At 66.6% G+C, this 57174-nt stretch carries 48 protein-coding genes, 1 tRNA gene and 1 other RNA gene; 36 read left to right on the forward strand and 14 right to left on the reverse strand.

Annotated elements, in window-relative coordinates; genetic code table 11:
- Positions 1-277: 277 nt before the first annotated feature.
- On the forward strand, positions 278-643 hold the full coding sequence (locus HV701_RS19995) for a DUF4870 family protein (protein WP_175134761.1): 366 nt from the start codon (positions 278-280) through the stop codon (positions 641-643).
- A 420-nt stretch (positions 644-1063) separates the two neighbouring features.
- Here the strand turns inward: HV701_RS19995 and HV701_RS20000 are convergent, their stop codons facing one another.
- On the reverse strand, positions 1064-1342 hold the full coding sequence (locus HV701_RS20000; RefSeq protein WP_006217453.1) for an SWIB/MDM2 domain-containing protein: 279 nt from the start codon (positions 1340-1342) through the stop codon (positions 1064-1066).
- A gap of 147 nt (positions 1343-1489) precedes the next feature.
- Between HV701_RS20000 and HV701_RS20005 the strand changes: the two genes are divergently transcribed.
- Both HV701_RS20005 and pyrC read left to right on the forward strand, forming a co-directional pair.
- Complete coding sequence (locus HV701_RS20005; RefSeq protein WP_175134762.1) at positions 1490-2683, forward strand: M20 aminoacylase family protein; 1194 nt, start codon at positions 1490-1492, stop codon at positions 2681-2683.
- A gap of 11 nt (positions 2684-2694) precedes the next feature.
- The gene (pyrC, locus tag HV701_RS20010; protein ID WP_175134763.1) at positions 2695-3759 is read left to right on the forward strand and encodes a dihydroorotase; all 1065 of its coding nucleotides are present in this window, start codon (positions 2695-2697) and stop codon (positions 3757-3759) included.
- Between the two features lie 88 nt (positions 3760-3847).
- On the opposite strand, the gene HV701_RS20015 is transcribed toward pyrC, so the two are convergent.
- On the reverse strand, positions 3848-5680 hold the full coding sequence (locus tag HV701_RS20015; protein ID WP_175134764.1) for an ATP-binding cassette domain-containing protein: 1833 nt from the start codon (positions 5678-5680) through the stop codon (positions 3848-3850).
- A gap of 108 nt (positions 5681-5788) precedes the next feature.
- On the opposite strand from HV701_RS20015, the gene rnpB reads away from it, so the two are divergent.
- The 16 genes from rnpB to lpxC all read left to right on the forward strand — a co-directional run bounded on the left by rnpB (position 5789) and on the right by lpxC (position 24837).
- An RNA gene (gene rnpB / locus HV701_RS20020) (RNase P RNA component class A) lies at positions 5789-6194 on the forward strand.
- A 324-nt stretch (positions 6195-6518) separates the two neighbouring features.
- Positions 6519-6947 (forward strand): division/cell wall cluster transcriptional repressor MraZ, encoded by a 429-nt coding sequence (gene mraZ, locus HV701_RS20025; RefSeq protein WP_175134765.1) that lies wholly within the window; start codon positions 6519-6521, stop codon positions 6945-6947.
- 7 nt (positions 6948-6954) lie between these two features.
- Complete coding sequence (gene rsmH, locus HV701_RS20030) at positions 6955-8052, forward strand: 16S rRNA (cytosine(1402)-N(4))-methyltransferase RsmH (protein ID WP_175134766.1); 1098 nt, start codon at positions 6955-6957, stop codon at positions 8050-8052.
- Entirely contained in the window at positions 8052-8342 is a 291-nt protein-coding gene (ftsL, locus tag HV701_RS20035; RefSeq protein WP_175134767.1) for a cell division protein FtsL, read from the forward strand. The genes rsmH and ftsL overlap by 1 nt, the downstream gene beginning before the upstream one ends.
- Entirely contained in the window at positions 8339-10066 is a 1728-nt protein-coding gene (locus tag HV701_RS20040) for a peptidoglycan D,D-transpeptidase FtsI family protein (RefSeq protein ID WP_175134768.1), read from the forward strand. Before ftsL ends, HV701_RS20040 begins: the two co-directional genes overlap by 4 nt.
- Positions 10063-12927: a bifunctional UDP-N-acetylmuramoyl-L-alanyl-D-glutamate--2,6-diaminopimelate ligase MurE/UDP-N-acetylmuramoyl-tripeptide--D-alanyl-D-alanine ligase MurF gene (gene murF, locus HV701_RS20045; RefSeq protein ID WP_175134769.1), complete on the forward strand. Its 2865-nt coding sequence runs from the start codon at positions 10063-10065 to the stop codon at positions 12925-12927. Before HV701_RS20040 ends, murF begins: the two co-directional genes overlap by 4 nt.
- The gene (gene mraY / locus HV701_RS20050; RefSeq protein ID WP_175134770.1) at positions 12917-14086 is read left to right on the forward strand and encodes a phospho-N-acetylmuramoyl-pentapeptide-transferase; all 1170 of its coding nucleotides are present in this window, start codon (positions 12917-12919) and stop codon (positions 14084-14086) included. Before murF ends, mraY begins: the two co-directional genes overlap by 11 nt.
- The gene (gene murD, locus HV701_RS20055; protein ID WP_175134771.1) at positions 14083-15615 is read left to right on the forward strand and encodes a UDP-N-acetylmuramoyl-L-alanine--D-glutamate ligase; all 1533 of its coding nucleotides are present in this window, start codon (positions 14083-14085) and stop codon (positions 15613-15615) included. The genes mraY and murD overlap by 4 nt, the downstream gene beginning before the upstream one ends.
- Complete coding sequence (ftsW, locus tag HV701_RS20060) at positions 15612-16805, forward strand: putative lipid II flippase FtsW (RefSeq protein WP_175134772.1); 1194 nt, start codon at positions 15612-15614, stop codon at positions 16803-16805. The genes murD and ftsW overlap by 4 nt, the downstream gene beginning before the upstream one ends.
- Positions 16802-17881 carry an undecaprenyldiphospho-muramoylpentapeptide beta-N-acetylglucosaminyltransferase gene (gene murG / locus HV701_RS20065; protein ID WP_175134773.1) on the forward strand — a complete coding sequence of 360 codons (1080 nt, stop codon included), beginning with the start codon at positions 16802-16804 and terminating at the stop codon, positions 17879-17881. Before ftsW ends, murG begins: the two co-directional genes overlap by 4 nt.
- Positions 17878-19284: a UDP-N-acetylmuramate--L-alanine ligase gene (murC, locus tag HV701_RS20070; protein WP_175134774.1), complete on the forward strand. Its 1407-nt coding sequence runs from the start codon at positions 17878-17880 to the stop codon at positions 19282-19284. Before murG ends, murC begins: the two co-directional genes overlap by 4 nt.
- The gene (locus tag HV701_RS20075; protein ID WP_175134775.1) at positions 19281-20231 is read left to right on the forward strand and encodes a D-alanine--D-alanine ligase; all 951 of its coding nucleotides are present in this window, start codon (positions 19281-19283) and stop codon (positions 20229-20231) included. Before murC ends, HV701_RS20075 begins: the two co-directional genes overlap by 4 nt.
- A gap of 12 nt (positions 20232-20243) precedes the next feature.
- The gene (locus tag HV701_RS20080) at positions 20244-21068 is read left to right on the forward strand and encodes a cell division protein FtsQ/DivIB (RefSeq protein WP_175134776.1); all 825 of its coding nucleotides are present in this window, start codon (positions 20244-20246) and stop codon (positions 21066-21068) included.
- Between the two features lie 4 nt (positions 21069-21072).
- On the forward strand, positions 21073-22299 hold the full coding sequence (gene ftsA, locus HV701_RS20085; RefSeq protein WP_006217473.1) for a cell division protein FtsA: 1227 nt from the start codon (positions 21073-21075) through the stop codon (positions 22297-22299).
- 190 nt (positions 22300-22489) lie between these two features.
- Positions 22490-23674 carry a cell division protein FtsZ gene (gene ftsZ, locus HV701_RS20090; RefSeq protein WP_020925134.1) on the forward strand — a complete coding sequence of 395 codons (1185 nt, stop codon included), beginning with the start codon at positions 22490-22492 and terminating at the stop codon, positions 23672-23674.
- Positions 23675-23913: 239 nt separating this feature from the next.
- Positions 23914-24837, forward strand: coding sequence for a UDP-3-O-acyl-N-acetylglucosamine deacetylase (gene lpxC / locus HV701_RS20095; RefSeq protein WP_175134777.1), 924 nt, complete (start codon positions 23914-23916; stop codon positions 24835-24837).
- A 196-nt stretch (positions 24838-25033) separates the two neighbouring features.
- Here the strand turns inward: lpxC and HV701_RS20100 are convergent, their stop codons facing one another.
- Positions 25034-25441, reverse strand: coding sequence for a flagellar hook-length control protein FliK (locus HV701_RS20100; protein WP_175134778.1), 408 nt, complete (start codon positions 25439-25441; stop codon positions 25034-25036).
- Positions 25442-25568: 127 nt separating this feature from the next.
- Between HV701_RS20100 and HV701_RS20105 the strand changes: the two genes are divergently transcribed.
- From HV701_RS20105 to HV701_RS20130, 6 genes are all read left to right on the forward strand, one after another.
- Positions 25569-26552: a M23 family metallopeptidase gene (locus HV701_RS20105; RefSeq protein WP_175134819.1), complete on the forward strand. Its 984-nt coding sequence runs from the start codon at positions 25569-25571 to the stop codon at positions 26550-26552.
- Between the two features lie 174 nt (positions 26553-26726).
- Entirely contained in the window at positions 26727-29462 is a 2736-nt protein-coding gene (gene secA, locus HV701_RS20110; protein WP_175134779.1) for a preprotein translocase subunit SecA, read from the forward strand.
- A 12-nt stretch (positions 29463-29474) separates the two neighbouring features.
- Entirely contained in the window at positions 29475-30197 is a 723-nt protein-coding gene (locus tag HV701_RS20115) for a VOC family protein (RefSeq protein WP_175134780.1), read from the forward strand.
- A gap of 203 nt (positions 30198-30400) precedes the next feature.
- Positions 30401-31144, forward strand: a complete 744-nt coding sequence (locus HV701_RS20120) for a GntR family transcriptional regulator (protein WP_175134781.1) — start codon at positions 30401-30403, stop codon at positions 31142-31144.
- Positions 31141-32130 (forward strand): tripartite tricarboxylate transporter substrate binding protein, encoded by a 990-nt coding sequence (locus HV701_RS20125; protein WP_175134782.1) that lies wholly within the window; start codon positions 31141-31143, stop codon positions 32128-32130. The genes HV701_RS20120 and HV701_RS20125 overlap by 4 nt, the downstream gene beginning before the upstream one ends.
- 59 nt (positions 32131-32189) lie before the next feature.
- Positions 32190-33884: a thiamine pyrophosphate-binding protein gene (locus tag HV701_RS20130; RefSeq protein ID WP_175134783.1), complete on the forward strand. Its 1695-nt coding sequence runs from the start codon at positions 32190-32192 to the stop codon at positions 33882-33884.
- Between the two features lie 69 nt (positions 33885-33953).
- Here HV701_RS20130 and HV701_RS20135 read toward each other — a convergent pair whose 3' ends face one another.
- A complete protein-coding gene (locus tag HV701_RS20135; protein WP_175134784.1) occupies positions 33954-34490 on the reverse strand; it encodes a cysteine dioxygenase family protein in 537 nt (178 codons plus the stop codon).
- Positions 34491-34655: 165 nt separating this feature from the next.
- On the opposite strand from HV701_RS20135, the gene HV701_RS20140 reads away from it, so the two are divergent.
- From HV701_RS20140 to HV701_RS20150, 3 genes are all read left to right on the forward strand, one after another.
- Positions 34656-35435: an SDR family oxidoreductase gene (locus HV701_RS20140; protein ID WP_175134785.1), complete on the forward strand. Its 780-nt coding sequence runs from the start codon at positions 34656-34658 to the stop codon at positions 35433-35435.
- Between the two features lie 137 nt (positions 35436-35572).
- Positions 35573-36031, forward strand: coding sequence for an Lrp/AsnC family transcriptional regulator (locus tag HV701_RS20145; protein ID WP_105555509.1), 459 nt, complete (start codon positions 35573-35575; stop codon positions 36029-36031).
- Positions 36032-36258: 227 nt separating this feature from the next.
- The gene (locus tag HV701_RS20150) at positions 36259-36870 is read left to right on the forward strand and encodes a gamma-glutamylcyclotransferase (RefSeq protein ID WP_175134786.1); all 612 of its coding nucleotides are present in this window, start codon (positions 36259-36261) and stop codon (positions 36868-36870) included.
- Between the two features lie 24 nt (positions 36871-36894).
- Here the strand turns inward: HV701_RS20150 and pagP are convergent, their stop codons facing one another.
- From pagP to HV701_RS20170, 4 genes are all read right to left on the reverse strand, one after another.
- On the reverse strand, positions 36895-37449 hold the full coding sequence (gene pagP / locus HV701_RS20155) for a lipid IV(A) palmitoyltransferase PagP (protein WP_175134787.1): 555 nt from the start codon (positions 37447-37449) through the stop codon (positions 36895-36897).
- A gap of 131 nt (positions 37450-37580) precedes the next feature.
- Positions 37581-39053, reverse strand: a complete 1473-nt coding sequence (mgtE, locus tag HV701_RS20160) for a magnesium transporter (RefSeq protein ID WP_175134788.1) — start codon at positions 39051-39053, stop codon at positions 37581-37583.
- Between the two features lie 10 nt (positions 39054-39063).
- Complete coding sequence (locus HV701_RS20165; protein WP_175134789.1) at positions 39064-39474, reverse strand: acyl-CoA thioesterase; 411 nt, start codon at positions 39472-39474, stop codon at positions 39064-39066.
- Between the two features lie 103 nt (positions 39475-39577).
- Positions 39578-40561, reverse strand: coding sequence for a YeiH family protein (locus tag HV701_RS20170; protein ID WP_175134820.1), 984 nt, complete (start codon positions 40559-40561; stop codon positions 39578-39580).
- A 247-nt stretch (positions 40562-40808) separates the two neighbouring features.
- On the opposite strand from HV701_RS20170, the gene HV701_RS20175 reads away from it, so the two are divergent.
- Positions 40809-41705 carry a LysR family transcriptional regulator gene (locus HV701_RS20175; RefSeq protein ID WP_175134821.1) on the forward strand — a complete coding sequence of 299 codons (897 nt, stop codon included), beginning with the start codon at positions 40809-40811 and terminating at the stop codon, positions 41703-41705.
- Between the two features lie 69 nt (positions 41706-41774).
- Here HV701_RS20175 and HV701_RS20180 read toward each other — a convergent pair whose 3' ends face one another.
- On the reverse strand, positions 41775-42971 hold the full coding sequence (locus HV701_RS20180; RefSeq protein WP_175134790.1) for a M20 aminoacylase family protein: 1197 nt from the start codon (positions 42969-42971) through the stop codon (positions 41775-41777).
- A 76-nt stretch (positions 42972-43047) separates the two neighbouring features.
- On the opposite strand from HV701_RS20180, the gene HV701_RS20185 reads away from it, so the two are divergent.
- Complete coding sequence (locus HV701_RS20185) at positions 43048-44748, forward strand: AMP-binding protein (protein WP_175134791.1); 1701 nt, start codon at positions 43048-43050, stop codon at positions 44746-44748.
- 20 nt (positions 44749-44768) lie between these two features.
- Here HV701_RS20185 and HV701_RS20190 read toward each other — a convergent pair whose 3' ends face one another.
- Entirely contained in the window at positions 44769-45644 is an 876-nt protein-coding gene (locus HV701_RS20190) for an inositol monophosphatase family protein (protein WP_175134792.1), read from the reverse strand.
- A 147-nt stretch (positions 45645-45791) separates the two neighbouring features.
- On the opposite strand from HV701_RS20190, the gene mnmC reads away from it, so the two are divergent.
- The 6 genes from mnmC (at position 45792) to HV701_RS20220 (ending at position 53067) form a co-directional block, all read left to right on the forward strand.
- On the forward strand, positions 45792-47654 hold the full coding sequence (gene mnmC / locus HV701_RS20195) for a bifunctional tRNA (5-methylaminomethyl-2-thiouridine)(34)-methyltransferase MnmC2/FAD-dependent 5-carboxymethylaminomethyl-2-thiouridine(34) oxidoreductase MnmC1 (RefSeq protein ID WP_175134793.1): 1863 nt from the start codon (positions 45792-45794) through the stop codon (positions 47652-47654).
- 263 nt (positions 47655-47917) lie between these two features.
- Entirely contained in the window at positions 47918-50143 is a 2226-nt protein-coding gene (locus HV701_RS20200; RefSeq protein WP_175134794.1) for a glycoside hydrolase family 31 protein, read from the forward strand.
- Between the two features lie 171 nt (positions 50144-50314).
- Positions 50315-51403: a methionine ABC transporter ATP-binding protein gene (locus HV701_RS20205; protein WP_175134795.1), complete on the forward strand. Its 1089-nt coding sequence runs from the start codon at positions 50315-50317 to the stop codon at positions 51401-51403.
- Complete coding sequence (locus HV701_RS20210; protein WP_006388812.1) at positions 51360-52013, forward strand: methionine ABC transporter permease; 654 nt, start codon at positions 51360-51362, stop codon at positions 52011-52013. The genes HV701_RS20205 and HV701_RS20210 overlap by 44 nt, the downstream gene beginning before the upstream one ends.
- Positions 52014-52067: 54 nt before the next feature.
- Positions 52068-52865, forward strand: a complete 798-nt coding sequence (locus tag HV701_RS20215; protein WP_175134796.1) for a MetQ/NlpA family ABC transporter substrate-binding protein — start codon at positions 52068-52070, stop codon at positions 52863-52865.
- Between the two features lie 126 nt (positions 52866-52991).
- Positions 52992-53067, forward strand: a tRNA-Lys gene (locus tag HV701_RS20220).
- Positions 53068-53321: 254 nt separating this feature from the next.
- Here the strand turns inward: HV701_RS20220 and HV701_RS20225 are convergent.
- From HV701_RS20225 to HV701_RS20240, 4 genes are all read right to left on the reverse strand, one after another.
- A complete protein-coding gene (locus tag HV701_RS20225; RefSeq protein ID WP_175134797.1) occupies positions 53322-53753 on the reverse strand; it encodes a RidA family protein in 432 nt (143 codons plus the stop codon).
- 109 nt (positions 53754-53862) lie between these two features.
- Positions 53863-54150 (reverse strand): MSHA biogenesis protein MshH, encoded by a 288-nt coding sequence (locus tag HV701_RS20230; RefSeq protein ID WP_175134798.1) that lies wholly within the window; start codon positions 54148-54150, stop codon positions 53863-53865.
- A gap of 124 nt (positions 54151-54274) precedes the next feature.
- A complete protein-coding gene (locus HV701_RS20235; protein WP_175134799.1) occupies positions 54275-55891 on the reverse strand; it encodes a methyl-accepting chemotaxis protein in 1617 nt (538 codons plus the stop codon).
- 145 nt (positions 55892-56036) lie between these two features.
- Positions 56037-56939, reverse strand: coding sequence for a LysR family transcriptional regulator (locus tag HV701_RS20240; RefSeq protein WP_175134800.1), 903 nt, complete (start codon positions 56937-56939; stop codon positions 56037-56039).
- Positions 56940-57174 lie beyond the last annotated feature (235 nt).

The following is a 57174-nucleotide window of genomic DNA, read 5'->3' on the forward strand; positions in this document are numbered from 1 at the left end:
TGAAACGCCTTTGCGCCGATGATAGTGGACGGACGTCTGTGAAAGTAGGTCATCGTCAGGCTTTTATTGCTCAAAACCCCATAGGCTCGCGCCTGTGGGGTTTTGTTTTTGGCCGCGCGGAAAGTACAAGCCCACCGAGTCGGAAGGGCGGGCGAGAAAGTCGTCCGACACGCCTGAAACCCGCGCCAGCATTGAATGTGCCCAAATAACAACGCCCGTGGACCAGTCGGGTTTGTGCGGTAAGATTGACCGAGTCAATTGTTGTTGGAGCGTAATCGTGAGTGATACCCAGACCCCCGCGCCCGGTACGGCATTGGACCTGCGCACGCTGACCCACGTGGCCTATGGTTTGTTTGCCCTGGGCTTTCTGACCAGTGGTTTCTTGGGCATTGCCACGCTGGCCTCAGTCGTGTTGATGTACCTGAAGCGTTCCGACGTTGCAGGTACGGTCTATGCAACGCATTTTGATTGGTTGCTGCGCACCTTCTGGTGGGCGTTGCTGTGGCTGGCCATCAGCAGCTTGGCGGTGCTCATCTATATCGGATGGATCGGCGTCGTCGCCACCATCGTGTGGGGCCTGTACCGCCTGATCAAGGGTTGGCTTGCATTGCTGGATGGCACGGCACCGACCTCGTATGCGTGATCCGGATCGTGCCTGACGGAAAAAGCCGGCGTATGCCGGCTTTTTTATTTGATGAGCGCAACCGCAGGCGATCCCCGCCAACCCCGCTCAGGGTGAGAGTGGTGGTTCGAACCGTGGGCGGGTGATGGATTGCGTCGTCAAGGGAAAGGACGCGCTCGTTGGCGGCAAAGGTCTGTTGCCGCGGCCATCAGCCGGCCATCCCGGCCTTGCCTGATGCAGGGCCTGCAGCGCATTGGAAAGGATCTGGGGTGGAAGTCGCCGGATTGCCCATCGTTATGATGGGGGCTGACGGCAGGAGCTGGAGAGCTTGCTTGTGGAGTACAGCTTCAGGGGTACTGCGGGTCGAACCCGCCCGGCGTTCAAGCCAGGGCGTTGAGGCATAGCCAAGGCAGGGACGTACCAAGTACGCCCTTTGCCCGCTTACTTCAGATGTGCGTTGACCAGCTTGGTCAGTTCGAACATCGTGACCTGATCCTTGCCGAAGATCGGGCGCAGCTTGGCATCGGCGTTGATGTTGCGCTTGTTGCTCGCATCTTGCAGGTTGTGCTTCTTGATGTATTCCCAGATCTTCTTGGTGACCTCGGTGCGCGGCACGGCTTCCGAACCGATCACAGCGGCCAGTTCGGCGCTGGGAGTCAGGGGCTTCATGAATGCAGCGTTCGGCTTGCGCGCGGTCGCGGGTTTGGAGGTTGTGGCCATAATGCGGCGCTCCTTCTCTGGCTGTTGGAAAAATTGTCCTGCGGCCGGAGCATAACGTGTCTCTCCCCTAAAGACAAAGGCATTTATCCTCTGTAGCAACTAAAATATCGCCACTGTCCCCCCTTCCACGTCATTCTGTAACCTCCTATGTACGCACGTTCTGCTTTGGAATCAATTCGCTTGTTTCATGACGAATTGACGGCGCTGCGGCGCGACCTGCACGCTCATCCCGAGTTGGGCTTCGAAGAAGTCCGCACGTCTGGGATCGTGGCGGGCGCGTTGGAGGCGCTGGGCATCGAGGTGCACCGGGGCATTGGCAAGACAGGCGTGGTGGGCGTCATTCGCGGCAAACGCTGCGACAGCGGACGCATGATCGGCCTGCGCGCCGACATGGACGCCCTGCCCATGACCGAAGACAACGACTTTGGCCACAAGTCGACCAAGCCCGGCCTGATGCATGGTTGCGGCCATGACGGCCATACGGCGGTATTGATCGGGGCGGCCCGGTACCTGGCGCAGACCCGCAACTTCGATGGCACGGCGGTACTCATCTTCCAGCCGGCCGAGGAAGGGCGCGGGGGGGCCAAAGCCATGATGGAGGACGGGCTATTTGACACCTTTCCCTGTGATGCCATCTACGCCTTGCACAACTGGCCCGGGCTGAAGCCCGGTACCATCGGCATCAACCCGGGACCGATGATGGCGGCGGCCGACCGTTTCGAGATCCTCATTACCGGCCGCGGCGGTCATGGCGCGCATCCTTATCAGACGATCGATCCGGTCACTATCGCTGGCCAGGTCATCACCGCGCTGCAGACCATTGTGTCGCGCAACGTCAATCCGCTGGATTCCGCGGTAGTATCGATCGGTTCGCTGCAGGCCGGCCATCCTGGCGCGATGAGCGTGATCCCGCGCGAGGCGCGGCTGGTGGGCACGGTGCGCACCTTCCGCAAGTCGGTGCAGGAGATGGTGGAGACGCGCATGCGCGAGTTGGTCACCGCCATCGCCGGCGCATTCGGCGGCACCGCTGAGCTAACCTATGAGCGCATCTATCCCGCGACCCTGAACACGCCGCAACACGCCAATCTGGTCGCGGATATCGCCACCGAGATGATCGGCAAGGAAAACGTGGTGCGCGACCTGGTCCCGTCGATGGGTTCCGAAGATTTTTCCTTCATGCTGCAGAGCAAGCCAGGCGCTTATTTCCGTCTGGGCCAAGGCGGAGCCGAGTCTGGCTGCGTGCTGCACAACTCGCATTTCGATTTCAACGATGCCGTCATTCCCCTGGGCAGCGCGATGTTCTGCGCGCTGGCTGAACGGGGCATGCCGCTGGCAGATTAAGAAGCCTTCCCATGTCTACGCAAAATACGACTCGACTGACCATCACCCGCCCCGACGATTGGCACTTGCACCTGCGCGATGGCGCCGCGCTGGAAGCGGTGGTGGCGGATACGGCGCGACAGTTTGCCCGCGCCATCATCATGCCCAATCTGAAGCCGCCGGTAACCACCACTGAACAGGCCGTGGCCTATCGCGGCCGCATTCTGGCGGCGCTGGCCAAGGCGGGCGGCGATGTTGGCGCTTTCACGCCGTTGATGACGCTGTACTTGACCGACAACACCAGCGCCGAAGAGATCTTCCGCGCGCACGAGTCCGGCCAGGTCTGTGCGGTCAAGCTGTATCCGGCCGGGGCCACCACCAATTCCGACGCCGGTGTCACCGATCTGCTGGGCAAGTGCGCCAAGGCATTGGAAGCGCTCGAGAAGTGTGGCATGCCGCTATTGGTGCATGGCGAAGTGACCGATCCGTCGATAGACGTGTTCGATCGCGAGGCGATCTTCGTGGAACGGGTGATGAAGCCGCTGCGGCGTGCGTTCCCCGCCTTGAAGGTGGTGTTCGAGCACATCACGACCAAGGAGGGCGCCGAGTATGTGCGTGATGCCGAAGGTCCGATCGCGGCCACGATCACGCCGCAGCATCTGCTGTACAACCGCAACGCGATTTTCCAGGGTGGCGTGCGGCCGCATTGGTATTGCCTGCCGATCCTCAAGCGTGAAACCCACCGCCAGGCGCTGGTGGCGGCCGCGACCAGCGGCAGCCCACGCTTCTTCCTGGGAACCGACAGTGCGCCGCATGCCCGTGGCCTGAAGGAGCATGCCTGCGGCTGTGCCGGCTGCTACACCGCTTTGCATGCGATGGAGTTGTATGCGACCGCGTTCGATGCCGTCGGCAAGCTGGACCAGCTGGAAGGGTTCGCCAGTTTCCACGGGCCGGATTTCTACGGTTTGCCGCGCAATACGGGAACCTTGACCCTGGTGCGGGAGACCTTCCAGATTCCGGAAGAACTGCCGTTCGGCAATACCGCGCTGGTGCCCCTGGCCGCGGGCGAGACGCTGGCCTGGCGCGCCACGTCGTAGGCACGCCGGTGGCGCATCCCGCGCCGTTGGCGATGCGCCAGATATCGTAGTGGGCCGCAGCAAGCCGTGGTAGCCCGCTGCCCCAGCCTCAGAGGCCGCCTTCGCGGCGCGCCTCGAGCAATTCCCAGCGCGCGAATTTCTCTTCGAGCTCGCTTTCGAGCTTGGACAGTTCGCCGTTGATGCGTTCGACTTCGGCGGGCGCATCGCGGTACAGGCTGCCATCGGCCAGCTTGCCGGCCAGCGCCGCCTGCTGCGCCTCGAGCGCGGCGATGGCGTCGGGCAGGCCCTCGAGTTCGCGCAAATCCCACGAATTCATTTTGGCGGCTCGTACCGGCTTTGCCTTGGCGGCCTTGGCGCGGGCGGCGGCTTCATCGGCGGCGCGCGCCTTGGCAGTATCTTCCGCGGTGCTTTCGACGAGCGCCGGGGCGGGCCGCTGGGCGACCCATTCGTCGTAGCCGCCGACATAATCGCGCCAGTGGCCGTTGCCCTCGTAGGCGATGGTCTGGGTGACGACGTTGTTCAGGAATGCGCGGTCGTGGCTCACCAGCAGCACCGTGCCGGAATATTCCTGCAGCAGTTCTTCAAGCAACTCGAGCGTTTCGATATCGAGATCGTTGGTGGGTTCGTCCAGCACCAGCACGTTGGCCGGACGCGCGAACAGGCGCGCCAGCAGCAGGCGCGCGCGTTCCCCGCCGGACAGGCTGCGCACGGGCGAGCCGGCGCGCGCGGGTGAGAACAGGAAGTCGCCGAGATAGCTCATGACATGCTTGCGGGTGCCGCCGATCTCGACCCATTCGCTACCCGGGCTGATGATGTCGACCAGCGTTGCGTTCTCGTCGAGCTGGGCGCGCATCTGGTCAAAGTAGGCCACCGACACGTTGGTGCCGGTGCGGGTCTTGCCGCTGTCGGGCGGCATTTCGCCCAGGATCAGCTTGAGCAGCGTGGTCTTGCCGGCGCCGTTGGGGCCGATGATGCCGATACGGTCGCCGCGCAGGATGGTGGTGGAGTAGTCGTCCACCACGACCTTGTCGCCGAAGCGCTTGCTGACGTGTTCCAGTTCGGCCACCAGCTTGCCGGAGCGCTGGCCTTCGGCCAGTGCCAACGACACGTCGCCGACGCGTTCACGGCGCTCGGCGCGTTCGACCCGCAGGCGTTCCAGGCGCCGCACGCGGCCTTCGTTGCGGGTGCGGCGGGCTTCCACGCCCTTGCGGATCCAGACTTCTTCCTGGGCCAGGAGTTTGTCGAAACGGGCTTGCTCGAGGCGCTCGGATTCCAGCCACTGGGCCTTGCGCTCTTGCCATTGCGAGAAGTTGCCGGGGAAGCTGAGCAGCCGCCCGCGGTCGAGTTCGACGATGCGGGTAGCCACTGAATCGAGGAAACGGCGGTCGTGGGTGATGATGACCGCGGCGCCCTTCCAGGTGCGCAGCATTTCCTCGAGCCAGGCAATGCCGTCGAAGTCCAGGTGGTTGGTGGGCTCGTCCAGCAGCAGCAGGTCGGGCTCCTCGACCAGGGCGCGGGCCAGCGCGACCCGCTTGCGGGTGCCACCGGACAGGCCGGCGATCTGGGCGTCCGCGGGCAGGCCGAGTTTTTCCAGGATGGCGCGCACGCGCGAGGGGCGCTGCCAGTCTTCGTGGTCGCCTTCGACGTTGCAGACCACGTCGAAGACGGTGGCATTTTCGTCCAGTTCCGGTTCCTGTTCGACGGTGGCCACGCGCAGGCCTGAGCTGCGGGCGATGTCGCCGTCGTCTGGCGCGGTGCGGCCGTCCAGCAGCCGCAGCAACGAGGACTTGCCGGCGCCATTGCGGCCGATGAGGCCGATGCGCTCGCCGGCCTGGATGGCGAAGTCGGCATGGTCCAGCAATGGGTGATGGCCGTAGGCCAGCTGGATGTCGGTCAGGGTGATGAGCGTTGCGAGGGCCATGTAGGGAGTCGTTTTTGCGGCGGGATAAGCGGATCAGGCCATATTGTCGCAGGAACCCGGGCGGCTGTTCGGGGACGGAGCCGAGACCTGTACTAGAATACGCACCGCAAGGCGGGTCGGGCGATCGCGGTGGATGCGAATCCATCGAGGAAGGTCCGGACTCCACAGGGCAGGGTAGCGGCTAACGGCCGTCCGGTCGCGTCTTCGGACGCGGTCGAGGAACAGGGCCACAGAGACGAGTCTGCGGGGCGGGCGTGCCATGCGCGCACCGATACGGCCATCTCCGTATCGCGCCAGCCGGTAACGGCGGGCGGCATCGCAGGGTGAAACGCGGCAACCTCTACCCGGAGCAACATCAAATAGGCATGCGTGCGGCTTTCGGGTCGTGGAGGGCGGCTCCGTCCGAGTATGCGGGTAGATGGCTACAGCGGCTCAGCAATGATCCGCGCAGAGGAATGATCGTCCGCCAGGGAAACCTGGTGTACAGAATCCGGCCTATAGGCCCGTCTTGCATTGGATTTCCGATCGGCGCGCGCTGCCGCGCGGCTTTTTTCAGGTCTCGATGTCCGCCATCTGGCGCGCAGCCCCCGCCAGTCTTCGGCCGGCGGGCCGGGTAAAACAATGCAAAGGCATTGTTAGCCGCCACTTCTTAAGAACCACATTTAGATAGTGACGCAACCTCCTGATTTATTGGGAGGTTTTTCTATTGGTGAATTTACAAGTTGCTCTAAGTCCTTGTTGTGATTGAAAAAATTGCAACCGTGCGCTTGACCGCCCCATTGCCATACCGTAGAGTGGGAAATAGTAGGAAATTGTGCAATTAAGTGGGGTAAAAGTGGTGTTTCAGGGAAGCAGCGCGCTCACGCTGGATGCCAAGGGGCGGATCTCGATTCCGACCCGGCATCGTGACGCGCTCATGGCGCAGGCCGAAGGCCGCCTGACCCTGACCCGCCACCCGGACGGCTGCCTGCTGGTGTACCCGCGGCCCGAGTGGGAAAAGAAGCGCGAGCAGATTGCCGCCTTTCCCATGACGGCTCGCGCGTTGCAGCGGCTGCTGCTGGGCAACGCTCAGGACGTGGAGCTGGACGGCTCTGGCCGCGTCCTGATCGCGCCTGAACTGCGCAACGCTTCCGGATTGACGCGCGAGGTGATGCTGCTCGGTATGGGCGCGCACTTCGAGCTGTGGGATGCCGCTACCCTGGCAAGCCGCGAGGCTGAAGACCTGGCCAAGGGTATGCCGGATGTGTTGAATCAGTTTTCGTTCTGAAAGAGTTATGGAATTCGAACATCGGCCCGTCCTGCTGGAGCCGACGGTGGACGCGCTGTTGCTGGCCGATTTCGGCGGCAAGGGCGCGACACGGTCGCACGCCCAGGACGAGCCGGCTGCGGCTACGCGCAAGGAACGGGGTGTCTTCGTGGATGGCACCTTCGGTCGCGGCGGCCACAGCCGCGAGCTGCTTGGCCGCCTGGGCCCGGCCGCCCGTCTGGTGGTGTTCGATAAGGACCCCGAGGCGATCGCCGTCGCCAATGCGTTGGCGGCGGTGGATTCCCGGGTGACGGTGGTGCACGGCGGCTTTGCCACCATGGCCGAAGCGTTGCGGCAACGCGGCATCGACAAGGTCGATGGCGTGATGCTGGATCTGGGCGTGTCGTCGCCTCAGATCGACGATGCCGAGCGCGGTTTCTCGTTCATGCGGGATGGCCCGCTCGACATGCGGATGGACACCACTCGTGGACCCACGGTGGCGGATTGGCTGGCGCAAGCCAGTGTGGATGAGATGCGGGAGGTCATAGCGGATTATGGCGAAGAACGGTTTGCTTTTCAGGTTGCAAAGGCGATTGCTGCTCGCCGCGCAACAAGGCCGCTGCGCACCACGCTCGAGCTTGCCGAGTGCGTCGCCAGCGCCGTCCGCACGCGCGAAAAGGGGCAGCATCCGGCCACACGCACCTTTCAAGCTCTACGGATTTACATCAATCGGGAACTCGAAGAGCTCGCGCGCACCCTCGCGTCAGCTCTAGATCTGCTCGCCCCGGGGGGGAGGTTGGCGGTGATCAGCTTTCATTCGCTCGAAGACCGCATGGTCAAGCAGTGCATCGCGGCGGCGGCGCGTCCGGCTGCCGCGCATGCGCGCTTGCCCTTGCGCGAAAGCGAAATGCCCCAGCCGGTGCTGCGCTCCCTGGGGCGCGTGCTGGCCGAAGACGATGAAGTCTCGGCCAATGCGCGCGCCCGTTCGGCGGTGCTGCGGGTCGCCGAACGCACCGCCACGCCCTTGCCCGCCGAGGGCGGCATGGCATTCGTGAAAATCGGTTCGCTGCCCGGCAGCGATCTGGCTCCGCCGCCTCGCCGCGGCGGCAAGGGAGGGCGCCGCTGATGGGTCGCGTCAACCTGATCGTTGCGGCTTTGCTGATGCTGTCGGCCATTTCCCTGGTCACCAGCCGGTATCAGTCGCGCCAGCTCTTTGTCGAGTTGGGTCGCGATCAGGCGCAGGCACGCGACCTGGAAACCAACTGGCGGCGCCTGCAGCTGGAACGCGCCGAGCTGGCGCGCAATGCCCGGGTCGATGTGATCGCGCGCGACACGTTGAAGATGATTCCCATCGTGCCTGACCGCACGCTGTACCTGAATCAACCGCCGCTGCCGCCCGGTGGAGGTGCCCGATGAAGCGCGTGCCCTTCTTCGATAATCCGGTGTTGCGCGGGCAACTGCCGACCTGGCGCGCGCGTTTGGTGCTGATCCTGCTGTTCGGCGGCTTCACCGTGCTGGCCGGCCGTGCCCTGTTCCTGCAAGGGCTGTCCACCGAATTCCTGCAGCAGCAGGGCGAGCGCCGTTACGAGCGCACCCTGACGCTGTCGGCCACCCGCGGCAAGATCATGGACCGCAACGGCTCGGTGCTCGCTTCGAGCGTGCCGGCGCGCGCCATCTGGGCCATTCCCGAAGACCTCAAGCAGGCCACGTCCGCCCAGTTGGATGCGCTGGCCAAGTTGCTGGAAACGCCCATCGCCGACCTGCGGCGCCGGGTCGACGAAGACAGGAACTTCGTGTATCTGAAGCGCCAGGTTTCGATGGACGTGGCCGACAAGATCAAGCAACTGGGGCTGCCCGGCGTGCATCAGCAACCCGAGACCCGCCGTTACTACCCCGACGGCGAGGTGATGGCGCACGTCGTCGGCTTCAATAATGTCGAAGATCAAGGGCAGGAAGGCGTCGAGCTGACGTTCAATCAGCAGTTGTCGGGCCGGCCGGGCAGCCGGCGTGTCATCAAGGACCGGCTGGGCCGGGTGATCGAGGATGTGCAGGCCGTGACCCTGCCGGTCGATGGCCGCGACCTGCGCCTGTCCATCGATACCCGTCTGCAATACCTGGTGTTCAAGGAATTGAAGGACGCCATGGAAAAGCACCAGGCCAAGGGTGCCACCGCCGTGATCGTGGATGTGCATACCGGCGAGATCCTGGCGCTGGCGAGCCTGCCGACATTCGATCCGAACCGGCGCGAAACCTTCCATGGCGCGAACCTGCGCAACCAGGCCATCACCGACACGTTCGAGCCCGGCTCGATCATGAAGCCGTTCACCGCCGCCTTGGCGCTGGACCTGGGCCGTATCACGACGTCGACACTGTTCGAGACCGGCAACGGTCGTTTCACCTATCAGGGCAGCACCATCAGCGATGTCAGCCGCAACGGTACGCTGGACGTGGCTGGCGTGCTGCGCAAGTCCAGCAACATCGGCATGACGATGATCTCCGAGAAGTTGGAGTCGCGCGAAATGTGGGACCGCTTCACCGAGTTGGGACTGGGGCAGGCGCCGCAGGTGGGATTCCCGGGCGCGGCCCCTGGCCGCCTGCGGCCGTGGGAACGCTGGCGCTTGATCGAAAAGGCCACCATGGCCTATGGCTATGGCTTGTCGGTGTCGCTGCTGCAGGTGGCGCGCGCCTATACGGTGTTTGCCCGCAACGGCGACATGGTGTCGCTGACCCTCGTCAAGCGCGACAGCGATCCCACCAGCGTCAAGATCTACACGCCCAAGACCACCGCGCTGGTGCGCGGCGTGCTGGAGGCCGCCGCCGGGCCGGAAGGCGCCAAGGCCGCCCAGGTCCAGGGTTACCGCGTGGCGGGCAAGAGCGGCACCGCGCGCAAGATCGTCGATGGCAAGTACAGCATGCAGCGCTACCGCAGCTCGTATGTGGGATTCGCGCCGGTGTCCGATCCCAAGATCGTGGTCGCGGTATCGATCGACGAGCCCACGGTCGGCGGTTACTACGGCGGCGCGATCGCCGCGCCCGTGTTCTCCCATATCGTCGGCGGGAGTCTGCGGTTGATGGGGGTGCGGCCGGACGCGCCCTTCGAGTCGACAATCGTTGCCGGTATCAAGGAGCCAGGCAGATGAGCGCCAAGGGCTTCCTCTCATCCTCCGTCGCCACGGTCGAACACGCCGTGGCGTGGTTGCATTCGCGCGTGTCGTTGACCGCGCACCTGAAGCTGGACTCCCGCGAGATCGAGCCGGGCGACGTGTTCGTTGCCTGCCCGGGACTGTCCAGCGACGGCCGCCTGTATATAGAGAAGGCGTTGGCGCTGGGCGCCAGCGCGGTGTTGTTCGAAGCGCCCGCGACCGAAGCCATCGAGGCCGCGGCGGCGGCCGGCAATACGCCGATGCTGCCGGTGAGCGGCCTGCGCGCCCTGTTGGGCGAGTTGGGCGACACCTGGTACGGCCGGCCGTCGGCGGCGCTGGCGGTGGTGGCCGTGACCGGCACCAACGGCAAGACTTCGTCGGTGCAGTGGATCGCCCACGCGCTGGGACGCAACGACAAGCCCTGCGGCACCATTGGCACCCTGGGCGCGGTGCTGCCCGACGGGCAGACGCTGGGCGGCCATCTCACCACGCCGGACGTGCTGACCGTGCACCGTCTGCTGGCGGCCATGCGCGATGCCGGCGCCAAGGCGGTGGCGATGGAGGCGTCGTCCATCGGCATCGAACAGGGCCGTATGGATGGCGTGCGGGTGGCGCTGGCCGCCTATACCAACCTGACCCGCGATCACCTCGATTATCACGGCACGATGGCGCGGTACGAGGCGGCCAAGGCCAGCCTGTTCCGCTGGCCGGGGCTGAGCGCCGCGGTGGTCAACGCCGACGACGAAGCCGGTCGCCGCCTGATCGCCTCGCTGCCGCCGGCGCTGTCGGTGATGGGCTACAGCCTGAGCGCGGATCCGGCGATTCCTGCCGCGATGCGTGCGCGCGACCTGCAGGCCACCGCGCAAGGACAGATATTCACGCTGGTGTCGCCGCATGGCGAGGCGCAGATCGTGACGCGCCTGCTGGGAGCGCACAACGTCTCGAACTTGTTGCTGGTGGCGGGCGTGCTCTACAAACTGGGCCTGCCCTTCGCGCAGATCGCGCGCGAACTGGCCGCGACCGATCCGGTGGATGGTCGACTGCAAACGGTGGAACCGGTGGCGCTCGCCTCCCAGGCCCATGCCGGCCGCGGGGCGCTGGTGGTGGTCGATTATTCGCACACGCCGGACTCGCTGGCGCGCGCCTTGATGGCGTTGCGCCCGGTGGCCCAGGCGCGCGCCGGCCGCCTGGTATGCGTGTTCGGTTGTGGCGGCGATCGCGACGCAGGCAAACGCCCCGAGATGGGACGCATCGCAGCCGAGCTGGCCGACCATGTCGTGGTGTCGAGCGACAATCCGCGCAGCGAATCGCCCGACGTCATCGTGGCGCAGATCGTTGCCGGCATTCCGGCTTCGGTGATGGCCGAGGTCCAGGTGGACCGTGCCCGCGCCATTATGCAGACCATCTGGGCCAGCGCGCCGGAAGACGTGGTGCTGCTGGCGGGCAAGGGGCACGAGACCTACCAGGAAATCGCCGGCGAGAAACTGCCTTTCGATGACCGGGAATGGGCGCGGCTGGCGCTGTTGCTGCCGCAGGTCAAAGGCGTTTCCACCGACACCCGGCGCATTGGCGCCGGCGAGATGTTCGTGGCGCTGGTGGGCGAGAACTTCGACGCCCACAATTATCTGGACCAGGCCGCCGAGCGCGGCGCCTGCGCCGCGGTGGTGGCGCACGCCGTGCCGGAATCGAGCCTGCCGCAACTGGTGCTGGGCGATACCCGCGTGGCGCTGATGCGTATCGGCGCCGCCTGGCGCGCCCGCTTCTCGCTGCCGGTGGTGGCGGTGACAGGCAGCAACGGCAAGACCACTACCAAGGAAATGATCTCGGCCATGCTGGCCGGCTGGCAAGGCGAGGAAGGCCGTCTCGCGACCGCTGGCAACCTGAACAATGACATCGGCGTGCCGCTGACGGTGCTGCGCCTGCGGCCGGAGCACCGCGCCGCCGTGTTCGAACTGGGCATGAACCACCCGGGCGAGATCGCCCAATTGGCGGCGATCGCGGCGCCCAGCGTGGCGCTGGTCACCAACGCCCAGCGCGAGCACCAGGAATTCATGCATACCGTGGAAGCGGTGGCGCTGGAAAACGGTGCCGCCATCGCCGCGCTGCCGGCGGATGGCGTGGCCGTGTATCCGGGCGACGAGCCGTACGCGGCGATCTGGGACAAGCTCGCCGCGCCGCGCCGCGCGTTGCGCTTCGGCCTGCAGCCGGGGCTGGATGTCTACGCCGAACAGATTCTGGCGGACGTCGATTCGACGCGTTGCCGCGTGGTGACGCCGATGGGCAATGCCGATCTAGTGTTGCCGGTGCCTGGCGTGCACAACCTGCGCAATGCGCTGGCGGCGATCGCCAGCAGCATCGCCGCAGGCGTGCCGCTGGATGTCGCCGTGCGGGCGCTGGCTGGTTTCAGTCCAGTCGCGGGCCGCATGCAGCACAAGAAATTGAGTGACGGAACGTTGCTCATCGACGACACCTACAATGCCAACCCCGACTCGGTTCGCGTGGCCATCGATGTGCTAGCCCGCATGGCCGGCACGCGTGTCCTGGTGCTGGGCGATATGGGCGAAGTCGGGGACAACGGCCCCGCCATGCATGAAGAGGTGGGCAATTACGCGCGCGAGCTCGGGCTCGACGCGCTCATCACGCTAGGCGAAGCCAGCCGGGCGGCCGCGGCCGCCTACGGTTCGGGCGCGCACGCCTGCGCATCGGTAGACGAAGTGGTTGCCGCATTGCGCGGCCTGCGCGCGTCCTGCGTATTGGTGAAAGGATCGCGCTTTATGCGCATGGAGCGGGTAGTGACGGCTTTTACTTCGAATGACGGACATGCGTCCAAGGGGCAGGGGGACAACCATGCTGCTTGAGATCGCCCGCCTGCTTTCCGATGATGTGCGCGCCTTGGGTGTGTTCGAGTACATCACGCTGCGCGCGGTGCTGGCCTGCGCCACCGCGCTGCTGATCGGCCTGGTGGCCGGCCCGCGCGTGATCCGCAAGCTGACCGAGATGAAGATCGGCCAGGCGGTGCGTTCCTATGGCCCGGAAAGCCACCTGGTCAAGACTGGCACGCCGACCATGGGGGGCGTGCTGATCCTGATTTCCATCGCCATCAGCACGTTGTTGTGGGCCGACTGGACCAACCGCTTCGTCTGGGTGGTGCTGCTGGTGACCTTCGGTTTTGGTTGGATCGGCTGGATGGACGATTACCGCAAGGTGGTCTATCGCGATCCCGAAGGCATGCCGGCGCGCCAGAAGTTTTTCTGGCAGGCCTCCATCGGCCTGGTGGCGGCGGTGTATCTGGCATTTGCCGTGTCGGCGCCGGCCAACGCCGAGTTGTGGCCCCTGTTCAAGGCCTGGGTCGGTAGTGGCTTCACGATGTCGCTGCCGACGCGCGCGGACCTGATCGTGCCGTTCTTCAAGACGGTCAGCTATCCGCTGGGCGTGCTCGGCTTCGTGGCGTTGACCTGGGCTGTGATCGTCGGCACCAGCAACGCTGTCAATCTGACCGACGGCCTGGATGGCCTGGCGATCATGCCCACCGTGATGGTCGGCAGCGCGCTGGGCATCTTCGCCTACGTGGTCGGCCGTGTCGACTACTCGAAGTATCTGTTGTTCCCGTATATCCCGGGCGCCTCGGAGCTGATGGTGCTGTGCGCGGCGATCGGCGGCGCGGGGCTGGCATTTTTATGGTTCAACGCGTATCCGGCGCAGGTGTTCATGGGTGACGTCGGCGCGTTGGCGCTGGGTGGGGCGCTGGGCACGATCGCGGTCATCGTGCGCCAGGAGATCGTGCTGTTCATCATGGGCGGCGTGTTCGTGGTCGAGACCCTGTCGGTGATGATCCAGGTGACGTGGTTCAAGTACACCAAGCGACGTTATGGAACAGGTCGACGCATATTCCGCATGGCTCCGCTGCATCATCACTTCGAAGTGGGCGGCTGGAAGGAAACCCAGGTGGTCGTGCGTTTCTGGATCATCAGCATGATGCTGGTGCTGATTGGCCTCTCTACCCTGAAGTTGCGATGAATATGAATGAAACCTCCCGCGCCGACGCGCCGCTCGTCCTGATCCTTGGATTGGGCGAGTCGGGTGTCGCCGCCGCACGCTGGAGCGCCCGCCAGGGCGCCCGCCTGCGCGTGGCCGACACGCGCGCCGAGCCGGGGGGATTGTCCGCGCTGCGCGATGCGCTGGCGCAGGCCGAGGTGGAATACCGCCTGGGCTGCGACACGTCTTTCGATCTCGCGCTGCTGGATGGGGTCGACCAGGTCGTCGTCAGCCCGGGGCTGGCGCCCGACGGCGCGCCGGCCGGCGATCTGCTGCGCGAAGCCAAGGCTCGCGGCATCGAAGTCGTCGGCGAGATCGAGCTGTTTGCGCGGGCGCTGGCCGAACTGGCCGAGACCCGTGAATACCGTCCGCGCGTGCTGGCCGTGACCGGCACCAATGGCAAGACCACCGTCACCGCGCTGGCGCGCGACCTGATCGCGGCCAGCGGCCTGTCGGTGCAGGCTGCCGGCAATATCAGTCCGGCCGCGTTGACCGCCTTGATGCAGGCGCTGGATGCCGATGCGCTGCCGCAAGTGTGGGTGCTGGAACTGTCGAGCTTCCAGCTGGAGACTACGCACACGCTGATGGCCGACGCGGCCGTCGTGCTCAACGTGACGCAGGATCACCTGGACTGGCATGGCGGCATGGACGCCTATGCGCGGGCCAAGGCGCGCCTGCTGAAGATGACGCGCATCGCCATTGTCAATCGCGATGATCCGTATACCGTGGACATGGTGCCGTCGCTGGATGCCATGCCGGTGCGCAGCTTCGGCCGCGACGTGCCGGAGCTGGTCGGCGACATGGGCCTGGATCTGGGGCAGGGCGTGGCCTGGCTGGTGGCGGCCGAGCCGGTCGATTTCGACGAACCCGTGGCGCCGGTGCGCCGCAAGAAGGGCGCGCCGGAGCCGGTGCGGGCCAAGGGCCGCATGAGCCGCCTGATGCCGGTCGATGCCCTGCGCATCCGCGGCATCCACAATGCCTTGAATGCGCTGGCCGCGTTGCAGCTGGCACGTTGCCTCGACCTCGGTTGGGGCCCGATGCTGCGCGCCCTGCGTGAATATGCCGGCGAACCGCATCGTGCCGCTTTTGTGCGCAATATCGGCGGCGTGGACTACATCAACGATAGCAAGGGCACCAACGTCGGCGCTACCGTGGCCGCGCTCGAAGGCATGGGCCAGCCGGTGGTGCTGATCGCCGGCGGCCAGGGCAAGGGCCAGGACTTCTCGCCGTTGATTCCGGTGGTGTCGCGCCATGCGCGCGCCGTGCTGCTGATCGGCCAGGATGGCCCCGAGATCGGCCGGGTGCTGGCCGCCACTGGCGTCGACTGCATTGCCGTGGCATCGCTGCGTGACGCCGTGCGCCGCGCCGCCGAACTGGCGCAGGCCGGTGACGTGGTGCTGCTGTCGCCCGCCTGCGCCAGCCTGGACATGTTCCGCAACTACCCGCATCGCGGGCAAGTGTTTGTGGAAGAGGTCGAAGACCTGGCCCGCGACCGAGGAGAGGTGGCATGAGCCTGATCGCCGATCTCACCGCCAGCGTCAATGCCGTACGGCCCGGCCGTACCCGCATGCGCAATTTCGACATGCCGCTCGCGATCGCGGCCTCGACGTTGCTGCTGCTCGGCCTGCTGATGGTGTACTCGGCGTCGATCGCGCTGGCCGACGGCCCGCGCTATGCGTCGTATGGACGCTATTACTTCGTGATCCGCCATGGCTTGTTCGTCTGCACCGGCCTGGTGGCGGGGGCGGTTGTGCTGGCGGTGCCGATCCGCGTCTGGCAGCGCCTGGCGGTACCGCTGTTCGTGGTGGCGATAGTGCTGCTGGCGGCGGTGCTGGTCCCGGGGATCGGCCGCGAGGTCAACGGCGCGCACCGTTGGATCCCGCTGGGCCCGCTGAATTTCCAGCCGTCCGAACTGATGAAGCTGGCCGCGCTGCTGTATGCGGCCGACTACACGGTGCGCAAGCAGGAGCACATGCAGGCCTTCGCACGCGGCTTTTTGCCGATGGCGTTCGCGCTGGCGGGCGTGGGCATGCTGCTGCTGCTCGAACCCGACCTGGGCGCGTTCATGGTGATCGTGGCGATCGCGATCGGCATCCTGTTCCTGGGCGGCATCAACGGCAAATACTTCAGCAGCCTGCTGGCGGTGCTGGTCAGCACCTTCCTGATGCTGATCTGGCTGTCGCCGTGGCGCCGCGCGCGTCTGTTCGCCTATCTGGATCCCTGGAACGAAGACAATGCCTACGGCAGCGCCTATCAGTTGTCGCATTCGCTGATCGCCCTGGGACGCGGCGAATGGCTGGGCGTGGGCCTGGGCGCCAGCGTCGAGAAGCTGCACTACCTGCCCGAAGCCCATACTGACTTTCTGATGGCGGTGGTGGGCGAGGAACTCGGCTTCGCCGGCGTGATGCTGGTGATCACGCTGTTCGCCATCATCGTCTATCGCGGTTTCGACATCGGCCGCCAGGCCATCGCCATGGAACGCACGTTCGCCGGTCTGGTGGCGCACGGCGTGGCGATGTGGTTCGGGGTGCAGGCCTTCATCAACATGGGGGTGTGCCTGGGGCTGCTGCCGACCAAAGGGCTGACGCTGCCGCTGATGAGTTATGGCGGCTCGGGCGTGGTGATGAATCTGTGCGCCCTGGCCATGCTGATACGGGTGGATGTGGAAAACCGCATCATGATGCGCGGAGGACGGGTATGACCGCGTCGTCGCGCACCATCCTGATCATGGCCGGCGGCACCGGCGGCCACATCATGCCCGGCCTGGCCGTGGCCGATGTGCTGCGCCAGCGTGGCTGGCGCGTGCTGTGGCTGGGCAACCCCGACAAGATGGAAGGCAAACTGGTGCCGCCGCGCGGCATCGAGCTGGTGCCGCTGCGCTTTGCCGGCGTGCGCGGCAAGGGCGTGGCGGCGTTGCTGAAGCTGCCTTTCCTGCTGCTGCGCGCCTGCGCGCAGGCGTGGTCGCGCCTGTCGGCGGTGCGCCCCGACGTGGTGCTGGGCATGGGCGGCTATGTCGCCTTCCCCGGTGGCGTCATCGCGGCGCTGCGCGGCACGCCGCTGGTGGTGCACGAACAGAATGCGGTGGCCGGCACCGCCAACAAGTGGCTGGCCCGCATGGCGCGCCGCGTGCTGAGCGGGTTCCCCGGCGTGCTGCCCAAGGGCGAGGCCATGGGCAACCCGGTGCGCGCCGACCTGTGCGCCTTGCCCGATCCGGCGCAGCGCTATGCCGGCCGTGGCGGTCCGCTGCGGCTGCTGGTGGTGGGCGGCAGCCTCGGTGCTCAGGCGCTCAATACCGCTGTGCCGCAGGCGCTGGCGCGCCTGCCACGGGAAAGCCGTCCCGTGGTGGTGCATCAGGCCGGCGAACAACACTTGCCGGCGCTGCAGCAGGCCTACGCCCAGGCGGGTGTGGCGGCCGACTGCCGCGCCTTCATCGACGACATGGCCGGCGCCATGGGCGATGCCGACCTGCTGATCTGCCGCGCGGGCGCCATGACGGTGTCCGAAGTGGCCGCGGCGGGCGTGGCGGCGCTGTTCGTGCCGTTCCCCCATGCCATCGACGACCATCAAACCGCCAACGCGCGCTTCCTGAGCGACGCGCAGGCCGCCTGGCTGCAGCCGCAGAACGCCTTGAGCCCCGAGTGGCTGGCGGACTGGCTTGGCCAGCGCAACCGACAAGAACTGCAAGCCGTCGCAGAACGGGCCCGCGCGCATGCGCACCCGGAAGCGGCGGCGCACATCGCCGACGTCTGTGAACAGGCAGCGGGGCGTTCATCATGAAACACAGAATCCAACATATCCATTTCGTAGGCATCGGCGGCTCCGGCATGAGCGGCATCGCCGAGGTGCTGCTCAACCTGGGCTACACCGTCAGCGGTTCCGACCTGAACGAGTCGGCGGTGACGCGCCGTCTGGCCGGCCTGGGCGTGAACATCGCCATCGGTCACGTCGCCAGCAACGTCACCGGCGCTGGCGCCATCGTCACCTCCACCGCGGTGGCGGGCGACAACCCCGAGGTCATCGCGGCCCGCGCCGCGCGCATCCCGGTGGTGCCGCGCGCCATCATGCTGGCCGAGCTGATGCGTCTGAAGCGCGGCATCGCGGTGGCCGGCACGCATGGCAAGACCACCACCACGAGCTTGGTGGCAAGCGTGCTGGCCGCGGCCGACCTGGACCCGACCTTCGTGATCGGCGGGCGCCTGAATTCGGCCGGCGCCAACGCGCGCCTGGGGCAGGGCGACTACATCGTGGTCGAGGCCGACGAATCCGACGCCTCGTTCCTGAACCTGCTGCCGGTGATGGCCATCGTGACCAACATCGACGCCGATCACATGGACACCTATGGCCACGACGTGGCCCGCCTCAAGAGCGCATTCATCGAGTTCACCCAGCGCCTGCCGTTCTACGGCAGCGCGGTGCTGTGCAGCGACGACGCCAACGTGCGCGAGATCATGCCGTTCGTGTCGCGCCCCATCACCACCTACGGCCTGAACGAAGAGGCCATGGTGCGCGGCTATGAGGTGCGGGCCGAGGGCACGCGCATGCGTTTCAACGTGCAGCGCAGCCAGGGTGACACGCTGTTGCCGCCGCTACAGGTGGAACTGAACCTGCCGGGCCTGCACAACGTGCGCAACGCGTTGGCGGCGATCGCCGTGGCGACCGAACTGGGCGTGTCCGACGAGGCGATCCGCGATGCGCTGGCCTCGTTCAAGGGTGTGGGCCGGCGCTTCACGCAGACGGGCGAGTTCCCGGTGCCCGCCGCGCATGGCGGCGGCGCCTTCACGGTGATCGACGACTACGGCCATCACCCGGTGGAAATGGCCGCCACGCTGGCCGCCGCCCGCGGCGCCTGGCCTGACCGCCGCATCGTGCTGGCGTTCCAGCCGCACCGCTATACGCGCACCCGCGATTGCTTCGAGGACTTCGTGCGCGTGCTGGGCACGGCCGACGCGGTGTTGCTGACCGAGGTCTATTCGGCCGGCGAGCCGCCGCTGGTGGCCGCCGACGGCCGTGCCCTGTCACGCGCCTTGCGCGTGGCCGGCAAGGTCGAGCCGGTGTTCGTCGAGGACGTGGCCGACCTGCCGCAGGCAGTGGTGGATTTCGTGCGCGATGGCGACGTGGTCATCGTCATGGGCGCGGGGTCGATCAGCAAGGTCCCGGCCCAAGTTGGAGAATTGGCATGAGCGCGACATTCGGCAAAGTGGGTGTGTTGTACGGCGGCCGGTCCGCCGAACGCGAAGTGTCCCTGATGTCCGGGGCCGGCGTGCACGAGGCGTTGCTGAGCGCCGGCGTCGATGCGCATTTGTTCGACACGGGCGAGCGCAGTCTGGCGGAACTGGCGGCAGAGGGCTTCGAACGCGTGTTCATCGCGCTGCATGGCCGCTTCGGCGAAGACGGCTCGATCCAGGGCGCGCTCGAACTGCTGGGCATTCCGTACACCGGCAGCGGTCCGCTGGCTTCCGCGCTGGCCATGGACAAGACCATGACCAAGCGGGTGTGGCTGCAACACGGCCTGCCCACGCCCGCATTCGAATTGCTGGACGCCGAGACCGAGCTGCGCCTGGTGCCCGATCGTCTGTGCCTGCCCTTGATCATCAAGCCGCCGCATGAAGGGTCGACGGTAGGCATCACCAAGGTCGTGGGTTATTCCGACATGAAGGAAGCCTATGCCCTGGCCGCCAAGTTCGACGCCGAAGTGCTGGCCGAGCAGTTCATCGCGGGCCGCGAATTGACGGTGGCGATACTGGGGGGCGGCAAGACCGCGCGCGCGTTGCCGGTGATCGAGATCGCCGCGCCCGGCGGCAACTACGACTACGAGCACAAGTACTTCTCCGACGACACGCAGTACTTCTGCCCGGCGGCGCTGCCGCCGGCCGTGGCCGAGGAAGTCGCCGACATCGCGGTGCGCGCCTATCGCGCGCTGGGCTGCGAAGGCTGGGGCCGCGCCGATTTCATGCTGGACGCCGACAACCGCCCCTGGCTGCTTGAAATGAATACCTCGCCCGGCATGACCAGCCATTCGCTGGTGCCGATGGCGGCTCGTGCCACCGGCATGAGCTATGCCGAACTGTGCGTGGCGATCCTGGCCGATGCCTCGTGCAAGTTGCACAGCGCGGCCCGTAATCCTTGACCCGGACATTCTGTGTGGAACGACGCTCGCACTACCAACCTGATCGCCAACACGCTAGCCGTGCTGGCGGTCTGCGCCATGCTCGTCGCGGGCGTGGTGTGGGTGGTGCAACGGCCGTATTTCACCTTGTCGGCGATCGAACTGGAATCCATGCCGGATACCGAGTTGCACTATGTCTCGCCGGGCGCGGTGCGCGCGGCGATCGCCGGCCGCTTCAAGGGCAATTTCTTCACGGTGGACCTGAACGAGGCGCGCGAGATCTTCGAGTCGGTGCCCTGGGTGCGCCACGCCACCGTGCGGCGGATCTGGCCCAACGTGCTGCGTGTGCGCATCGAGGAGCAGCAGCCGCTCGCGCTGTGGAACGAGAACCAGATGATCAACACCTGGGGCGAGGCGTTCACGGTCAACACGGGCGAGGTGGACGACGAGACAGTGTTGCCGCAGTTCTCCGGCCCCGAGGGCACCGAGTCGCTGGTGGTGCAACGCTACGCCGAGCTGGCGCGCTGGTTCGCGCCGCTCGATATGCACGTCAAGCAGCTGGAGCTCAGTCCGCGCTATGCCTGGCGCGTGGTGCTGTCCAACGGCATGCTGCTGGACCTGGGCCGCGATCCGGGCGCCGACGCGCCGGATCCGCATGGCCTGCCCGGCGCGCTGCCGTTCGCGGCGCGCATTCAACGTTTTGTGCAGGCCTGGCCCGCCGTGGCGGGGCGCCTGGAAGGGCGCACCATCACGCAGGCCGACCTGCGCTATCCCAATGGTTTCGCCCTGGCGCTGGCCCCGTTGCCCGCGTCGGCAAACAAACCCAAATCCACACCGAAACCTCCCAAGAAACGCTAACGCCATGACCCGTGACATCAAGGACCTTATCGTCGCCCTCGATATCGGCACCAGCAAGGTGGTGGCTGTGGTGGCTGAAATCCTGCCCGAAGGGCGATTCGAAGTGCTCGGCCTCGGCCAGCACGAGTCGCGCGGCATGCGCAAGGGCGTGGTCGTCAATATCGAGACCACCGTGAATTCGATTCAGCGCGCGCTTGAAGAAGCCGAGCTGATGGCGGATTGCAAGATCCGCGACGTCTACACCGGCATCGCCGGCAGCCATATCCGCAGCTTCAATTCCAGCGGCATGGTCGCCGTGAAGGACAAGGAAGTCACCGCCACCGATGTCGCCCGCGTCATCGAGACCGCCAAGGCGGTGAACATCCCGACCGACCAGCAGGTGCTGCACGTGCTGACGCAGGAATTCATTGTCGATGGACAGGAAGATATCCGCGAACCCATTGGCATGAGCGGCCTGCGCCTGGAAGTGCGCGTGCACATCGTGACCGGCGCGGTCAGCGCGGCGCAGAACATCGTCAAGTGCGTGCGCCGCTGCGGCCTGGAAGTGCAGGACCTGATCCTGCAACCGCTGGCCTCGAGCCTGGCCGTGCTGACCGCCGACGAGAAGGAGCTGGGCGTGGTCCTGGTGGACATCGGCGGCGGCACCACCGACGTGGCGATCTTCACTGGCGGCGCGATCCGCCACACCGCCGTGCTGCCGATCGCCGGCGACCAGATCACCAATGACATTGCGGCCATGCTGCGCACGCCGACGCCCGATGCCGAGGAAATCAAGCTGCGCTATGGCGTGGCCAAGCAGGTGCTGGCCAGCCCCGACGAATCGGTGGAAGTGCCGGGCCTGGGCGACCGCGGTCCGCGCCAGGTCAAGCGCCAAGCGCTGGGCGCGGTGATCGAGCCGCGCGTGGAAGAGCTGTTCACGCTGGTGCAGCAGGTGGTGCGCGACTCCGGCTACGAGGACCTGCTGGCTTCCGGCGTGGTGCTGACCGGTGGCTCGGCGCAATTGCCCGGCATGATCGAACTGGCCGAGGACGTGTTCCTCAAGCCGGTGCGTGTGGCGGTGCCCGAGTACGAAGGCAGCCTGGCGGATGTGATGCGCAACCCGCGTTTTTCGACCGTGATGGGGCTGTTGCAGGAAGCGCGCATGCAGCGCGTGCGCGGCCGCAAGGTCGCCGCGCAGACCGGCAATTTCAAGAGCCTGTTGGCGCGCATGAAGGAATGGTTCATGAATTGAAGAGGGGGGCAGGTTGGGGCCTGCTCCTTGGCACGATTCGCAGCGGTAAGGCGGGCCGGGCCAGAAAGGGGAGGCGTCTCAAACCCGTTGCGGACCAAAGCAGTCGGCTTCGGCTTTGAGGCGATTCACAAAATATAGGTTGTTGGGGAATTTTTGTGATTTGCAAAATCGGACTTGTGAGGGAGTCATCATGATGAACTTTGAGATGCTTGAGAACAACACCAAAGGGACCGTAATCAAGGTCGTTGGTGTGGGCGGTGCGGGCGGCAATGCCGTCGCGCACATGATTCGCAGCGGCGTGCATGGCGTGGACTTCATCTGCGCCAACACCGATGCGCAGGCGCTGGCGGCGACCAACGCCCCGGTGCAGATCCGCCTGGGCCGCACCGGCCTGGGCGCGGGCGCCAAGCCCGAGCAAGGCCGCGCGTCGGCCGAAACCGCGCGTGAAGAGATCCGTGCCGCCCTGAACGGCGCGCACATGGTCTTCATCACTGCCGGCATGGGCGGCGGCACCGGCACGGGCGCGGGCCCGGTCGTGGCCGAAGTCGCCAAGGAGCTGGGCATTCTGACGGTGGGCGTGGTCACCAAGCCCTTCTCGTTCGAAGGCAACAAGCGCCTGAAGATGGCCGAGGACGGCATCGCCGAACTGGCCAAGCACGTGCATTCGCTCATCGTGGTGCTCAACGAGAACCTGTATGAGCTGATGGACGAGGACGCGACGCAGGAAGACTGCTTCCGTTCGGCCGACGATATCCTGCACAACGCCTGCGCGGGTATCGCCGAAATCATCAACGTCGAAGGCAACGTCAACGTCGACTTCGAAGACGTCAAGACGATCATGGGCGAGCAGGGCCAGGCCATGATGGGCACGGCATCGGCATCGGGCGCTGACCGCGCCCGCGTCGCCGCCGAGCACGCCATTGCCTGCCCGCTGCTGGAAGGCGTGGATCTGAACGGCGCGCGCGGCGTGCTGGTCAACATCACCGCCAGCCGCTCGCTGAAGATGCGCGAAACGCGCGAAATCATGGAAACGATCCGCAGCTACGCTTCGGACGACGCCACCGTGATCTTCGGCACCGCCTACGACGAATCGATGGGTGAAAACCTGCGCGTGACGGTGGTTGCGACCGGCCTGGGCCGTGCGCAGGCGCGTCCGCAACTGGTGCAGAACACCGCCGAGGCGCTGCGCACCGGCACCGACAACCTGCCCATGGGCACGATGCCGGCCGCCGGCCAGGGCGACTACCGCAATCTGGACATGCCGTCGGTGATGCGCAATCCGCGCAGCCAGGCGTCGGCCCAGGTGCGCGCGCTGGAAAGCTCGGGCATGGATCACTTCGACATCCCGGCGTTCCTGCGCAAGCAGGCGGATTGAACCTGGGGCCTGGTTTCAGGCTCCCATGCACTCCCTCATCTCCGGCTTGCCTGTCCCCGCAGGCAAGCCGGAGGCGGAGCGGTCCGTGTTTCGTTTGTATCGCTTGAATCGGGGACAGTCTTATCGGTCGGTCCAGACGCCTTGATGGCGTTGAGAACCGGACAGAGTTACAATACGACGGTTATGCCGGCAATTTCTTGTCATCTTGACGGCTTCCTGGCCCTAAATACCTTAGTCTCATGTTCCGACAGCGCAGCATCCAGAATCTCGTCCGCACGACAGGCGTCGGCGTCCACTCCGGACGGCGGGTCGAGCTCACCCTGCGTCCGGCGGCGCCCAATACAGGCATCGTGTTCCACCGCGTCGACCTGCCCGAAGTCGTAGACTTGCCGGCGCAGGCCATGGGCGTGGGCGATACGCGCATGGCATCGGTGCTGCAACAGGGCAACGTCCGCGTGTCGACGGTGGAACATCTCATGTCGGCGCTGGCCGGCCTGGGCATCGACAATCTGCATATCGACCTCACTGCCGAAGAAGTCCCCATCATGGACGGCAGTGCGGCAACCTTCGTGTACCTGTTGCGCTCGGCGGGCATTGTCGAGCAGAACGCGCCCAAGCAGTTCATCCGCGTGTTGAAGACGGTGGAAGTGCGCGAGGGCGAAGGCCGCAACGAGAAGTGGGCCAGGCTTGAACCCCATGAAGGGTACGCGCTGGCCTTCTCGATCGACTTCCGCCACCCGGCTATCGACTCGACCGCGAATTTCGCTGAAATCGACTTCGCCACCCATTCGTACGTGCGCGAGATCGCGCGCGCCCGCACCTTCGGCTTCGTCAACGAAGTCGAGGCGCTGCGCTCGATGGGCCTGGCCCGTGGCGGCAGCCTGGACAACGCCATCGTGATGGATGAATACCGGGTGCTGAACAGCGATGGCCTGCGCTATGACGACGAATTCGTGAAGCACAAGATCCTGGACGCCATCGGCGACCTGTATCTGTTGGGCAAGCCCCTGGTGGCGCGCTACGTGGCGTGCAAGTCGGGCCACGGCCTGAACAACCAGCTGGCGCGCGCGCTGCTGCAGCAGCGCGATGCCTGGGAGTTGGTGACCTACGAATCGCAAGCCGAGGCGCCGCAGGCGTTCCGGCACGAATGGCAACTGGCCTGAGGCCGGTTTGCCACTGATGGCCGGTGTGCCGGGGTCCGTCCCCGGCACACCGGCCATTTTCATTGGACGGCGCCGACAGGCCTGATCCGTACGCGCCGGCGGCACCGCCTGGCGCAGGCCGCGGCGGTCATCCCGTCCGGCAATCCGGCCATGGCGGCCATCCGAAGGGTCGGCATCCAGGCGAGCCCGGCGATCTTCAGCTACTCTTGTGGTGCTTCAATAGCTTGGCGACCGCGTCGGCCAGCGGGCCGGGGCGCAGGTTGTCGTGCAGGGTCTCGAAGGCGCCCAGCGCGGCCTCTCCCAGCGGCTGCGCCTCTTTGGGCGGCAGCGGCTTGCGGGTGCCGGGCTTGGGCAGGCCGGCTTGTACCTTGACCGCAATTTCGTTAAGGTTCCAGCCTTGGTTCGCCAAGGCCTGCGCGATGCGCGGGGCCAATTGACGCATCTTCGCCGCGTGCGCGGCACTGGGCACCACCAGTTGAAGGCGCTGGTTTTCCAGCTTGCCTACCTGGCAGACGGAACCCAGCGGGGCGGGCAGGATCGCCGCCACCGCATATTGGATTTGCAAGTGCTTGCGGGCGGTCGCCAGTACCCCGGCGCCCCGCATGTCATGACCCAGCCATCCCAGGGCGGTATTTTCCCTTCGCCGGCTGGAACTGGAACGTTGGCGGTATGAAGTAGGTCTATTCATCCCGGCTCTGAGAATTAGGAAGCAAACCTTGAAAATCGTGATTATGCACGCCCGCGATGGGCAGGACGGGCATTTCACCCTGGGAGGCGCGCGCCTGGCGTTGTTTCTCGGGGGCGCGCTGATCACGGCCGCCATCTTCGGCGCGGCCCTCCAGCGCTACATTACGCCTATGCTGCCCGCGGTACGCACCGTCGGGTGGCCGTTGGCCGAGCAACCGGGGCGCGATGCGGATTTCCTGCGCGGCAACATGAACCTGTTGGCCGCCAAGGTCGGGGCGCTGCAGGCCAAGCTGGTCAGCATCGACGGCCTGGGCCAGCGGGTGGCGAAAGTCGCGGGCGTGGCCTATACCGACCCCGAAGTGGCCAGGCAGTTGGCCGGGGCGCCGGTCGACACGTCGCAAGCGCCTGAAGCCACGCAGGTAATGGATGATCTGCTCACCGAAGGCGCGCCGGCCGGCGCCACTTCAGCCGAGGCCCTGGGCCGCCAGTTGGACGAGATCCAGGAGCGGCTGGCGCTGCAGAGCGATAACCTCAAGCTGCTGGACGCGGCGCTGACGCGGCGTTCCGCCGACCAGGCGCGCATGCCGACGGCGATGCCGATCACCGACTATCCCTATCTCAGTTCCTCCTATGGCTGGCGCCGCAACCCGGTCACCGGGCGGCCGGCGATGCACGAAGGGCTGGACTTCGCCGCGCCGCCGGGCACGCCGATCCTGGCGGCATCGGGCGGCGTGGTGCTGGAAGCCAAATTCCATCCGGGCTACGGCAACATGGTCGAAATCGATCATGGCGACGGCCTGATTACGCGCTACGCCCACGCCTCGTCCCTGCTGGTCAAGCAGGGGCAGCTGGTCGAGCGCGGCCAGCCGGTGGCGCGGGTCGGCTCGTCCGGCCGCTCCACCGGACCGCACCTGCATTTCGAGGTGCGCCTGGCCGGCCAGCCGCTCGATCCGCGCCTGTTTCTGGGGGCGCAGCAGAACGCTCCGCCGACGCTGGCGCAAGCCGGCGCCAGCAGCGCCGCGCGCTGATGCGCGATCCGGGCTACAGTGCCACCTGGCCATAGGATCAGGCTATAACGCGCCAGGTGCGTTAAACTGGTTCGTTTCCCAGCGGGACCCCCGCTCAACCAATAAATCAAGTCACGGGCGACGCCGTCCTTTGCCCCTTGCGGGTGCGGCGGGACTCGTGCGGCCGACATACGCATGGTTTCTCTGCTCAAAAAACTCATAGGCAGCCGCAACGACCGGCTGCTTAAGCAGTATCGCAAGCTGGTAACCCAGATCAATGGGCTGGAGCCCAAGATCTCCGCGCTTTCCGATGCGGAACTGGCGGCCAAGACCGCGGAATTCCGCGCCCGCCACGCGCAGGGCACGTCGCTCGACGAGCTGCTGCCCGAAGCCTTCGCTGTCGTGCGTGAAGCCGGCAAGCGGGTGTTCGGCATGCGCCACTTCGACGTCCAGATGCTGGGCGGTATCGCGCTGCACAGCGGCAAGATCGCCGAAATGCGCACGGGGGAAGGCAAGACGCTGATGGCGACCCTGCCGGTCTACCTGAACGCGATCGCCGGCAAGGGCGTGCACGTGGTCACGGTGAACGACTACCTGGCCCGCCGCGACGCCGAATGGATGGGCCGCCTTTATCACTTCCTGGGCCTGACCACGGGCGTGGTGGTGCCGCAGCAGCCGAACGAGGAAAAGAAGGCCGCCTACGCCGCCGACATCACCTACGGCACCAACAACGAATTCGGTTTCGACTACCTGCGCGACAACATGGAATACCGTGTTGAGGACCGCCGCCAGCGCGGCCTGTTCTACGCCATTGTCGACGAAGTGGACTCGATCCTGATCGACGAGGCGCGCACGCCGCTGATCATCTCCGGCCAGGCCGAAGACCATACCGAACTCTACATCCGCATGAACGCGGTGCCGCCGCTGCTGACCCGCATGGCCAGCGAGCCCAAGCCGCAGGAGCCGGAACCCGAGGGCGACTACTGGGTCGACGAAAAAAGCCAGCAGGTCTACCTGTCGGAAGCCGGCCACGTCAACGCCGAAGGCATCCTGGCGCGCCTGGGCATCCTGCCCGAAGGCGAATCGCTGTACGACCCGCGCCACATCGCGCTGATGCACCACCTGATGGTGGCGCTGCGCGCCAACACGCTGTTCTTCCGCGACCAGCAGTACGTGGTGCAGGACGGCGAAGTCATCATCGTCGATGAATTCACGGGCCGCCTGATGGTGGGCCGCCGCTGGTCCGACGGCCTGCACCAGGCGGTCGAGGCCAAGGAAGGGGTGAAGATCCAGCACGAGAACCAGACGCTGGCCTCGATCACCTTCCAGAACTACTTCCGCATGTACGAGAAGCTGTCCGGCATGACCGGCACGGCCGATACGGAAGCGTACGAGTTCCAGGAGATCTACGGGCTTGAAACGGTCATCATCCCGACCAACAAGCCCATGGTCCGCAAGGACCAGAACGACCAGGTGTTCAAGACCGACGCGGAAAAGTACAACGCCATCCTCGAGGACATCCGCGACTGCCACGAGCGCGGCCAGCCGGTGCTGGTGGGCACCACCAGCATCGAGAACTCGGAGCTGCTGTCGGGCCTGCTGAAAAAGGCCAAGCTGCCGCACGAAGTGCTGAACGCCAAGCAGCATGCGCGCGAAGCCGAGATCGTCGCCGAAGCCGGCAAGCCGGGCCACATCACCATCGCCACCAACATGGCGGGCCGCGGCACTGACATCGTGCTGGGCGGCAGCGTCGACAAGCAGGTCGACCTGATCCGCGCCGACGAGGCGCTGTCCGAGGACGAGAAGACCGCGCGCATCGAGAAGGTGCGTGCCGACTGGAAGCCGCTCAACGATCAGGTCAAGGCCGCCGGCGGCCTGCGCATCATCGGCACCGAACGCCATGAATCGCGCCGTATCGACAACCAGCTGCGCGGCCGTGCTGGCCGCCAGGGCGATCCGGGCTCGTCGCGTTTCTACCTGTCGCTGGAAGATTCGCTGATGCGCATCTTCGCCGGCGATCGCGTGCGCGCCATCATGGAGCGCCTCAAGCTGCCCGAGGGCGAGCCGATCGAGGCCGGCATGGTGACGCGCTCCATCGAGACCGCGCAGCGCAAGGTGGAAGGCCGCAACTTCGACATCCGCAAGCAATTGCTGGAATATGACGACGTCGCCAACGACCAGCGCAAGGTGCTGTACACGCAGCGCAACGAAGTGCTGGAAGCGGCGAGCGTCGGTCCCATGGTCGAGAACCTGCGCGACGCCGCCGTGGTCGAGCTGTTCAATACCTACGTGCCGCCCGAGTCGGTGGAAGAGCAGTGGGATATCCCCGCGCTGCAGAAGGCGCTCGAGGCCGATTGGCAAGTTCACTTGCCGCTGGTCGAGATGCTCGAGAAGGAAGCGAACCTGACCGACGAAGACCTGCGCGAGCGCGTGGTCGCGGCGGCACGCGGCGTCTACCAGGGCAAGGTCGACCAGGTCGGCGTGGAATCGTGGTCGCAGTTCGAGCGTTCGATCATGCTGCAGGCGATCGACACGCACTGGCGCGAGCACCTGTCGGCGCTGGACTACCTGCGCCAGGGCATCCATCTGCGTGGCTATGCGCAGAAGAATCCCAAGCAGGAATACAAGCGCGAGGCCTTCGAATTGTTCTCGGGCATGCTGGACCGCATCCGCGACGATGTGGTGCGCGTGCTGATGACGGTGCGCGTGCAGTCGTCCGAGCAGGTCGAGCAGGCCGAGGCCGAGGCGGCCCAGTCGCATGTGCAGAACGTGCAATACCACCATTCGGACTACGACGAGGCATTGGCCCAGGCAGCCGACGACTCTGGCGCCCAGCCGGTGCGCAACGTGATGCCCAAGGTGGGGCGCAACGATCCCTGCCCGTGCGGCAGCGGCAAGAAGTACAAGCAGTGCCACGGCAAGCTGGTCTGAGCGGATAACGCCATGCTGCATGCCGTCGGCCAGACCGAGTTCGACCACGCCGTGGTCATGGTGCGCGACCGGCTCGACGCGCTGGCACCGCACTTCGAGCGCCAGGGCTTTCACCTGAGCGACAAGGCCGTGCACAACCTCGGTTCGTGCAATCGCCTGATCGTGCTCGAAGGCACTTACGTCGAACTGCTGGGCTGGCCGCCCGGCGCGCCACCGGCGCGCAAGGAAATTGCCGATTCGCCCTTCGGGCTCGAGGCGCTGGTGTTCCGCACCTACGACGCCGAGGCCACGCGCGAGCGTCTGCTCGCCGCCGGCTTCGCCGTCAATCCGATGCAGGAATTGTCGCGTCCCGCCATGCTGGACGGCCAGGAAGTGCAGGCCCGTTTCCACACCGTGCGTTTCGCCGAGCAGCCGCTGCCCGGCATCCGCATGTATTTCTGCCGCCACCTGACGCCCGAGTGTGTCTGGTCGCCCGCGCTGATGGCCCACCCCAATGGCGCCCGCGGCTTGTATCGCATCGACGCCCGCGCCGCCCAGCCGCGGCAGGTGGCGGAGCGTCTGGCCCTGGTGGCCGGCGTCACGGCCGAGGCCGCGGCCGGCGGCGGCTGGGACGTGCCCCTGGCCAACCTGCGGATCCACGTGCGGGAAGATCCCGCAGCCGTCGTGCCCACGCTGGCGACGTTGACGCTGGAAAACCGCGACGGCGCCCACTACACCCTCGATACCGGCGTCTGAACCCGGCGTCTGACGCGACCCGCGCCTGTGTGGCGCGGCGCGCCATCCGCCGTCTCCGCTTTGATTCCATTTCACGCCCTTTGTCGAACAGGGGCGCAGCGTTGCCGCGCGCGTTGCGGGCAAACCCGGGTTGCGAAGCAAAGTGTATGCACTTTAGTATGCACTTCATCCCCTTTCCCCCCGTCCTGGCGGCCCCTCCCTCTATGACACAATCCCGACCCGCGGCCCGCACCATGGCCGGCCAGGCCGAGTTGTACAGCGCTGTCAAGGCGATGGCGGTCAGCTTCGAGTTCAAGCCGGGCGAGCGCATCAACGAAGTGGAATTGGCGCGGCGCTTGAATGTCAGTCGCACGCCCCTGCGCGAGGTGCTCAACCAGTTGATGGTGGAGGGATTTCTGACGCGCTCGGTGAACCGCGGCTTTATCGCCCGGTTGCTGGATGCCAAGCAGATCCACAGTCTTTACGAGTACCGTGCGGTGCTCGAGGCCGGCATCGTGCGCGCGGCCTGCGAGCGCGCCTGCGATGAGGAACTGGTGGCATTGCGTGCCTTCGTCGAACGTTCGCGCGATGTGCCCGAGGACAGCGATGCGACCCGCCTGCTGGAACTGGACGAGGCATTTCACCTGATGCTGGCGCGCCATACGCGCAACGACGAATTCGTGCGCGCGCTGGAAAGCGTCAACGCGCGCATCCACTTCGTGCGTTGGATCGACATGCAGCAGGGGCGCCGCAGCCATACCCAGGGCGAGCACATGCGTATCGTCGAGGCGCTTGAGCGGCGCGACATCGATGTGCTGCCGGACATGATGCGCAGCCATATCGGCAGGCGGCTGGACCAGATCACGGACGTCATCCGCACCGGCTTTTCCACGATTTACATGCGGGACCAGGCCGAACCCGCTTCGGTAATGCCGGCCAACACCACAACATCAGGGGAAAACTCATGAACCATTCAACGATCCGGCGCGCCCTCGCGGCCGTCTGCGCGCTGGCCGCGCTGGGGGGCGGATTCGGCGCCGCGCCCGCCCATGCGGAGGAAAAGCCGCTGGTCCTGGTGGTGCCCTATCCGCCGGGCGGCAGCACCGACATCCTGGCCCGCATCATGCAGCCGCGGCTGTCGAAGGAATTGGGCGGCCGTGCCGTGGTGGTGGAAAACCGTCCGGGCGCCGCCAGCCAGATCGCCACCGCTTTCGTGGCGCGGGCCGAGCCCGATGGCAGCACGCTGCTGGTGAGCTTCGACAACCACGGCATCAATCCGGCGGTGAAACCGAAGCTGCCGTACGACACCTTCAAGGACTTCGTCGCGATCACGCAGACCGTGCGCTTTCCGCTGGTGCTGGGCGCCAACCCGAGCGTGCCGGGCGACAACCTGAAGGAATTCCTGGCGGCCGCGGCCAAGCAGCCGCCCAACAAATTCAACTATGCCTCCACCGGCGTGGGGTCGCTGAATCACCTGGCGCCCGAAGAACTCAAGCGCCTGTCGAAAGTCGAGCTGCTGCACGTGCCGTACGGCGGCGGCGGTCCGGCGATCCAGGCGGTGGTGGGTGGCCAGGCCAACATGACCTGGCTGAGCTTCGCGGCGCTGCGTGGCCAGATCCAGGCCGGCAAGATCAAGCCGCTGGCCGTGGCCGGCGACAAGCGCCTGCCGGACCTGCCCAACGTGCCGACGGTTGCCGAGTCCGGTTTCCCCGGATTCGTTGCCTATTCGTGGAGCGGCATGTTCGCGCCCAAGGGTACGCCGGAGGCGACCATCAAGAAACTGACGCAGGCCTTCAATACGGTGCTGGCCGATCCCGAGGTCAAGAAGAAACTGGAAGAGGCGGGCTTCGAGATTGTGGCGTCGAACGGCCCGGCGCTGGATGCCTACGTGAAGGCGGAATACAACCGCTGGAGCCAATTCATCAAGCGCAACAACATCAATCTGGATAACTGAGCGGTCTGGGGCGCGGCGCCGCGGGGCGCCGCCCGATCCGCATACCGCATGGAGAAGACATGGATACCTTGACCGGCGCCGAAGCAATGGTGCGGATGCTGCAACACAACGGCGTCAAACACATTTTCGGTCTTTGTGGCGATACCAGCCTGCCGTTCTACGACGCGCTCTGCCGGCTCGATCACGGCATGCGGCACATCCTGACCCGGGACGAGCGCAGCGCCGGCTACATGGCCGACGCCTATGCCCGCGTGACCGGCAAGGTTGGCGTGTGCGAAGGCCCGAGCGGCGGCGGCGCGACCTACTTGTTGCCGGGACTGGTGGAGGCCAACGAGTCGTCCATCCCGGTGCTGGGCATCACCTCCGATGTGGCGGTGGGCTCGCGCGGCAAGTATCCGCTGACCGAGCTGGATCAGGAAGCGCTGTACCGGCCGCTGACCAAGTGGAACCGCACCATCGACCGCGCCGACCAGATCCCCGGCATGGTGCGCGCGGCTTTCCGCGCCATGACCACCGGCAAGCCCGGCGCGGCGCACCTGTGCTTTCCCTATGACGTCATGAAGCAGCAGGTGGATGCCGCCGACGTCTGGGCCCAGCCCGAACACGCGCAATTCCCGTCGCTGCGCTACGCGCCGGATCCGGCCGACGTGGCGCGCGCCGCGCAGCGGCTGGTGGGCGCGCGCGCCCCCGTGATCATCTGCGGTGGCGGCGTGGTGATCGCCGGCGCCTGCGGCGCCTTGCAGGAACTGGCCGAAAGCCTGAAGGCGGCGGTCTGCGTGACCGTCAGCGGGCAGGGCAGCCTGGCGGATACCCACCCGCTCAACGCCGGCGTGGTCGGCTCCAACGGCGGCGTGATGGCAACGCGCGATGTGGTGGCCGCGGCCGATGTGGTGTTGTTCGTCGGCTGCCGGGCCGGGTCGACCTCGACCGAACATTGGCGCTTCCCGAACCGCGACGTGCCGATCTTGCACATCGATATCGACCCGATGGTGATCGGCGCCAACTACCTGACGGAAGTGGGCATGGTGGGCGACGCCAAGCTGGCCTTGCAGGCGCTGGGCGCCGAAGTGCAGGCACGTCTGGCGCATCGGCCCGCCGACGCGGCCGACGGCGCGGTGCTGGCCGGCCGCGCCAAGGCCGCGCGCCGCGCGCAGCTGGAGCCGTTGGCCAGCAGCCTGGACGCGCCGATCCGTCCCGAGCGCGTGGTGCAGTCGCTCAACCGCCTGTTGCCCGATGACGCCGTGGTGTGCGCTGACCCGGGCACGCCATGCCCGTATTTCTCGGCTTATTACGACGTGTCCCGACCGGGCCGCCACTTCATCACCAACCGTGCCCATGGCGCATTGGGTTTCTCGATGTCGGCGGCGCTGGGTGCGTGGGTCGGCCGGCCGAACGCCAAGTGCGTCTCGGTCATGGGCGACGGCAGCTTCGGTTTCACGGTCGGCGAACTGGAGACCATCGTGCGCCATAAGGCGCCGTTGCTGATGGTGGTGTTCTCGAATTCGGTCTATGGCTGGATCAAGGCCAGCCAGAAGGCCGGCTACGACAAGCGCTACTACAGCGTGGACTTCGACCGCACCGACCACGCCCGCATCGCCGAAGCCTATGGCGTGAAGGCGTGGCGGGTCGAGGACCCGGCCAAGCTGGACGCGGCGATCAAGGCGGCCATGGAGCATGACGGGCCGGCGCTGATCGACGTGGTGGCGCAGCCGCTGCAGGACGCCGCTGCGCCGGTCAGCCAGTGGATGGGCTGACCAGCGGACGGGCAGAACAAAGCGGGGCCAGGGGTGGCCCCGCTTTTTTCATGGCGCTGGCGGCGGTGTTCAGTGCGGCGCGAGCGTCGGCACCAGATGGTTGACGCCGGTACAGAGGTCGGCCTGGTCGACGCCATACAGGTGCAGGGATACCGCGATGCCGGGGCCGGCATTGCCGAGCCGGTGGATCTGGCGCAGCCCCGGGGTGGCGGTGACGATATCGCCCGGACGGCGGCGGACTTCGCCACACGTCACCGCGGCACCGGCGTTCGGGTCCCAGCGGTAGTGGGTTTCGGTCAGCTCGCCCTGCAAGACCTGGTAGGTGCACCAGGTCTTGTGGCCGTGGACTGGACTGAATTGTCCCGGGCGCCAGATCAGGTAGGCGATGGTGAAGGCGCCGTGCGGATCGGCGTAGGCGATGTGGCGGGTGTAGCGGTCGGGGTGGCCCGCGCGCAGCGCGTCGGGCAGGGCGCGCAGCATGTCGCCGGCATTGGCGACACTGGCGGCCAGCTCGTGCAGCAGGGCGCGCGCGGCGTTCATCTGGGCGGCCTGCACCGATTCACACAGCGAGCGCAGGTTGGCGGTGGCGAGTGGGAGGGGGGACATGGCGGTACGCCCTGAGTGACAAGCCTTCATCTTAGGGATTCGCGCTGGAATACCTTTGCCAAATCGGCCCGCCCTGTGCCAATGTTTAGAAAAAAATTCCACCCCTGCCGCCCGCCAGCGCTCCTATACTGATTCGCTTCTTGGTACCACTCTGGAGGGTCGGGCATGGATCTTGGGATCAGCGGCAAGACGGCATTGGTATTCGGCGGCAGTCGCGGCATGGGCCGGGCGTGTGCGCTGCAATTGGCGCGCGAGGGGGTGGCGGTCACGATCGCCGCCCGCAATCCGCAGACGCTGGAACAGGCCGCGACCGAAATCTCGCAGGCGGCGGGCATTGGCGTGGGCTGGGTCTCGGCCGATCTGACCCGGCCGCAGGGCCGTGACGCCGCGCTGGCCGCCTGCCCGCATCCCGACATCCTGGTGAACAATGCCGACGGTCCGCTGCCGGGCGATTTCCGCGATTGGTCGCACGAAGACTGGGTCGCGGCGCTGGACGCGATGATGCTGGGGCCGATCGACATGATCCGGCGGGTGCTCGATGGCATGATCGAGCGGCGCTTCGGGCGCATCGTCAACATCGTGTCGCGCAGTGTCAAGGCGCCGCATGCCGAACTGGGGCTGTCCAACGGCGCGCGCGCCGGATTGATTGGCTTTGTCAGCGGCCTGGCGCGGCAGACCGTGCGCCACAATGTGACCATCAATAATCTCTTGCCGGGGGCGTTCGCGACCGACGCGCAGGCGCGCCACATCCGCGGCATGCTGGAGCAGGGCGGCAAGACCTTCGAGCAGTTGTGGGACGAGCGCGGCCGCGCCAATCCGGCTGGCCGCTATGGCCAGCCTGAAGAGCTGGGGGCGCTGTGCGCTTACGTCTGCTCGGCGCAGGCGGGTTACATGACGGCGCAGAACATCCTGATCGACGGCGGCGGCTACCCGGGCACTTACTGACGCCGCCGGCGGCGCCGGCCGCTCGGCCCCGCGGCGCGATGTGCGGCCGAGCCTCGATATATCCCTAGGGTGTTCCGCGGCTGGACGCCGACGGGACGGCAGGGCAAGATGGCGCCGATATCGCTTGAGGAACCTCCATGGACCAGACGGACATCAAGATCCTGGCGTTGCTGCAGAAGGATGCCACCTGCTCGGTCGCCGAGATCGCCGAACAGGTCAACCTGTCCGTCACGCCATGCTGGCGCCGCATCCAGAAGCTCAAGGACGATGGGGTCATTGCCCGCAACGCCATCCTGCTGGACCCGCGCGCACTGGGACTGAACCTGACCGTGTTCGTGTCCATCAAGACTAGCCAGCACAATGAGAAATGGACCCAGAGCCTGATCAATGCCGTCATGGCGTTGCCCAACGTGGTCGAGTTCCACCGCATGGCGGGCGATATCGATTACCTGCTCAAGGTCGTGGTCGAGGACATGGCGGCCTATGACCGCTTCTACCGCCGCCTGATCGGGGCGGTGGACCTGCTGGACGTCAGCGCCAGTTTCTCGATGGAAGTCATCAAGAGCACCACGGAGTTGCCGCTGGACGCGGTCTAGCGGCCTGCAGGCCCGGAGCGCCGCCGCTTCCGGTGTGCCGCTTGCCCGCCGGGAAGAAGGGCGCGGACGGCATGGGCGCAATTTTTTTTCTCCGGCAGCCGCTTGCGGCGAATACAAATTTCTTTCGGCGTGTTGCTCGCGGCCTATCTCGCAATGCTTTTGCGCGGCAGGCGGCGTAGGATATCCGGCATTCCTGATGGAATGAACCCGCGATACCAGAGGACCCTATGTCGTTGGCAGTACCCGCCGGCTGTGCCGGATCGGCGCAGACGCACGCCGCGTCGGCGGACGCGCTTTTGGCTGGATGGAATGGCACTGACGACCTGTGGCTGTTCGCCTACGGGTCCCTGATCTGGCATCCCGGGTTTGCCTGGCGCGAACGGCGCCTGGCCACGGTGCGCGGCTACCACCGCTCGCTGTGCCTGTGGTCGCATGACCATCGCGGGTCGCCCGACAATCCCGGGCTGGTGTTCGGCCTGGACCGCGGCGGTTGCTGCCGTGGCGTGGCCTACCAGATCGCGGCCAACGATGTGCCGGCGGTGTTCGAGGCGCTATGGCGCCGCGAGATGGTCACCGGCGCCTATACGCCGCGCTGGCTGGCTTGCCATACCGAGCCGGCGCCGGTGCGGGCCTTGGTGTTCCTGCTCAACCGCGCTTGCCAGGAATACGCCGCCGGCCTGACCGATGACCGCCTGCTGGCGTCGGTGCGCAACGCGGTCGGGCACTCGGGGCCGTGCCTGGACTATGTGGTGGAAACCGAGAAGGCGCTACGCGCCCATGGCATCGACGACTGGCGCCTGGGTGAGCTGGTGCGCCGGCTCGGCTTGCAGCCCTGCTGAGGCCGGCGTCGGCCGGCCCGGGTGTCAGAAGGCCCAGCGGCCGAACATGAACAGCACGTTGCCGGCGCCGCGCGAGCCGGGGATGTAGGTGGCGTAGAGCATGGTGTCCTTGTAGCCGGCCGAGACCAGCGGCAGCACGCCAGGGAAGGGCACGTAGCTCATGATGTCGTGGCGCGCGGTCAGGAAGACCGTATAGCCGGCGCCCAGTCGGAAGTTTTCGCCGACCCGCCCGATTTTCAGGAAGCCATAGCCGGCGATGGGCTCGACCTTGCTGTGCGAGTCCAGGAAAGCCATGGCGTACAGGCCCTGCCAGTCGCCGTCTTCGTCGTAGATGCTGCGGCCATAGCCACCGCCCCAGGCCAGCTCGTTGAAGCTGTTGATCTTTTCACGGCTGTACATGGCGCGGTTGTGCCATGAATAACCACTGAAGTAGAGGTCGTTGCCGCCTTCGGTCCAGATCTGGTCGAGGCGTTGACAGGCGGGTTGGGCCCAGGAAGGCAGGTTGTCGCAGGCGTGCGCGGCGGCGCTGAAGGTCGAGAGCAGCAGGCAGAAAAGCGCTGCCCGGAATTTGGCGGTCATTGTAGGGACAGAAAATGATGACAACCCCGTTACTGTAACGGAGCTGCCGATCTTTTTACTGTCATGCCGCTGTCAACACGGGACCCTGGATGTGCCATGAAACAATCGTGGCCACATCCGTTGTTGAGGCGCTACAGCAGGAAAATCGTCGCCAGGCCGAGGAAGATGAAAAAGCCCAGCGAGTCGGTGGCGAAGGTCAGCAGCACCGACGATCCCATGGCCGGATCCTTGCCGAACCGGGCCCGCACCATCGGCACCAGCACGCCCACCGAGGCGCCGACGAGCATGTTGCAGACCATGGCCGCCATCATGACCAGCGCGATCGAGATCGAGTGCGAGATGGCCCAGGCGAACAGGGCCGCCACCAGGCTGCCGCACAGGCCCACCATCAGGGTCACGAGCAATTCGCGCTTGACCAGCTGCCACAGGTTGCGGCCGGTGATGCGGCCCATGGCCAGGGCGCGGATGATCAGCGTCATGGTCTGGTTGCCCGAGTTGCCGCCGATGCCGGCGACGATCGACATCAGGAACGCCAGGATCACGATCTGGCTGACGGTGCCCTCGAATTGCGAAGCCACGAACGAGGCCGTGGCGGCGGTACAGAGGTTGAACAGCAGCCACGGGGCGCGGTTGCGCAGCGCGGTGCTGACCGGCGCGAAGATGTCTTCTTCCTGCAGACCGGCGCGCGACAGGGCCTGTTCCTGCGAGTCCTCGCGCATCACGTCGACCACGTCGGCGATGGTGACGCGGCCGATCAGGCGGCCCTGGTCGTCCATCACGGGCGCCGAGACCAGGTCGTAGCGTTCGAATGCGCCGGCGGCGTCAGCGTCCGAGTCGAGCGGGTTGAGCGTCAGGAAATCGGAGTTCATGACGGCGCGCACCTCGGTCTCGGGCTCGCTGACCAGCAGGCGCGACAGCGGCAGGATGCCCTGCAGCTTGTCCTGGCGGTCGACCACGAAGATCTGGTCGGTGTGGTCGGGCAACTCGTGCAGGCGGCGCAGGTAGCGCAGCACCACCTCGAGCGTGACGTCCTCGCGCACCCGGACCATTTCGAAGTCCATGATGGCGCCGACGCTGTCTTCCGGATAGCCCATGGCTTCCAGCAACTGCGCCCGTTCTTCCTCGGTCAGGCCCTTCTGCACTTCGGCCACGACGTCCGGCGGCAGGTCGGGAGCCAGGTCCGCCAGTTCGTCGGCGTCCATGTTGCCGGTGGCTGCCACCAGGTCCTGGCGGTCCATCGCTTCGATCAGCGATTCCCGCACCCAGTCCTCGACCTCGAGCAGCACGTCGGCATCGTGCTCGGGGCTGACCAGTTTCCAGATGGCCTGGCGCTCGTCCTTGGGCAGCGATTCCAGGATGAAAGCGATGTCCGCGGGATGCAGGCCGTCCAGCAGCGTCTTGAGTTCCGCCTCGTGCTGGCGGTGCACCAGGTCTTCGACCAGGTTGGCCTTGGAATCACCTTCTTCCTGGCGGTGCACCAGGTCGGCGACCAATTGCTGGCGGCGCAGGCATTCCTGGACTTCGGCCAGGGCGTGCTGCGCGTCTTCCGGGTCGAGGCGGCGGGGCGTCGCGGGCGGTTTCTGCGCGGCGGCGGACTGCGTCATGCGTTACGACTCAAAGAATGGGGAGAGGGCGGCTGCGCCGTGCTTCGTCGGTGGCGACGTAGGTCAGCGTGGCTTCGGTGACCTTGACCACCTCGGCGTCCAGGCGCTGGCGTTCCGCGTAGACCTCGACCGAGACGGTGACGGACGTGGTGCCGGTCTTGACGATGGCGGCGTAGAAACTGAGCAGGTCACCCACGAACACGGGCTGCTTGAACTGGAAGGCGTTGACGGCGACGGTGGCGACCCGGCCGGCGGCGCGGCGGGCGGCCGGGATGGATCCGGCGATGTCGACCTGGGACATGATCCAGCCGCCGAAGACGTCCCCATGGATGTTGGCGTCCGCGGGCATCGGCATGACGCGCAATACCGCCTCGCGATTGGCGGGCAGGGTCGTGAAGGGGGTTTGGGTGCTGGAGGTCATGCGGCCGGCTCCAATGCAAGGCAACCAGCCGATTATGCAGGAAAAACGTGGCGCCGGCGCGAGCCGGCGCCACGTTGGCGCGCTTCGTGGCAGCGGGCGCGGATCAGGAGGCCAGCTTGACGATGCCGTAGCCGCCGACCAGCAGCCACGCGTAGAGGATCAGGCCCAACGCCATCACGCGGGGACCGGCCTTGCGGATGTTGGCGAAGCGGGTCTCGATGCCCAGCGCGGTCATGGCCATGGTCAGGGCGAAGACATCCAGGCGGCGGATCGCGGCGACGGCGTCGGCCGGAATGATGTTGAGCGAATTGATGATGGCCAGGGCCAGGAAGCCGACCGCGAACCAGGGGATCGGCAGCTTGGCGCCCTTGGCGCCGCCGCCGGCGTGGCTGGCGGCGCTGCGCAGGTACAGGCCGAGCACCAGCAGTACCGGCACCAGCAGCGCGACCCGGGTCATCTTGACGATGGTGGCGACTTCCGTGGTGGCGGGGTCGATGTTGCTGGCCGCTCCGACCACCTGCGCGACTTCGTGGATGGTGCCGCCGATGTAGATGCCCAGGGCCTGGGTGTCGAAATGCAGCCAGCCCGCGTGGTACAGCACCGGATACAGGAACATCGACAGGGTGCCGAACAGCACCACGGTGGCCACCGCCACGGCGCTCTTGTGCGGCTGCGCCCGCAGGGTCGGCTCGAATGCCAGCACCGCGGCCGCGCCACAGATGGCGCTGCCGGCGGCGGTCAGCATGGCGGTATCGCGGTCCAGCCCCAGCATGCGCTGGCCGACCCAGGTGCCGAGCAGCAGCGTGCCCACCACCACCGCCACCGACACCGCCAGGCCCGGCAGGCCGACGGCGGCGATCTGCTGAATGCTGATGTTCAGCCCATAAAAAGCCACCGCGATACGCAGCAAGCGGCGCGCGGTGAAGTTGACGCCCACGCCCCAGTCGACCGGCATGGTGCCGCGCAGGAAGTTGCCATACAGCATGCCGCAGACGATGCCCACCACCAACGGCGAAAAGCCCAGCTGGCGGATGGCGGGCAGGTCCGCCAGTTGCATGACCGCCGCCGACATGAGGCCGACGAACAGGACTCCGTTGAGCTTGTCGCGCCAGGGCGTGGCGGCGGCCGTGGCGGCGGGCGCCGCAGTGGGAGCGGCAGGTTGGGGGGGCGGTGGTGGTGGCAGTGCTCATGGCGGGCCTTTCTGCATATCTAAATAACTAGACGAAATAATAATTTCGGGCCCGTTATTTGGAAAATTTTCATTTTTGATATGAAATATCGGGAATTCTGATAGTTAGGTGCCGCCACGTCGCCGTGGCACGCCGCCCGTGCCCATGACCCCGGACCAATTGCTAACCTTCGCCACCGTGGCCGACGCCGGCAATATCAGCCGCGCGGCGCAGCAACTGCACCTGTCGCAGCCCGCGGTCTCGGGCCAATTGCGGGCGTTGCAGGAATGGTTTGGCGAACCACTGTATCGCCGCAGCGGCCATGGCATCGCGCTGACCGAGGCGGGCGAGCGTTTGGCTGAGCAGGCGCGCCAGTTGCGCCAGGTGTACCGCCAGGCGCAGGCGGTGCGGGAGTCCTGGCGCGGCCTGGAAACCGGGGTGTTGCGCCTGGGGGCCAGCACCACGCCGGCCAGTTATCTCCTGCCCGGGCTGGTGGCGGATTTCCGCCACGCCTTTCCCGCCGTCAGCCTGCACCTGTCCGATGGCAATACCCGTGAAATCGTCGAACGCCTGCCGGCGCTGGATCTGGCCTTCATCGAAGGCGACGTGCCCGCGGGTCTGCCCGCCGATACCGCCGTGCATGCTTGGCGCCAGGACGAGGTGGTGGCGATCGTGCGCGCCGATCATGCCTTGGCGGGCAAGGGCGCGGTGACATTGCGGGACCTGGCGGCCTCGGCGCTGGTGATGCGCGAGCCCGGGTCGGGCGTGCGGCGGCTGGTCGAGCGCGCCTTCGCCGACGCCGGCCTGGCGCCGTCGGTGGGGCTGGAACTGGCCGGGGTGGAGGGCGTGAAGCAGGCGGTGCGGGCCGGGCTGGGCGTGGGTTTTGTCTCGGCCATGTCGATGCGGCACGAGGATGGCGCGCTGGCGGCGTTGCGGTTGTTGCCACGGCCCCTGACGCGCACTTTGAGCATTCTGGTGCCGCATGCCGACGCCGCCGCTCGCGCCACCCAGCGCTTCCTGGCCATGTGCCAGGCGGTACGGAACGGGCCGGCGGAAGGCTAGGGCCGGCCGCGCTTCAGGGGCGCCGCGCGCGGGCCGGACGTTGGCCGCCAGCGCGCGGGGAGCGCGGCCTCAGGGCTTGGCCAGGCGCTTGAGCGCCAGTTGCACCCAGTAGGTGCCGCCCAGCGGCAGCAGTTCATCGTTGAAGTCATAGCTGCCGTTATGCAGCATGCACGGACCGAGGCCATGGCCTGCGGCGCGGTGGTCGCCCACGCCATTGCCGATCCAGACGTAGCAGCCCGGCAGCTCCTGCAGCATGAAGGCGAAGTCCTCGGCGCCCATGGTGGGCTGGACATGGTCGTTGACCTTGTCGTCGCCGACGATGTCGCGCATGACCTCGGCACAGAAAGCCGCTTCTTCCGGATGGTTGATGGTGGGCGGGTAATTGCGCTGGAACGTGAATTCCACTTCGCAGTCCATCGCCGCGCAGGTGTGGCGCGCGATCTCTTCCATGCGGCGTTCGATCAGGTCCAGCACGTCCAGCGTGAAGGTGCGCACCGTGCCGCGCAGTTCGGCGTGGTTGGGCACCACGTTGTCGGCGCTGCCGGCGTGGATCTGGGTGATGCTGAGCACCGCGGCGTCGAGCGGATTGCGGTTGCGCGTGATGATGGTCTGCAGCGACTGTGCCATCTGCACCGCCGCCATGACCGGATCGATGCCCAGGTTGGGCATGCCGGCATGCGTGCCCTTGCCCTTGATGACGATGGAAAACTCGTTGCTGGAGGCCATGATGGGGCCGGCGGTCACGCCGAACTGGCCGGGCGCCATGCCGGGCCAGTTGTGCATGCCGAATACCGCTTCCATGGGAAAGCGGGTGAACAGGCCGTCGTCGATCATGCGCTTGGCGCCGCCGCCGCCTTCCTCCGCGGGCTGGAAGATGACATAGACCGTGCCGGCGAAATCGCGGTGCTGCGACAGGTAGCGCGCCGCCGCCAGCAGCATGGCGGTATGGCCGTCGTGGCCGCAGGCGTGCATCTTGCCGGCGTGCTGGCTGGCGTGGGCAAAGGTGTTGGCTTCCTGCATGGGCAGCGCATCCATGTCGGCACGCAGGCCGACCGCGCGTTCGCCCGGCCGGTTGCCGCGGATGATGCCGACTACGCCGGTGCCGCCGAGGCCACGGTGGATTTCAATGCCCCATTCCTCGAGCTTGGCCGCGACCACGTCGGCGGTACGGAATTCCTCGAACGCCAATTCGGGGTGCGCGTGGATATCGCGCCGGATCTGGGAGATCTCGTCGCGCCAGGCGACGATGGGATCGAGCAGTTTCATGGGAAGCTTCGGGCGGAATTTGGGAACGCAACAAGGTTATCATCAATCAAAAGCCAATTTAATGGAGACAAACACCATGACTCGCCCGTGGCTTGCCCATTACCCGCAGGGGGTTCCCGCCGATATCTCCATCGACGAGTACGCATCGCTTACCGACCTGCTGGACCGGGCCTGCAAGCAATATGCCGGGCGCGTCGCCTGCACCGCCATGGGCAGCGACATCACCTATGCGCAACTGGATGCGCACGGCCGCGCGTTCGCCGGCTGGTTGCAGAGTCTGGACCTGCCCAAAGGATCGCGGGTCGCGCTGATGATGCCCAACGTGCCGGCCTATCTGGTGGCCCTGCTGGGTACCTTGCGGGCCGGTCATGCGGTGGTCAACGTCAACCCGCTGTACACCACCGAGGAATTGCAGCGGCAGTTGCTCGACAGCGGCGCGGCGGTCATCGTCATTCTTGAGAATTTCGCCCATACCCTGCAGAACGTGTCCGAGCGCGGTCAGCTCAGGCACGTCGTGGTGACCGGGCCGGGCGACCTGCTGGGCGGCCTGAAGGCGCCGCTGGTGAACCTGGCGGCGCGCTACATCAAGAAGATGGTGCCCCCCTGGCATATCGATGGCGCGCTGATGCTGCCGAAGGTGCTGGCCAAAGGAGCCGGCCTGCCGTTCACCGCCCCGGCCATTTCGATGGACGATCTGGCGGTGCTGCAATACACGGGCGGCACTACCGGGGTGCCCAAGGGCGCCATGCTGACGCATCGCAACCTCACCGCCAATGTGAAGCAGATGGAGGCGGTGGCGGCGCCCGCGCTGCGCGACATGACCGACCGCCAGATCACCGTGCTCAGTGCCTTGCCGCTGTACCACGTGTTCGCCATGACGGTCTGCGGCCTGTATGGCATGTATGCGGGCATGCGCAACGTGCTGATCATCAATCCGCGCGACCAACCATCACTGGTCCAGGCCTGGCGCAAGACGCCCATTAATGTGTTTCCCGGCGTCAATACGCTGTTCAACGCGCTGGTGCACAACGAGGATTTCGCCAGGCTGGATTTCTCGGGGCTGCGCCTGGCCCTGGGGGGCGGCATGGCGGTGCAGCAGGCGGTGGCCGAGCGCTGGCTGAAGATCACCGGGCGGCCCCTGATCGAAGGCTACGGGTTGTCGGAGACCTCGCCGGTGGCCACGGTCAATCCGTGCGACGCCACGGCCTATTCCGGTTCCATCGGCCTGCCGTTGCCGTCCACGTATGTCGCCATCCTGGACGACGCCGGCAACGAGGTGCCGTTGGGCGAGCGTGGCGAGGTCAGCATTCGCGGACCGCAGGTCATGGCCGGCTACTGGCAGAAGCCCGAGGAGACGCGCCACGTCATGACGGCCGACGGCTTCTTCCGCACCGGCGATATCGGCATCATGGACGACAAGGGCTACACGCGCATCGTCGACCGCAAGAAGGACATGATCACGGTGTCAGGCTTCAAGGTCTATCCGAACGAGGTGGAGGCGGCGGTGTCGCAGATGCCTGGCGTGCTCGAATGCGCGGCCATCGGCGTGCCGGACGAGCATTCGGGCGAGGCGGTCAAGGTGTTCGTGGTGAAGAAAGACCCGTCGCTGACTGAGGCGCAGGTGCAGCAATGGTGCAAGGACAAGCTGACCGGCTACAAACGGCCGCGCTTCGTGGAGTTCCGCGACGAATTGCCCAAGAGCAACGTCGGCAAGATCCTGCGGCGTGAATTGCGGCCCGGCGCCGAGGCCGCCGCGCCACAGGGGCAGGCGGCCTGACGCCACGGGGCCGCAGGGCGTCAGCCCGGCGGGTCCAGGTGCGGCGCGATCATCCCATGCAGGGCGCGTTCGATGTCCGGGTTGCCGGCCACCACGCGCCCGCCGATGGGCCAGGAATCCCGCTGGTGCATATCGCTGCAGGCGCCGCCCGCCTCGCGCACGATCAGCGTGCCGGCGGCCACGTCCCAGGGCGCCAGGCCCATTTCCCAATAGCCGTCGTAGCGGCCGCAGGCGGTCCAGGCCAGATCGAGCGCGGCCGCGCCCATGCGCCGCACGCCGCGCGCCCGGTTGATGGCGTCGTGCAGCATCGGCATGTACTGGCTGGCGAAGGAGAAATCGCGGAATGGGAAGCCCGTGGCGAGCACCGCGTCGTCGAGCGTGCGGGTGCGCGAGCAGGTGATGCGGCGGCCATTGAGCCACGCGCCCAGGCCATACACCGCGGTGAACAATTCCTCGCGGCAGGGATCGTAGACCACGCCGGCCACCGGCATGTCCCGCGCCAGGCGTTCGTTGGCCGAGATGGCGGTGCCGGCATGCGCGATCAGCGCGATCGACACCGCATAGTGCGGGATGTCGTGCAGGAAATTGGTGGTGCCGTCCAGCGGATCGATGTACCAAGTGGCCGCGCCCTGCGCCTGGCCGCCGGTTTCCTCGGCGACGATGCCGAACTGCGGCGTGCGCGTCTGCAATTCGTCGATGATGGCGGCTTCGGCCTCGCGGTCGGCTTGCGACACCAGATCGTTGCGCGCCTTGCGATCGATCACGAGATCGGCGCGGTGATGCGCGTAGGATTGCAGGATGGCCGCGCCGGCATGGGCTGCAGTGACCGCGGCGTCGAGCGCCGCGCACAGGTCGATGGGCGAGGTCAGCGAGCGGGGCGGATCATAGGTTTCCATGAAACCAGTGTAAGCCCAGGCATGCGTCAAAACCGTTGCGGAGAGCCAAAAGCCGCGCCGCGCGTGGCGTACATCCAACGCGGAAGGAACGCGTCAGCCGATAATCCTTTTTTTCCGCCTTTCCCGATATTTCCTGAGCCGGTTTCCATGTCTTCGTCCTATGTGCCCCTGACCCCCGCCGTTGTCGGATTCGACGCGCAAGGCCGGCTTTACAGCCCGGCATATGGCGACGTCTATCACTCGCCCTCGGGCGCGCTGGGGCAGGCCGAGCAGGTGTTCCTGCGTGGCAACGGGTTGCCGGAGCGCTGGCGGGGACGCGGGGCGTTCACCGTATGCGAGACCGGTTTCGGCCTGGGCCTGAATTTCCTGGCATTGTGGCGCGCCTGGCGCGACGATCCGCAGCGCCCGCGCCGATTGCATATGGTCTCGCTGGAGGCGCATCCCTTCGGCCGCGAGGACCTGGCGGCGTTATTGGCGCGGCATGCGCCGGAGCCGCTCGCGGGCCTGGCGGCGCAATTGGCGGCGCGATGGCCGCCGTTGTTGCCGGGCCTGCATCGACTCGAATTCGAAGCGGGCGCGGTGACCCTGACGCTCGGTTTCGGCGATGCGCAGGCCCTGGCGCCGCGCATCGCGGCGCGTGTGGATGCTTATTTCCTCGATGGCTTCGCGCCCGAACGCAATCCGCGCATGTGGGATACGCCGTTGCTGCGAAATCTGGCCCGGCTTGCGGCGCCGGGCGCCACGCTTGCCACCTGGGCCTGCACCGGAGAACTGCGGCGGGCGTTGCAGGCTGCGGGTTTCGAGGCGCGGCGAGCGCCGGGCTATGGCGGCAAATGGCACATGACGGTGGCAACGGCGAGCGGGGGCGCGGACGCCGCGCCGGCGGCGGACGATGACGCGCGCCATGCGCTGGTGGTGGGCGCCGGACTGGCGGGCGCGGGCATTGCGCAGGCGCTGGCCTTGCGCGGCTGGCGCGTGACCGTGCTGGATGCGGCCCTGGGGCAAGGGGAGGCGGCGCATGCCGGCCACGTGGCGGCGGCGTTGACGCCAGTGCTGGCGCGCGACGACAACGCCCGCGCACGCCTATCGCGCGCCGGTAGCGGGCGCGCCCTGGCCCGATGGGCCGGCCTGCCGGGCGGCGCCGCGCCGCGGGTCTGCGGCACGGTGCAACTGGATCGGGACGCGGGCCGCGCGGCGGCGCTGGCGGACACCCTGGCAACCCTGGCGTTTCCCGCCGATTGGGTGCGCGCGGTGAGCCAGGACGAGGCCAGCGCGCTGGCCGGCCTGCCGTTGGCGCGCGGCGGGGTGTTTTTCGGCCAGGGCATGCTGGTGCAGCCCAGCCTGTTGATTCCCGCCCTGTTGGCGACTCCGGGCGTGCGGGTCGTGCCGGCTCAGGTGGCGCGGCTGACGCGCGCGGCCAGCGGCTGGTGCGCGCGGGATGGGGCGGACTCGATCTTGGCGCAGGCCGATACCGTGGTGCTCGCCAATGCATTTGGCGCGCGCGCCGTACTGGACGCCAGCGGCCTGCTGGCGCCGTTGCCGCGGGTGGCGCAGATGCACGCGCTGGCGGGAGAAGTCACGCTGATCCCTGCCGCCGCGCTGGGCGGCGGCCCGCGCTGCGTGGTGGGCGGCGAAGGCTACCTGTTGCCGGATACCGGCGCCGGGTGCGTGGCGGGCAGCACCTACGTGCATGGCGCCGCGGAGCCGCGGGTCGGCGCCGAAGGCCAGCGCGTTACCCTGGACAAGGCGGCCGGCCTGCTGGGCGCTGGCGCCTTGCGGGCCCTGGCGCCGGGCACGTTGCCGGGCTGGGCGGGATGGCGCGCGGTGCTGCCAGGCCGCCTGCCCGCGGTGGGCGAACTCGCCCATGCGCCCGGCCTGTGGCTGGCTGCCGGCTATGCGTCGCGCGGGTTGTCGTGGTCGGCGTTGATGGGCGATCTGATCGCGGCGCGGCTGGGCGGCGAGCCGTCACCTCTTGAAACCGATCTGTCCGCGCTGATCGCTCCGCGCTGAAAAGCGGGGGCGGCGGGCGCGGGCGCACAGGCGTAGAATGGCAAAAAATGCCAGGATTTGGCGCCAGATAGGCCCGTGTTGGGCGCGAACCTGGCGTTGCGGCGGCTTGCCGGCGATTCGTCGGATTAGGGCCGGCCGGGGGCTTTGCGACCCCTTTTTTGGATGATATCGCTGTCCAAAAGAGGGACCGAGTTTATTTCAAAGCTCAAATCCGTCAAAATAGCGTCTTTTGATGGTTTTTGGCTTAAGCCGGGGGATGCTCTGTGCCGCCCAAGTTCGACTTTGCCCATACTACCCAGCTCGAGAATGTAGAGCTGCTGACGTCCCGCCCCAGTCGCATCGATTTCGACGCGGGCGATGGGTTGCACCTGGTAGTCGAGGCGCATGCGCCTGGTGTGTTTCGCCTGCGCTGCGGCGAGGCGAACCACCTTACCGATGACAAGCCTGGCGCGCGTGCGCGCGCCGTGGCCGAGATGTTGCTCGCGCGCCAGGAGGCGGTGGGCGAGGCCGCCATCGCCCCACGCGATGGCGGGGACGGTTGGCGCATCACCCAGGGCGACGTGGCCCTGGAAATCCAATCCAACCCCGTACGCTTCGTGCTCTATCGCAACGAAGAGCGGGTGTTCGAGTCCGAGGTCTCCGCGCATACGCCCGCATTCGGGTACAACGCGCTGGACCAGGCCGACGACGCGGTATGGACGGCGGGCTTCACCCTGCTGCCCGAAGAGCGCGTCTATGGCTTGGGCGAAACCCCGGGCGACCTGAATCGCCGCGAGGAATCCGTGGTCTCCGACGACCCGGAACACCGGGCCCTGCCGCTGGCATGGAGCCCGCGCGGCTGGGGCGTGTATGTCAACACGATGCGTCGCGTCGAACACGCGGTGGGCGTGGCGCCGGCCGATTCGGCCTATGTCGTCAGCGTCGATGACGTGGTCCTGGACGTGTTCCTGTTCGCCGGTGAGCCCGCCGAAATCCTGAACCAGTACACCGCGCTGACCGGCCGCGCCGGCCAGCCGGTGCTGTGGGCCATGGGCGCCTGGCTGCAGCAGGCCAGCGGCGAAATGCCGACGCAGACCGTGGCGCTGCTGGGCCGCATGCGCGAACACCAGATCCCGGTCGACGCGGTGACGCTGGCGCAGCCGGCGGCATGGGGCTTCCAGGCCGACAAGACCGTGTTCGAATGGGACGCCCAGCGCTTCCCGGATGCCAAGCAGATGCTGGCGCTGTTTCACAAGCACAACGTGCATGTGGCCGCGTCGGGCTTTCCCGGCGTCATCAAGACCAGCCCGCTGTTCGAGGAACTCGAAGACCGTGGCTGGTTGCTCACGCGCGAAGATGGCTCGGCACAGGTGTTCGACGGCAACCGCGCCACCTCGGGCCAGCCGTACGGCCTGCTGGACCTGACCTATCGCGACATCTACAACCTGTGGGTCGAGCGCCATCGCCAATTGGTCGAGGATGGCCTGGACGCGCCCGCCTGCGACGCCCAGATCGCCATTCCCGATGGCGTGTCCGCGCGCAACGGTGAAACCGGCCCGGCGCTGCGCAGCATGTATCCGCTGCTGGTGCGCCGCGCGCTGTTCGACGCCGTCGCCGGCCTGAAGGTGCCGCCCGAAGGCGTGGTGCCCAGCACCGACCTGTTCCCCGCCGCGCAGCGCCTGCCGTGGCAGGTGGGGCCGCAGGTCGACAACACCTGGGAAGGCCTGCGCCATACCCTGCGCACCGCGTTGTCGATCGGCGCCTCGGGTCTGCCGGTCCAGGTGCATGGCATCGGCACCGGCTCGCGCGGCACCGCCGACATGACGCCCGAGCTGTACCTGCGCTGGCTGACCGCCGGCGTGTTCTCGGCGAATTTCTCCTTCCAGGGCGTGGCGGGCCTGTTGCCGTGGGACTTTGGCGACGAGACGCTGGCGCACGTCAAGACCTGGATGCAGTGGCGCTATCGCCTGGTGCCCTACGTGCTGGGCGCCATCGAGGACGCGGCGCGCACCGGCCTGCCGGTGCAGCGTTCAATGGCCATGTCGTTCCCCAACGACCCGCACGCGCACGAATGGGATCTGCAGTACCTGCTGGGTCCGGCCCTGCTGGTGGCGCCGATCACCGCGCCGGGCAGCCAGCAGCGGGTGTATCTGCCCAAGGGCGATGCCTGGTGGGACCTGAACACCGGTCACCGCTACGAAGGCGGCACCACCTGGACCATCGATTGCGACCTGGGCCAGTTCCCGGTGTTCGGGCGCGAAGGGCACATGCTCTGTCTCGGTCCGGCGGCGCAGCACACGGGTGAATTCAATTCGGCCCGCATCCTGGATGAAGTCTGGATGTTCGGCATGCCGGTGCACAACCCGGTGGTCATGCGCAACAAGATCCGTGTCATGCAGATGCAGGGCTCCAGCTATATCAAGGGGCTGGAAGGTCTGCGCATCTCGCCGTCCGAGGGACTGGAGGTCAAGCGCCGCGGCGCGGAAGTCCGTATTTCGCGCGCGCGCTGAGGCGGCTGGGGCCGGTTCGCCGGCCATCGAAAAAAAGGGCAGTCAGGAAGGCTTTCCTTCCCGACTGCCCTTTACGTCTTTGCGCCGGCGCATTTTATATTACTGTAAGTTATTAAAAATGGAAAAAACGGTCGTTCTCTTCAGAAGAGAAAAGATACAAAATCGCTTGCCATGATTCAGATCGAGAACCTATCCAAGACCTACGCCACGCCGCATGGCCAGTTCCAGGCGCTGCGGGGCATCAACCTGCACATCCAGCAGGGCGAGGTCTTCGGCATCATCGGCCCCAGCGGGGCCGGTAAAAGCACGCTGGTCCAGTGCATCAACCTGCTGGAACGCCCCAACGAGGGTTCCATCTCGATTGGCGGGCAGGCCCTGACCGGGCTGAGCGAGGCGCAGTTGCGCGCCCAGCGCCGCCGTATCGGCATGGTGTTCCAGGGCTTCAACCTGCTGTCGCGCCGCACGGTGTACGGCAACGTGGCGCTGCCGCTGGAAATCGCCGGCGTCGCCAAGAGCGAGATCCCGGCCCGCGTCGAACGCCTGCTGGCCCTGGTGGGCCTGGAGCACCTGCGCGACCGCTATCCCAGCCAGATCAGTGGCGGCCAGAAGCAGCGCGTCGGCATCGCGCGCGCACTGGCCAACAATCCGGACGTGCTGCTCAGCGATGAGGCCACGTCGGCGCTCGATCCCGAGACCACCCACAACATCCTGGCGCTGCTGCGCGACATCAACCGCAAGACCGGCATCACCGTAGTCATGATCACGCACCAGATGGAAGTGGTGCGCGAGGTCTGCGACCGCGTGGCCGTGCTGTCGCAGGGCGAAGTGGTCGAGATGGGCAGCACGCGCGAAGTGTTCGCGCAGCCGCGCCATGAAGTGACCCGCGCCATGGTGTCGGCCGCGACCGCGTCTGACCTGAGCGACGCCACGCTGGCAGCGGTCAAGCAGCGCATCGAGACGCTGGCCGCCGCCAAACCGGGCCAGGCCGTGCGCCTGCTGCGCCTGTCGCTGACCGGCACCGACGCGTCGGGCTCGTTCCTGTCCGACCTGGCGACGCAGTATTCGCTGGACGTGGGCCTGGTGCAGGCGCGCGTCGAAGACATCCAGGGCGTGGCCGTCGGCACGATGTTCGTGCTGGCCCAAGGCACGCCCGCCGCGGTCAAGGACGCCCTCGCCGCGTTGACCGCCCGTGACATCACCGTTGAAGAAATCGCTCATGAGCCCGCAACTGATCGACCTGCTTATTACGTCGCTGCTTGATACCCTGCTGATGGTGGGGGTGGCCAGCGCCATCGCGGTGCTGGTCGGCATTCCGCTGGGCGTGATCCTGACCGTGACCGCGCGCGGCAACATGCTGGAGAACCAGGCCGTCAACCACGCGCTGGGCGCGGTCATCAACGCCACCCGTTCGGTGCCGTTCGTGATCCTGATGGTCGCCATCATTCCGTTCACGCGCCTGGTGGCGCAGACCTCGATCGGCACCACCGCCGCCATCGTGCCGCTGTCGGTGGCCGCGATCCCGTTCATGGCGCGCATCGCCGAGAACGCCATGCGCGAAGTCGATCCGGGCCTGATCACCGCCGCGCGCGCCATGGGCGCCTCGCCGATGCAGATCATCATGAAGGTGCTGCTGCCCGAGGCGCTGCCCGGCCTGATCGCCGCCACGATCGTCACCGTGGTCAGCCTGATCGGCTACTCGGCCATGGCCGGCGCCATCGGTGGCGGTGGCCTGGGCGACCTGGCGATCCGCTACGGCTACCAGCGCTTCCAGTCCGACGTGATGGCCGCCGTGGTCATCGTGCTGATCGTGCTGGTGCAACTGATCCAGAGCCTGGGCGACCGCTACGTGCGCCGCATCTCGCACCGTTGAGCGCGGGCGCCATCCATTCTTCCCTCTCCTTCCGACATTCGGGATATTCGCAACATGAGCATCAAGGTTTTGAAGTCGCTGGCCGCGTTCGCCCTCGGCGCCGCCGTATTCACCCAGCCCGCGCTGGCGCAGGACAAGCCGCTGAAGGTTGGCGTCACCGCCGGCCCGCACGCCCAGATCTTCGACGTGGTCAAGCAGGAAGCCGCCAAGCAGGGGCTGAACGTCCAGGTGATCGAATTCACCGACTACGTGCAGCCGAACGTCGCGCTGGCATCCGGTGACCTGGACATGAACAGCTATCAGCACCAGCCCTACCTGGACAACGCCAACGCCGACCGTGGCTACAAGCTGGTGAGCATCGCCAAGACCGTGATTTTCCCGATCGGCATCTACAGCAAGAAGATCAAGTCGCTGGCGGAGTTGAAGGACGGCGCCCGCATCGCGCTGCCGAACGATCCCACCAACGGCGGCCGCGCCCTGTTGCTGCTGCAGGCCAATGGCCTGATCAAGCTGCGTCCGGAAGCGGGCCTGAAGGCCACGCCGATCGACGTCATCGAGAACCCGAAGAAGCTGCGCTTCATCGAACTGGACGCCGCCCAACTGCCGCGTTCGCTGGACGACACCGACGCCTCGGCCGTGAACACCAACTTCGCGCTGGAAGCCGGCCTGAATCCGGCCACCGACGCGATTGCCCAGGAGTCGCCCGACTCGCCCTACGCCAACGTGCTGGTGGTGCGTGAAAAGGACAAGGACCGTCCCGAATTCGCCAAGCTGGTCAGCATCTACCACAGCCCGGCGGTCAAGCAGTTCATCGAGACCAAGTTCAAGGGCGCGGTGGTCGCTGCCTGGTAAGCCGGAAGCGTCACCCTCATAACAGGACGGCCGCGCGAGCGGCCGTTTTGCATTGGGGCAGGGGCGAGCGCGCCGTCATTTTTTTGACAAGGCTGGCGAAATCAGCCATAATTTCGGGCTTCGGTCGGGCTGATAGCTCAGTCGGTAGAGCAGCGGACTTTTAATCCGTTGGTCGCGAGTTCGAGTCTCGCTCAGCCCACCACTCATTTCTGGTTCAGCGCTTGCTGGATCTCTGATGTGCAAATTGCAGATCTGCAAAAATGCAGATGTGCGACGAAAGCCCCTGGTTTCGCAACCAGGGGCTTTTTGTTTGTGGCGAAGGAGCGGGCGGGGCGTGGGCCCACATACGGGCACTGAGTACGTTGTGCGCCACCTATATGGGCCGAGGCGAGAGCTCGAGCGTTGACCCAACCGTGATCCAAAAGGCTGATCAAAACCGCTGATCAAAACCGCAGATCAAAGCGGCAGCAGCGCCGTTGCCTCGATCTCCACCAGCATGCCATCGAGCGCCAGCCGCGGCACCGGGATCAAGGTGCAAGCGGGCGCCAGGTGGATGCCCCAGCGCGACTTGATCTCGTTGGAGAACAGCGCCAGGCGCTCCTGGCTGTGGTCGACCACCAGCACCGTCAGCTTGGCGACGTCGAACAGGGTGGCGCCGGCCGCTTGCAAGGCAGTCTGGACGTTGTCCAGCGCCTGGCGCACTTGGGCGAGGAAATCGGGGGAGAGTTCGCCCCGACTGTTTTCGCCGCCCTGGCCGGCGGCGAACACCAGCCGGGCGGGCGTGTCGGCCACGGCCACGTGCGAGTAGCCATTGGGGCGAGGGTCATACAGGCCAGGCGGATTGATGAAGGCGAGCGAGGACAGGGCGGGGGTGATGCGGGACGACATGCGGGGCTCCGTGGACAAACCGTATTGATGAAGCCGCAGTATCGAACCTCAACCGCGGTTGAGGTCAAGGGATCGGTCGCCGCCATCACCTGTCGGCCGTGCCGACGGATCAGGACAGGGGGCGCGGCGGCATCGCCGACAGATCGGCCAGGCTCAGGCCGCAGCCGCGCGCGCGTTCGGCCAGGGTGGCGCTTTGCTCCAGCGCCCGCTGGCTTTCGATCAGCAGCACGTCGAGCTGTTCATCCAGCGACGAGGCCATGGCCCAGGCCCGCTCGGCGAACTCGACCGAGAAGGCGTCGACACAGGTCTTGCAGATGGCGGCGCCGTTGCGTTCCAGCAGCGGGGCGCCTTGGGCCAGCGTCGAGAGGCAGAATTGACAGGCGAGGGCGCGGCTCATGCGTCGTGGGCTCGTGGTCGGATGAAGGCCGGCCGCGGCGCTGCCGCGGGGCCTGACCTACGGACAACGGCCGATCGGGCGGAGTCTTAAGCCCCGGGCCCAGCGGCCCGGCCCGGAACCGCGTTCAGTTCACCATGGCCGGCCGCAGCGGCATCGCAATTGCCTGGGGCGTGACGTCGATCACCGTTTCGACCGGCAGCTTGAAGAACGCGGCGGTGGCCGCCAGGCGTTTGGCCTGTTCTTCCAGCGAGGCGGCGGCGGCAGCGGCCTGTTCGACCAGGGCGGCGTTCTGCTGGGTGACGTCGTCCATCTGCGTTACGGCGCCGTTGATCTGGTCGATGCCGGTGGCCTGTTCGGTCGAAGCTTCGGTGATTTCCGCCATGATCTGCGTAACGCGCTGCACCGAGGTCACGATCTCCTGCATGGTGTCGCCGGCGGCGCGCACCTGCTCGGCGCCGCTGGCGACGTTGCCGGATGACTGTTCGATCAGGTCCTTCACTTCGCGCGCCGCCTGGGCGCTGCGCTGCGCCAGGGTGCGCACTTCGCCGGCGACCACCGCGAATCCCTTGCCCTGTTCGCCGGCGCGGGCGGCTTCGACCGCCGCGTTCAGGGCCAGGATGTTGGTCTGGAAGGCGATGCCATCGATCACCGAGACGATTTCCGCGATGCGGCGCGAGCTTTCCGAGATACGGTCCATGGTCGTCACCACCTGGCCCACGGCCTCGCCGCCGCGCAGGGCGATGCTGCGGCTCTCGGCCGCCAGGGTATTGGCCTGATGCGCGTGTTCGGTGTTCTGCTTGACCGTCGTGGCCAGTTCCTCCATGGATGCGGCGGTCTGTTCCAAGGAGGCGGCCTGTTCCTCGGTGCGCGCCGACAGGTTGGTGTTGCCCGAGGCGATCTCGGCGGCGCCGGTGTTGATCTCGGTGACGCTGCGGCGCACTTCGCTGACGGTGCGCGTGAGGCTTTCCTGCATGCGCTTGAGCGCCGTGAACAGGATGCCGATCTCGTTGTCGCTGTTCACCGCGACCCGCTGGGTCAGGTCGCCGGAGGCGATGCGGTCGAAATGCACGGCGGCGTCCTTCAGCGGTTGCAGCACCTGGCGGCCGATGAAGCGCCAGCAGCCCAGCGCCAGTACCGCGGCCAGTGCCAGCATGACGATGGCGGACAGTTGGGCCCGTTCGTAGCGCAGGTCGGAGGCGGTGTTGATGGAGGCGCTGCGGCGCTCGGTGTGTTCGAGGAAGGCGGTCACGCGCTCGGCAAAGCGGGCATCGGCGCTCCGGGTGTCCGCCACGGCGCTTGCATAGCCCTCGGCGGATTGCTTCTGCAAGGCCTGCTCCAGTGTCTGGATGCTGCCGACGTAGGCGTTGAAGACGCTGTCCAGTTCGCTCGCCAGCTTCGTGCCCGCGGCGGTGGCCTTGGACACGCGCTGGTACACCGCGAAGCGCTTGCGCGCCTCCTGCAGCGCCTGATTGGCCTGGTCGATGCTGGCCTGGGCCTGGCTGCCCTTGCCGGAAACGATGTCCAGGTACGCCGCCACCAGGGTCAGGCGACTGCGCAACAACAATGTCTGCGCTTCATACAGCGGCCGGGTCTGCTCGGCGGCGACCGAGTTCAGGTCGTCGACCGCGCGATCGGCGGCCTTGGCGTACAGCCACCCCATGCCGGTGGCGACCGCCAGCGCCAGGACGAAGAGGGCCAGCACGGCCAGCAGACCGGTGCGTATCTTCAGATTCTTCAGCATGGTGGGCTCCTGTGTATGACGCGGGCGACCTGGCGAACCGGGCGCCCTGAAAATCGGAGCCAATGTAAATTTGAATTACAAATCTAACAATTAATTATTTTTCACCCGGGCATTCTGCTTTCGGCAATGCCTGGGTCCGGGGCCGTCAGGGGGTGTCGCTGCGGATGAAGCGCAGGAAGCGGTGGGCGGCGTCCGACAGCGGGCGCGAAGCGTGGGTCTGGAACTGGAGCTGGCCGGCGTTGAGCAGTGCGTCGTTGATTGGACGGCAGATGAGGCGGCCGGCTTCGAGCTGGTCGGCGGCGGTCAGGCGGGCGCACAGGGTGATGGCGTCGCCCATGAGGACGTAGTGATAGGCCGCATCCGGCAGATTAGAGGTAAAGGCCGGCGACAGCGTGATGTTATACAGGCTGCAGGCCATTTCCAGCACTTGCCGCAGGGCGCTGCCGCTATCGGGCAGGGCCAGCGGATAAGCGGACAGTTGGGTGATGTGCAGCGAGTCGCAGGCGGCCAGCGGATGGCCCGGGCGCATGACCGCGACGATTTCGGCCGGGTGCGAATGGATGACGGCGATGTCCTTTTCCGCCGCGTGGCTGTAGGTGACGCCAATGTCGGCCTGGGCCGAGCGGACGCGCTCGGCCACCAGACCGGCATCCAGGATATGAAGGTGAAACCGGATGGACGGGTGTTCGGCCTGGAACGCCGCGAACTTGCGCGGCAGGGCATAGGCGGCGAAGCCGGGCGCGCCAGCGATTTTCACGGTCTGGATATAACGGCCGTTCTGGCTGTCGATTTCGGCATAGGTGCGCGCGGCGTCGGCCTCGACGCGGCGCGCATGGTCGGCCAGGATGCGGCCGACTTCGGTGACCCGCATGCCTTTGGGGTGGCGCTCGAACAGCTGATTCTGCAGGCGCTGTTCCAGGCCGGCGATCTGCCGGCTGACGGCCGAACTGACGACGTTGAGGCGCGCGGCGGCGCCATTGACGGAACCTGTGTCGACGACGGTGAGAAAGTAACGAAGCGCGGTGCTGTCAAATTGGAATCGCTTCATTGGTATGAGTGCCGTAAATCGCAGTGTCGAGTCCGGGCGGCGGGCAAGCGCTACGGACAGCGCGGGCGGTGGCGGTCCGTGGGGGCGCCGCGCGCCGTGGCGTCTGGCGGACACTGCGATCAACAGTGTCGGACCATGGAAGCGGGCGCGGGTTGCGCCGCGGGCGGGACGGGAGCGCTTTCCGGAGGGTGTCGGGGCGCCGGAAGACCGATCCCGGGAGCCTGCGGGACAGGCG

The sequence above is a fragment of the Achromobacter pulmonis genome, from assembly GCF_902859765.1.
Lineage (GTDB): Bacteria > Pseudomonadota > Gammaproteobacteria > Burkholderiales > Burkholderiaceae_B > Achromobacter > Achromobacter pulmonis.

Coding starts and splice junctions, on each gene's coding strand:
- HV701_RS20000 (WP_006217453.1), bottom strand. CDS start 1,342: ATGGCCACAACCTCCAAACCCGCGACCGCGCGCAAGCCGAACGCTGCA.
- HV701_RS20005 (WP_175134762.1), top strand. CDS start 1,490: ATGTACGCACGTTCTGCTTTGGAATCAATTCGCTTGTTTCATGACGAA.
- pyrC (WP_175134763.1), top strand. CDS start 2,695: ATGTCTACGCAAAATACGACTCGACTGACCATCACCCGCCCCGACGAT.
- HV701_RS20015 (WP_175134764.1), bottom strand. CDS start 5,680: ATGGCCCTCGCAACGCTCATCACCCTGACCGACATCCAGCTGGCCTAC.
- rsmH (WP_175134766.1), top strand. CDS start 6,955: ATGGAATTCGAACATCGGCCCGTCCTGCTGGAGCCGACGGTGGACGCG.
- ftsL (WP_175134767.1), top strand. CDS start 8,052: ATGGGTCGCGTCAACCTGATCGTTGCGGCTTTGCTGATGCTGTCGGCC.
- HV701_RS20040 (WP_175134768.1), top strand. CDS start 8,339: ATGAAGCGCGTGCCCTTCTTCGATAATCCGGTGTTGCGCGGGCAACTG.
- murF (WP_175134769.1), top strand. CDS start 10,063: ATGAGCGCCAAGGGCTTCCTCTCATCCTCCGTCGCCACGGTCGAACAC.
- mraY (WP_175134770.1), top strand. CDS start 12,917: ATGCTGCTTGAGATCGCCCGCCTGCTTTCCGATGATGTGCGCGCCTTG.
- murD (WP_175134771.1), top strand. CDS start 14,083: ATGAATATGAATGAAACCTCCCGCGCCGACGCGCCGCTCGTCCTGATC.
- ftsW (WP_175134772.1), top strand. CDS start 15,612: ATGAGCCTGATCGCCGATCTCACCGCCAGCGTCAATGCCGTACGGCCC.
- murG (WP_175134773.1), top strand. CDS start 16,802: ATGACCGCGTCGTCGCGCACCATCCTGATCATGGCCGGCGGCACCGGC.
- murC (WP_175134774.1), top strand. CDS start 17,878: ATGAAACACAGAATCCAACATATCCATTTCGTAGGCATCGGCGGCTCC.
- HV701_RS20075 (WP_175134775.1), top strand. CDS start 19,281: ATGAGCGCGACATTCGGCAAAGTGGGTGTGTTGTACGGCGGCCGGTCC.
- ftsA (WP_006217473.1), top strand. CDS start 21,073: ATGACCCGTGACATCAAGGACCTTATCGTCGCCCTCGATATCGGCACC.
- ftsZ (WP_020925134.1), top strand. CDS start 22,490: ATGATGAACTTTGAGATGCTTGAGAACAACACCAAAGGGACCGTAATC.
- lpxC (WP_175134777.1), top strand. CDS start 23,914: ATGTTCCGACAGCGCAGCATCCAGAATCTCGTCCGCACGACAGGCGTC.
- HV701_RS20100 (WP_175134778.1), bottom strand. CDS start 25,441: ATGCGGGGCGCCGGGGTACTGGCGACCGCCCGCAAGCACTTGCAAATC.
- HV701_RS20105 (WP_175134819.1), top strand. CDS start 25,569: ATGCACGCCCGCGATGGGCAGGACGGGCATTTCACCCTGGGAGGCGCG.
- secA (WP_175134779.1), top strand. CDS start 26,727: ATGGTTTCTCTGCTCAAAAAACTCATAGGCAGCCGCAACGACCGGCTG.
- HV701_RS20115 (WP_175134780.1), top strand. CDS start 29,475: ATGCTGCATGCCGTCGGCCAGACCGAGTTCGACCACGCCGTGGTCATG.
- HV701_RS20120 (WP_175134781.1), top strand. CDS start 30,401: ATGACACAATCCCGACCCGCGGCCCGCACCATGGCCGGCCAGGCCGAG.
- HV701_RS20125 (WP_175134782.1), top strand. CDS start 31,141: ATGAACCATTCAACGATCCGGCGCGCCCTCGCGGCCGTCTGCGCGCTG.
- HV701_RS20130 (WP_175134783.1), top strand. CDS start 32,190: ATGGATACCTTGACCGGCGCCGAAGCAATGGTGCGGATGCTGCAACAC.
- HV701_RS20135 (WP_175134784.1), bottom strand. CDS start 34,490: ATGTCCCCCCTCCCACTCGCCACCGCCAACCTGCGCTCGCTGTGTGAA.
- HV701_RS20140 (WP_175134785.1), top strand. CDS start 34,656: ATGGATCTTGGGATCAGCGGCAAGACGGCATTGGTATTCGGCGGCAGT.
- HV701_RS20145 (WP_105555509.1), top strand. CDS start 35,573: ATGGACCAGACGGACATCAAGATCCTGGCGTTGCTGCAGAAGGATGCC.
- HV701_RS20150 (WP_175134786.1), top strand. CDS start 36,259: ATGTCGTTGGCAGTACCCGCCGGCTGTGCCGGATCGGCGCAGACGCAC.
- pagP (WP_175134787.1), bottom strand. CDS start 37,449: ATGACCGCCAAATTCCGGGCAGCGCTTTTCTGCCTGCTGCTCTCGACC.
- mgtE (WP_175134788.1), bottom strand. CDS start 39,053: ATGACGCAGTCCGCCGCCGCGCAGAAACCGCCCGCGACGCCCCGCCGC.
- HV701_RS20165 (WP_175134789.1), bottom strand. CDS start 39,474: ATGACCTCCAGCACCCAAACCCCCTTCACGACCCTGCCCGCCAATCGC.
- HV701_RS20175 (WP_175134821.1), top strand. CDS start 40,809: ATGACCCCGGACCAATTGCTAACCTTCGCCACCGTGGCCGACGCCGGC.
- HV701_RS20180 (WP_175134790.1), bottom strand. CDS start 42,971: ATGAAACTGCTCGATCCCATCGTCGCCTGGCGCGACGAGATCTCCCAG.
- HV701_RS20185 (WP_175134791.1), top strand. CDS start 43,048: ATGACTCGCCCGTGGCTTGCCCATTACCCGCAGGGGGTTCCCGCCGAT.
- HV701_RS20190 (WP_175134792.1), bottom strand. CDS start 45,644: ATGGAAACCTATGATCCGCCCCGCTCGCTGACCTCGCCCATCGACCTG.
- mnmC (WP_175134793.1), top strand. CDS start 45,792: ATGTCTTCGTCCTATGTGCCCCTGACCCCCGCCGTTGTCGGATTCGAC.
- HV701_RS20205 (WP_175134795.1), top strand. CDS start 50,315: ATGATTCAGATCGAGAACCTATCCAAGACCTACGCCACGCCGCATGGC.
- HV701_RS20210 (WP_006388812.1), top strand. CDS start 51,360: ATGAGCCCGCAACTGATCGACCTGCTTATTACGTCGCTGCTTGATACC.
- HV701_RS20215 (WP_175134796.1), top strand. CDS start 52,068: ATGAGCATCAAGGTTTTGAAGTCGCTGGCCGCGTTCGCCCTCGGCGCC.
- HV701_RS20225 (WP_175134797.1), bottom strand. CDS start 53,753: ATGTCGTCCCGCATCACCCCCGCCCTGTCCTCGCTCGCCTTCATCAAT.
- HV701_RS20230 (WP_175134798.1), bottom strand. CDS start 54,150: ATGAGCCGCGCCCTCGCCTGTCAATTCTGCCTCTCGACGCTGGCCCAA.
- HV701_RS20235 (WP_175134799.1), bottom strand. CDS start 55,891: ATGCTGAAGAATCTGAAGATACGCACCGGTCTGCTGGCCGTGCTGGCC.
- HV701_RS20240 (WP_175134800.1), bottom strand. CDS start 56,939: ATGAAGCGATTCCAATTTGACAGCACCGCGCTTCGTTACTTTCTCACC.